The organism is Mycobacterium sp. ACS4054 (genome assembly GCF_001667275.1).
In the GTDB taxonomy this organism is placed as follows: Bacteria; Actinomycetota; Actinomycetes; order Mycobacteriales; family Mycobacteriaceae; genus Mycobacterium.
Map to the genome: position 1 here is coordinate 1 of NZ_LZHV01000070.1, position 56478 is coordinate 56478.

A 56478-nucleotide genomic window follows, 5' to 3' on the forward strand; every position below is an offset into this window, starting at 1 on the left:
CAACGACGCCACAGCGCACTCGCAGGACTACCCCCGATCAGCCGACTGCGACCAACCTGATGGCTGAGTACAGCTAGCGCTAAGCGGCTTCGGGCTTGCGCTCAGGGCGCGAGGGCTACTCGTCCTCGGAGCCGAGGGTTTCCAGCACGACCTCGGCCACCCGCTTCATCGTGGTCCGCCGATCCATCGCGGCGCGCTGAATCCACTTGAACGCCTCGGGCTCGGTCATGCCCTGTTTGGTCTGCAGCAGGCCCTTGGCGCGCTCGACGAGCTTGCGGGTCTCCAGCCGGTCGGACAGCGTGGCCACTTCGCGTTCCAGCTCGGTGATCTCGCTGAACCGGCTGACCGCCAATTCGATAGCCGGAATCAGGTCGCTGATCGTGAACGGCTTCACCAGGTAGGCCATCGCCCCGGCGTCGCGGGCGCGCTCGACCAAGTCGCGCTGGCTGAACGCGGTCAGCACGACGATCGGCGCGATGCGCTTGCTGGCGATCTCCGACGCGGCGTCGATCCCGTCGCGCCGTGGCATCTTCACGTCCATGATCACCAGGTCGGGTTGATGCTGCTCGGCCAGCTCGACGGCTTCCTGCCCGTCGCCGGCCTCCCCGACGATCTCGTAACCCTCCTCTCGCAGCATCTCGGCGAGGTCCATTCGGATGAGCGCTTCGTCTTCCGCGATCAGGACCCGGCGCGGCACGGCGGCGTCGGTGTCGGTCGTGGGGCCTGTCATGACGGACATTGTGTCGTGAACGCCTCGAACCAGCGACCTCGGGGGCGGTCAGACGGCCGCCCGCGCCTGATCCTCTAAGGTGGGAGGCTGCCTCTAAGGTAGGAGGCCGGCCAGCCCTCGTATCCCAACTGGCAGAGGAAACGGATTCAAAACCCGTCCAGTGTGAGTTCGAATCTCACCGAGGGCACCACCACGGCACTCGCCCCTAGTGCGCAATCGGCGCCTCCCCGCCCCCGCATCCGGCAAACCGGGTTGGGGCTAGCCGGCCGCTTTCCGGTACTCAAGTAGCGGCTCTCCAGCCACACCAAAGCGTGGGTGCGGTAAATGGCGCCAAATGCGTGCCAAAGGTATGGACTTCCGCGAATTTAAATACTTCGCGCATTTTGCGCCCGGCATGAATTTGGCGCCCGCGATGAATTCAATTTATTTCGCGATGGCGGCACGCGCGGGCCGGATTTATTGGCGACCGACTCCACCCCGCGGGCAGAAGATCCGAAACTCGACCGTCGCCGCGGCCCTTCCCAGGGGCCTGGGCGAGCCGCCTAGTCAGCGGCTGATGCACACCTGTTCTTCGGAGTGCACCACGTTGACCTGCATCGGATCGCTCTGCATGGAGTCGGTTGCCACCCGCAACAACGAGGCCGCGCCGCCACATCCCACCCCGCACGCGGGGGTCGCCATCGCAATTCCCGCCAGAACCAGCACGAGCCCGATCTTCTTGCTGAGAATCCCCATGATGGGCCCCTTTGGTTAGAGGAACACGCGACCCACTTCACAGCCCGACATATGTTTAATAACACTTCGGACAAATTTTTGAACACCCCAAACGCGAATTTTTTTCGGAATTTTTTTTGCACCCGATACGGCCGGGTGCCGACGCGGCCTCCGCCCCGGCCCCGCGGCGGCGATTCCTCGGTCCAGGGGCCGACAAACACCGAGGTCAGCGGTTACGCTGTCAGCGTGGCGGCTAAGAAGTGCGGCGCCCCACGGGTGGCAGATGGCTCATCGGGCCGCCCCGACTGCGTGGCAGCGGTGCGGGCGCAGACGCGCGACCGCAATCAGCACTACGCGGCCAGCGCCGCCCGCCGGGCCCGGATCCTGACCATCACCGCCTGGCTCGCCGTCATGGTGAGCGTGAGCTTCGTGCTGGTGCAGATCCTCAGCGGCACGTGGCTGTGGCAGGTGAGTTCCATCAACGTCCTCGGCGCCATGGTCTTCGCGATGGTCCCGTGGCTGCAGCGGTTCGGCGAACTGGTTGCGCCGCTGACCTTCCTGGGCGCGGCCTACGTGTCGGTGTTCGCCAGCTGTGTGGACGTCGGCACCGGGTCGGGGGCCCAGTTCTTCTTCCTGGTGGGCGCGTGCATCGTCGTGCTGCTGCTGGGGATCGAACACATCGTGTTGGCGTCCGCGCTCGCCGCGGTCGCCGCCGGCCTGATCATCGCCGTCGAGTTCCTGATCCCCCGCGACACCGGGCTGCAGCCGGCCTGGGTCCAGTCGGCCGGGTTCGTCGTCACGGCGGTGTCCAGCGTGGTGATGGTCGTCGTCACCGTGTGGTTCGCCCTGCGGGACACCGCGCGCGCCGAGGCCGTGATGGAGGCGCAGTACGAGCGCTCGGAGGCGCTGCTGGCCAACATGTTGCCGGCCAGCATCGCCGAGCGCCTCAAGGAGCCCGACCGCGGCGTCATCGCCGACAAGTACGACGAAGCCTCCGTCCTGTTCGCCGACATCGTCGGCTTCACCGAGCGCGCCAGCGGCACGGCACCGGCGGACCTGGTGCGCTTCCTCGACCGCCTCTACGGCGCCTTCGACGCGCTCGTCGACAAGCACGGGCTCGAGAAGATCAAAGTCAGCGGCGACTCCTACATGGTGGTCAGCGGCGTACCGCGCCCCCGGCCCGACCACGCCCAGGCGCTCGCGGACTTCGCGCTCGCCATGGCCAATGTCGTGGCCGGACTGCAGGATCCGCACGGCAACCCGGTTCCGCTGCGGGTGGGCATGGCGTGCGGACCGGTCGTCGCCGGTGTCGTGGGTTCGCGCCGCTTCTTCTACGACGTGTGGGGCGACGCGGTCAACGTCGCGTCCCGGATGGAATCCACCGACTCGGCGGGCCGAATTCAGGTGCCCGAGGCCATGTACGAGCGCCTGCGGGACGAGTTCGTGCTGCAGGAGCGCGGCCACATCGACGTCAAAGGCAAAGGCCTGATGCGCACCTGGTACCTGATCGGGCGTAAGGCGCCCCGCGAAACCACAGACGCGCCCACCGATCTGCTGGCCGCGGATTCGCGCACCGCCAACGTGTAACCGAAGTGCCCTATCCCGGGGGCGGCGTTTGTGTCACACTGCGGCCATGCAAACCACACCTGGACCTCCCCCCGCTCCAAGTCTGTTGCCGCACCTGTGGAAATCGGCCCTGTTGTCGGGAATTCTGTCGCTGGCCCTCGGGGTCCTGGTGCTGGCGTGGCCCGGAATATCCATCGTCGTGGCCGCGACCGCCTTCGGCGTCTACCTGCTGATCACCGGCGCCGCACAGGTGTTCTTCGCCTTCAGCCTGCATGTCTCGGCGGGCAGCCGGATCCTGCTGTTCATCAGCGGTGCCGCCTCACTCATCCTGGCGCTGTTGGCGTTTCGCCATTTCGGTCAGGGCTACGCAATCCTGTTGCTGGCCATCTGGATTGGCATCGGGTTCATCTTCCGCGGCGTCGGCACGACGATCTCGGCCATCCAGGACCCGCTCCTACCCGGCCGGGGCTGGACGATTTTCATCGGCGTGATCAGTCTGCTCGCCGGCATCGTGGTCCTCGCCTCGCCGCTGGAATCGATTGTGACGCTGGCCCTCGTGGTCGGCGTGTGGTTCGTGGTGATCGGCATTTTCGAGATCATCTCCTCCTTCGGCATCCGCAAGGCTTCGCAGACGCTGACCGGTTGAGGGGCGACCGGTAGCGCCGGCCCCGGCACTTCTACTACACTTCGTAGTAGCCGTGTGTACGGCTCCGCAGTTTCGGGAGATGGCAGATGAATGTCGTCGATATTTCGCGGTGGCAGTTCGGTATCACTACCGTCTACCACTTCATCTTCGTGCCGCTCACCATCGGTTTGGCACCGCTGCTGGCCGTCATGCAGACGGTGTGGGTGGCCAGCGGCAACACCGCGTGGTACCGCCTCACGAAGTTCTTCGGCAAGGTGTTCCTGATCAACTTCGCCATCGGCGTGGCGACGGGGATCGTCCAGGAATTCCAGTTCGGGATGAACTGGAGTGAGTATTCGCGGTTCGTCGGCGACATCTTCGGCGCGCCCCTCGCGATGGAAGGCCTGTTCGCCTTCTTCTTCGAGTCGACGTTCATCGGGTTGTGGATCTTCGGGTGGGGCCGGCTGCCGAAGCTGATCCACCTCGCCTGCATCTGGATCGTCGCGATCGGCGTCAACGTGTCCGCGTTCTTCATCATCGTGGCGAACTCGTTCATGCAGCACCCGGTCGGCGCGCACTACAACCCGGCGACGCACCGCGCCGAGCTGGACAGCATCACCGCGCTGCTGGGCAATAACACTGCGCGGTGGGCGTTTACGCACACCGTCACCGGCGCGCTGCTGACCGCCGGGACGTTCGTCGCGGCCATCAGCGCGTGGTTCCTGGTCCGGTCACGGCGCCCGGCGACGGCGACCCCTGCCGGTGAATCGGATGCGCGCACCATGTTCCGCCCGGCGGCGATCCTCGGCTGCTGGGTGGTGCTGCTCGCCGCGGTCGGCCTGTTCTTCACCGGCGACCGCCAGGGCAAGCTGATGTTCGTGCAGCAACCGATGAAGATGGCGTCGGCGGAGTCGTTGTGCAGCACCGCAACCGATCCGGACTTCTCCATCCTCACCGTCGGCACGCACAACAACTGCGACAGCATCACCCGCGTGATCGAGGTGCCCTACGTGCTGCCGTTCCTCGCCGAGGGCCGGACCAGCGACGTGACGCTGCAGGGCGTCCGGAACATCCAGCAGGACTTCGAGGGGCGGTTCGGCCCGAATGACTACCGGCCCAACCTGTTCGTCACCTACTGGTCGTTCCGCGCGATGATCGGTTTCCTGGCGGTCCCGGTGTTGTTCGCGCTGGCGGCGCTGTGGCTCACCCGCGGCGGCCGGGTGCCCAACCAGCGATGGCTGTCGTGGCTGGCGCTGGTGACCATTCCCACGCCGTTCCTGGCGAACATCTCCGGGTGGGTGTTCACCGAAATGGGCAGGCAGCCATGGATCGTCGCGCCGAATCCCACCGGGGACCAACAGGTTCGGTTCACCGTCCGGGAGGCCGTCTCACACCTGGCTCCCGGCATGGTCATCACCTCGCTGGTCACCTTCACCCTCGTCTACGCGGTGCTCGCGGTCCTGTGGTTCTGGCTGCTCAAGCGGTACATCACCGAGGGGCCGCGGGAACACGACGCCGAACCTGCGCCCGCGCCGGCGCCCGGCGACGACGAGGTGGCGCCGCTTTCGTTCGCCTACTAGGCCCGAGCACGGAAAGGAGCTGACCGATGGGACTGCAGCAGTTGTGGTTCGGCATCATCGGGTTGCTGTTCCTCGGTTTCTTCGTCCTGGAGGGCTTCGACTTCGGCGTGGGCATGCTGATGGAACCGCTCGCCCGGGTCGGCGTCGGCGAGACCGAACCCATCCGGCGCACGGCGCTCAACACCATCGGTCCGGTCTGGGACGGCAACGAGGTGTGGCTGATCGTCGGCGGCGCAGCGATGTTCGCCGCGTTCCCCGGCTGGTATGCCACGGTGTTCTCCACGCTGTATCTTCCGCTTCTGGCCATCCTGTTCGGCATGATCTTGCGCGCGGTGGCGATCGAGTGGCGCGGCAAGGTCGACGACACGAAGTGGCGGGGCTGGGCCGATTTCGGCATCGCCGCCGGTTCCTGGCTGCCCGCCATCCTCTGGGGCGTGGCGTTCGCCATCCTGGTCCGCGGCCTCCCCGTGGACGCGACCGGCCACGTCCACCTGTCGGTCACCGACGTGCTCAACGCCTACACCCTGTTGGGCGGCTTGGCGACGGCCGGGCTGTTTCTGTTCTACGGCGCGGTGTTCATCTCGCTGAAGACCTCCGGCTCCATCCGCGACGACGCCCACCGGCTGGCGGTGTGGCTGTCGGTCCCGGCGACCGCACTGGTTGCGGGATTCGGGATCTGGACGCAGCTGGCCTACGGCAAGCAGTGGACCTGGCTGGTGCTGGCGGTCGCGGTGGTGGCGCAGCTGACAGCGGTGCTGCTGGTGTGGCGGCGCGCCTCCGACGGCTGGGCGTTCGCGAGCACCGCGATAGTCGTTGTGGCCGTGGTGATCCTGTTGTTCGGCTCGCTCTACCCCAACCTGGTGCCCTCCACTCTGAACAAGCAATGGAGCCTGACGATCTACAACGCCTCGTCGACGCCGTACACCCTCAAGGTGATGACGTGGGTGACCGCGTTCATGGCCCCGCTGACGGTGGTCTACCAGGCATGGTCGTATTGGGTGTTCCGGCAACGGATTTCCGCGGACCGGATACCGCCGTCCATCGGGCTGGCGAGGCGCGCGTCCTGAGCGCACCCGGCTCGCGAGCGCGGGGCCCCGTGGACCCGCGGCTCTGGCGGGCATCGACGGCCTTGCGCCGCTACCTGAGCGCCACGGTCTGTTGCGGCGTGGTGATCTCCGGCTGCGCGATCGGCTCGGCGATCGTGCTGGCGCGCGTGGTCGCCGGCGCGGTGAGCGATCACGGGGCGCCCGGTCTGCGGGCCTGGCTCGGCCCGTTGTGGATTCTGCTGCTGCTGTGGACCATTCGCACGGTCGCGCACTGGCTGCAAGCGCGGTTGGGCCAGCGGGGCGCCAGCGCCGTCATCGCCGACCTGTCCGGTCAGGTGCTGACGGCGGTGACCGCCCGCCAGCCCGGTGAGCTCGCCGCCCAACGGGATGCCGCCGCGGTGGTGGTCACCCGGGGTCTCGACGGCCTGCGGCCGTACTTCACCGGGTACCTGCCCACGTTGCTGCTCGCCGGGACCCTGACCCCGGCGACGGTCGCCGTGATCGCGGTGTACGACCTCAAGTCGGCGGCCATCGTGGCGATCACCCTGCCGCTCATCCCGATCTTCATGGTGCTGATCGGCCTGGCGACCGCCGACCGGTCCGCGGCGGCCCTGGCCGCCATGACGACGCTGCAGGGGCGGCTGCTCGATCTCATCGCCGGGATCCCCACGCTGCGGGCCCTGGGCCGCGGCCGGGGCCCGGAGCGCCGGATCGCCGAACTCGCTGCGGCGCATCGCCGCTCGGCGATGGCGACGCTGCGGATCGCCTTCCTGTCGGCGCTGGTGCTGGAATTGCTGGCGACGCTGGGCGTCGCGCTGATCGCGGTGGGGATCGGGCTGCGGCTGGTGTTCGGCGGGATGACGCTGGCGACCGGTCTCACGGTGCTGTTGCTGGCGCCCGATGTCTATTGGCCGTTGCGCCGGATCGGCGTGGAATTCCATGCCGCGCAGGACGGCAGGACCGCCGCCGACCGGGCCTTCGCGCTCATCGGCGAGCCGGCCCGAACGACGACGCCACATCGGACGGTGACCGCCCGCGGCGCCGAGATCCGCCTCGAGGCGCTCGGCGTGGCCGGGCGCGACGGCGACGCGCCGTGCGGGCTCACCGCGCTCATCGAACCGGGCTCGGTGACGGTGCTGACCGGGAGCAATGGCGCCGGCAAAAGCACGGCCCTTCAGGCGATCATCGGCATCACCGTGCCGTCATCGGGCCGGGTCACGGTGGGCGGCATCGACGTGGCCGATCTCGAGCCCGGCGCGTGGTGGCGCCAGCTGTCCTGGCTGCCGCAACGCCCGGCGCTGATCCCGGGCACGGTCCGGGACAACCTGGCGCTCTTCGGCGACCTCAGTGATCTCGAAAGCGCCTGCGCCGCATCCGGTTTCGATGCCGTGCTGGCCGACCTGCCCGACGGGCTGGACACCGCGCTCGGTCGCGGCGGCGTCGGCCTGTCACTGGGTCAGCGGCAGCGGCTCGGCCTGGCCCGGGCGCTCGGGTCGTCCGCGGCGGTGCTGTTGCTCGACGAGCCCACCGCGCACCTGGACGCCCGCGCCGAGGAACGGGTGCTGCGGGCCATCGTGGACCGCGCCCGTTCCGGTGCCACCGTGGTGGTCGTCGGGCACCGCGCACCGGTGCTGGCCATCGGTGACCGGGTGGTGGAGGTGGTCGCCGGCAGGGGGGCGCGTTATGCCCCGGTCTGATCCGTTGTTGGCCGCCCTGCCGCTGCTGCGCCCGCGGCTCCCCCGCATCCTGGCGGCGGTCGCGCTGGGCGCGCTGTCGCTAGGCAGCGCGCTGGCGTTGGCGGGCGTGTCGGCCTGGCTCATCACGCGGGCCTGGCAGATGCCGCCCGTGCTGGACCTGTCGATCGCGGCCGTCGCGGTGCGCGCGTTCGCGATTTCGCGGGGCGTGCTGCACTACTGCGAGCGATTGGTGACCCACGACGCCGCGCTGCGCGCGGCCGGTAGCGCCCGGTCGGGGATCTATCACCGGCTGGCCCACGGACCGGCGGCCGCCGCCGTCCGGCTGCACAGCGGCGAACTGGTCACCCGGGTGGGCTCCGACGTCGAAGAGCTGGCCAACGTGCTGGTGCGTGCCGTGGTGCCGATCGGGGTCGCGGGGGTGCTGGCGCTGGCGGCGACCGCGGTTGTCGCGGTGATCTCGCCGCCCGCCGCGGCGGTGCTGGCGGCCTGCCTGCTCATCGCGGGCGTCGTCGCCCCACGGCTGGCCGCCAACGCGGCGGCCAGGCAGGAAAGCGTTGCCCGGCAGCATCATTCCGAGCGCGACACGTCGGCGATGATCGCTCTGGAACACGCGCCCGAGCTTCGCGTCGCCGGGCTGCTGCCCCGCGTGATCGCCGAATCGCAACGCGGCCAACGCGCCTGGGGTGCGGCCCTCGACGCGGCCGCGAGGCCGGCCGCCGTCGCCGAAGCCGTGCCGACGGCCGCGATCGGGGCCAGCGTGCTGGGCGCGGTGGTGGCCGGCATCGCTTTGGCACCATCGGTCGCGCCCACCACGCTGGCCGTCCTGATGTTGTTGCCGCTGTCCGCGTTCGAGGCGATGACCCCCCTGCCGGCCGCCGCGGTCCAGCTGACGCGCTCGCGCATCGCCGCGCGCCGGCTGCTCGACCTGACCGCGACCGACGCCCCGAAACCCGGAAAGCCCACCGCCGCCCCGCCCGGGCCCGCCGCCACGCTGTCCGCCGACATCCGGTCCGGCCACGCCGCGGCCCGGTCGTACCGCGTCACGCTGGACCTGCCGCCGAGTTCGCGGCTGGCCGTCACCGGCCCCAGCGGATCCGGCAAGACCACGCTGTTGATGACCCTCGCCGGCCTGCTGCCGCCGCTGCAGGGGCGGGTGACGCTCGACGGCACCGACCTGACCGAGTTCGACGAGGACGACTTGCGCCGCGCCGTCAGCTTTTTCGCCGAGGACGCGCACCTGTTCGCCACCACCGTCCGGGACAACCTGCTGGTCGCCCGCGGCGACTGCCGCGACGACGAGTTGACGGCCGCGCTGGACGCCGTCGGGCTGGGCGGCTGGCTCGCCGGTTTGCCCGACGGCCTGTCGACGGTGTTGACCGGTGGCGCACAAGGGCTTTCGGGCGGTCAGCGCCGACGTCTGCTCTTGGCGCGGGCCGTGCTCTCACCCGCCCGAATCGTGTTGCTCGACGAGCCGACCGAGCATCTGGACGCCGCCGACGCGGAACCGATCCTGCGCGAGCTGCTGGGGCAGGCGGGCGCCCTGTTGCCGGCCGATCGGGCCGTGGTGGTGGCGACTCATCACTTGCCCGACGACATCGGCTGTCGCCGACTGCACATCGATGCGCTCAGAGATGCCGCCGGCGCGGCATGAACTCCAGCGACAGCAGCACGATCAACAGCACGACGATCTGAGTCATCGAGACCAGCGCGTAGCGCCGGGCATCCAGCGCGTGGAACTTGCGCACGTACCGGTACAGCGACTCGAGCGCGATCAACGGGTCGAGGACATGGATCAACCGATAGAAGACCCGCTGCAGGCGGCTGCGGTTCTTTTCGTCGAAGATCTCCGGGAAGGCCGCGAACGCCAGCGAAAGCCGTTGTGCCCCAATCTCTTTCCCGGCCGTGATCATGTCGATGCTGAGCCGTTCGTCGATGCCGTTGGGCGCGCCGCGACGGCGCCACGGCACGTCGAGGGTGATGTCGCTGCCGCCGCCGGCCGTCGCGTACCGGTGAAATCCCTGCACCTTGCCCGAGGCGTCCCTGGCGATGATCAGCTGGATGCCCGGGAACCGGCCCTCCAGCACGCCGTCCAGGTTCATGTGGAAGCCGCGGTCGGCGTGGGCCGCCTTGCTCGACGACCGCACCACCTCGGTCAGCTCGGCGAGCCGCCTGTCGTCGAGTTCCTGTTCGGCGACGATCTCGGTGGTGACGCCGCAGTTGTGGGAACGCTTGACGGCCTGACGTAGGTTGCGGAACTTGCGACCCACCATGTCGAACCGGGTGACGTCGACGACCACGTCGCGCCCGATCGGCACGGCGCGCAGCGACTGTCCGATCACCGCGGCGTCGTTCCACAGGGCGAGCCGCCGCTCGCCGCAGCCGACCACCGCGATGCGCCAGCCGTGGGTGTGGCACATGGCTGCGAAGTCGGCGACCAGCTCGGGGAATCGGGTCTCATCGCCGATCGGGTCACCGCTGACCACCGCGATGCCCAGGCGCGTCCGGTAGGCCAGCGCCGCGTTGCCGTCCGCGGTAAAGTGGTAGCTCTTGCCGGTCTGCATCGTGAACGGGGCGAGCGGGTCGTCCCTGGTGGCCTGGATCAATTTCCAGACCCGCGGCAGGTCCTCGGGGCGCGGGTGCGACGACGTCGGCCACATCAGCACCATGCCCGAACTGGCGATCACCAGGTCGCCAAGCAGGTCGAAGGACAGCACGTGCAGGCCGAGGCCCGCCAGCACGAACAGGGCCGCCGCCACGGCGTGCAACGCCGTCACGGGCCGGCCCAGGAAGATGCCCCGGGCGATCCACGCCACCGCGACCAGCACCGTCAGCGACCAGGCCAACCGATCGGTGTAGTGCCAGGCCGGCTGGTGGTGGTGGCGGACCAGGATTTCGGCCAGCCAGCAGGTGGCGCTCAACAGCGCCAGGGCGCCGATCAGCCGGGCCGCCCGCGAATCGACGGAGACGACCACTCGTTCGCGCGCGCGGGCTTTCGCTGCGACGTCGATCACCGGCCCGCTCACACTCACCTCCCGATGCGCTGACGCTTCAGCTGGGCGGCTGGTTGCCGCCGCTGCACCGAATACCCGGCTGCTATGAACTTACGCCCGATCCCGGCCCTGCCGGGCCCGATTCACGCCGATGTCCTGCGGGTATTCCGCCCTGTCTATCGGCCCGACGGCGGAAAGTATTTCAGCACCCCTTCTTGCACCACCGTCGCCAGCAGCTGTCCGGAACGATCGAAGAAGTGACCGGTGCCCAGCCCGCGCGAGTCCGCGGCCACCGGCGACGACGTCGAGTACAGCACCCAGTCGTCGAAGTTGACCGGCCGGTGAAACCAGACGGAATGGTTGGCGGAGGCGGCGAAGATGCGGTCGAACCCCCAGGACAGCCCGTGGGTGGTGATCACGGAGTCCAGCACCGTGGTGTCCGAGGAATACACCATGGTCGCGGTGTGCAGGACCGGGTCGCCGGGCAGCGGGCCGCCGGCCTTCATCCACACGCGGTTGTGCGGGAGCCGGTCGCCCTTCTCGCGCATCACCCAGGCCGGGTCGTTGGTGTAGCGCCATTCGATCGGCTGCAGCGCGTTGACGAAGTGCGGGACGGTCTCCTCGTAACCGCGCAGCAGCTCGCCGATCGGCGGCTGCGTTTCGGGCTCCCCCACCTGCGGCGGGTCGACGCCGTGTTCGAGGCCGCGGCCGCCCGCCATGTAGGAGATCATCGCCGACGACAGCAGCATGCCGTCCTGCACGGCGTCGACGCGCCGATTGGCGAAGCGCCGCTCGTCGCGCAGGCGGGTGACGTGGAATTCGAGGTCCTTGCCGGTGTCGCCGCCGTTGATGAAGTGCACGGACAGCGCGCTGGGCGGCAGGTCGTCCCGAACCAGCGTGCGACCGCTCGCCACGAACGATTGGGCCATCAGCTGGCCACCGAATGTCCGCATCGGGTTCTTGCTGGGATGGGACCCGACGAACCGGTCGTCGGCGACCCGGTTGAGGTCGAGAATGGCCAGCAATTCCTCGAAATCAGAATTGGTGCTGATCGCGGCCTCTCCTATGGGTCGTCCGGCTAGACGTCGTCCTCCCCGATCCGGTGCACGTGGATGAGGTTGGTCGACCCTACTGTGCCAGGTGGCGCGCCGGCCACGATCACCACCAGGTCACCGCGCTTGTAGCGACCGAGTTCCAGCAGCGACTTGTCGACCTGGCGGATCATGCCGTCGGTGGAGGTCATCATCGGGACGATGAACGTCTCGGTGCCCCAGGTCATGGCGAGTTGGCTGCGCACCTCGGGCCAGGCGGTGAAGGCCAGCAGCGGCAACGGGGTGTGCAGGCGCGCCAGCCGCTTGACGGTGTCCCCGGATTGGGTGAAGGCGACCAGCGCCTTGGCGTCGAGGCGCTCGCCGATGTCGCGGGCGGCATACGAGATCACCCCGCGCTTGGTGCGCGGCACGTGCGTCAGCGGCGGGGCGGCGGTGGAGTTGTCCTCGACGGCGCAGATGATGCGCGACATGGTGCGGACGGCCGCCAGCGGGTACTTGCCCACCGACGTCTCCCCGGACAACATCACCGCGTCCGCGCCGTCGAGCACGGCGTTGGCGACGTCGGAGGCCTCGGCGCGCGTCGGCCGGGAATTCTCGATCATCGAGTCGAGCATCTGGGTCGCCACGATGACGGGTTTGGCGTTCTCCCGGGCCATTTGGATGGCCCGCTTCTGCACCAGCGGCACCTCTTCGAGCGGCAGCTCGACACCGAGGTCGCCGCGGGCCACCATGATGGCGTCGAAGGCCAGCACGATCGCTTCCAAATTGTCGACGGCTTCCGGCTTTTCCAGCTTCGCGATCACCGGCACCCGGCGGCCGATGCGATCCATCACCTCGTGCACCAACTCGACGTCGGACGGCGAGCGCACGAAGGACAGCGCGACCAGGTCGACACCGAGATCCAGCGCGAAGGTGAGGTCCTCGATATCCTTCTCCGACAAGGCCGGTGCGGACACGTTCATGCCGGGCAGCGAGATGCCCTTGTTGTTGCTGACCGGGCCGCCCTCGACGACGGTGCAGATGACGTCGTCGCCGTCGATGCGGTCGACGACCAGACCCACCTTGCCGTCGTCGACCAGCACCCGGTCACCGACCGTCGCGTCGGTGGCCAGCTTCTTGTAGGTGGTCGACACCCGGTCGTGGGTGCCCTCGCAATCCGCGACGGTGATGCAGACGGTTTCGCCGTCGGCCCAGTAGGTGGAACCGGTGGCGAATCGCCCCAGCCGGATCTTGGGGCCCTGCAGATCGGCGAGCACCCCGACCGCGCGGCCGGTGGTGTCGGACGCGGCCCGCACCCGCTCGTAGGCCGCCTTGTGGTCGGAGTAGTCGCCGTGACTGAAGTTCAACCGGGCGACGTCCATTCCCGCCTCGACCAGCGCCAGAATCAGCTCGTCCGAATTCGTCGCAGGGCCAAGGGTGCAGACGATCTTCCCGCGTCTACTCACGCCGAACCAGCATAGTCGGGTGGGCCCCCCGCGGTCCGGCGGAACGGGGTGTTGCCGGGTGAGCGATCGGCCACGCTAAACCGCGGGAAACAGCGGAAAGCCGGGCAGGTTACGCAGCACCGTCCACGCGATGACGGCGACCGCCATCGCCAGCCACGCCGGCGTTGACAGCGCCGGTTGGCGGCGGCGCCGGCGCACCAGCAGCCATCCGGCCAGCAGCGGGATGCCGACCAGCAGGAAGATGTTGTCGTTGACGGCGGCGACCAGGTCGCCGTGCAGCAGGTCGTGCGTCATGCGCAGGCCACCGCAGAACGGGCAATTCCAGCCGGTGAGCCATTTGAAGGGGCACTGCGGGTACACCGAATTCGTGTTGTGCGGGTCGACCAGGCCGACGTAGCCGAGCGCGCCGCCCAGCACCACGGCGGTACCCGCGGCGACGTATCGGCGCTGACGCCGCTTTTCCACCGGTTGTCCGGCGGAATCGGTTTGCGTCACGCTCTCAGCATGCCAGACGGCGCCGGCCGCCAGCGGTGCTACGGCCGGTTCCTGCGCAGCCGCCAGCGGCTGCGGGTTTCCTTGTACGGCTCGGCGGTCGCGGCCGGCTCGGCGGAGTCGTGTGCCGGCTTCGGCTCGGGCTCGTCGGGTTCGGCTTCTTCGGCTTCGGGTTCTTCGGCTTCGGCTTCAGGTTCTTCGGCTTCGCGCTCTTCGGCTTCGGCCTCGTCCGCCTCTTCCGCTTCTGCCTCGGGCTCTTCGGGTTCGGGCTCTTCCGCCTCTTCCGCTTCTGCCTCGGGCTCTTCGGGTTCGGGCTCTTCCGCCGCAGTCTCGTTAGCTTCGGGCTCTTCCGCTTCGGGCTCTTCGGCCTCGTCGGCGTCTTCGGCCTCGTCGGCGTCTTCGGCCTCGTCCGCCTTGCCGTCACCGTCCTCGGCGCCCGCCGCAACCGTCGCTGTCGACGCACCGCCCGCGGCAACGGTCGCGAGCTCACGCGCCGGTTCCTCCGCGGCCTCCTCGTTGCCACGCAGGCTCTCGGGGTCATCCCGCCCCTTGGGCGCCACCATGATGTACACCACGGCCCCGATGAACACGAAAGTCGATGTGAACGAATTGATCCGGATGCCCGCGATGTGCGTGGCGGTGTCATCGCGCAGCAACTCGACGCCGAAGCGCCCGATGCAATAGCTGGCCACGTACAGCGCGAACAGCCGCCCGTGGCCCAGCGTGAATCGCCGGTCCGCGTAGATCAGAATGGCGAAAACCAGGACGTTCCAGATCAATTCGTACAGGAACGTCGGCTGCACGACGAGCGCCACCTGCCCGGTCGAGACGCCGTCCAACGAGTGCGGGTCGACGTATCCCGAGGGGTCTCGGCGATAGAAGATCTCCAGCCCCCACGGCAGCGTGGTTTCGCGGCCGTAGAGCTCCTGGTTGAAGTAGTTGCCCAGCCGGCCGATGGCCTGCGCCAAAACGAGGCCGGGGGCCACCGCGTCGGTGAAGGCGGGCAGCGGAATGCCGCGGCGCCGGCAGGCGATCCACGCGCCCACGCAACCGAGCGCCACCGCGCCCCAAATGCCCAGCCCGCCGTCCCAAATGCGCACGGCCGCACCGATGCCGGCGCCGCCCGGGCCCCAGTACGTTCGCCAATCGGTGGCCAGGTGATACAGCCGGCCGCCCACCAACCCGAACGGCACGACCCACAACGCGATGTCGTAGATGACGCCGCGCTGGCCGCCGCGGGCCTCCCACCGGCGGTCGCCGATCAGCAGCGCCACCACGATGCCGATGATGATGAACAACGCGTAGGCGCGGATGGGCAGCGGCCCGAGGTGCCACACCCCCTGGGGCGGGCTGGGGAAGTACGTCGGCGGCATCGTCATCTCCTCGCCGCCCGCTGCCGGACACCGGCGGCCAGTTCCTCGGTCAGCGCGCGCACCGCGGGCAACCCGCCGTCTCCGAGCGCCGACACCAGCGCCGAACCGACGATGACACCGTCGGCGTAGCTGCCAATCTCGGCGGCCTGCTCCCGCGACCGCACCCCCAGCCCGACGCCGACCGGTATGTCCGACACCGCCTTGACCCGCTGCACCAATTCCGGCGCAGCATGCGACACGGCGTCGCGCGCTCCGGTTACCCCCATCGTGGAAGCAGCGTAGACGAATCCGCGCGACGCCTCGACCGTCATCGCCAGGCGCTGCGGCGTCGACGACGGCGCCACCAGAAAAATGCGATCCAACCGATGCTCCTCAGCTGCCGCCAGCCACCGTCCGGCTTCGTCGGGGATGAGGTCCGGGGTGATCAGGCCGTGTCCGCCGGCCGACGCGAGATCCCGCGCGAACGCGTCGACCCCATAACGCAACACGGGATTCCAGTAGGTCATCACCACGGCGCGCCCGCCGGCCGCGCTGATCGCCTCGACCGCGGCGAGCGTGTCCCGCACCCGCACCCCCCCTTGCAGCGCGGCCTCGGTGGCGCGGGCGATGGTCGGCCCGTCCATGCCCGGATCCGAATAGGGCACCCCGACTTCGATGAGGTCACAACCGGATTCCACCAGGGCGCGCATCCCGTCCACCGAGGTCGGCACGTCGGGGTAACCGGTGGGCAGGTAGCCGATCAGGGCCGCGCGATTGTCGTTGCGGCACGCCTCGAAGACCGGCCCGAGCCTGCTGGCTTGTTTCTGTTCCACGGTCACCGCTCGCCCGGCCCCATCAGGCCGAACCATTTCGCGGCCGTCTCGACGTCCTTGTCGCCCCGGCCGGACAGGTTCACCACGATGATCGCGCCCCGCCCCAACTCCAGGCCCAACTTCACCGCGCCGGCCACCGCGTGTGCCGATTCGATCGCGGGGATGATGCCCTCGGTGCGGCACAGCAGCGCGAACGCGTCCATCGCCTCCGCGTCGGTGATCGGCCGATATTCGGCGCGCCCGATCTCTTTGAGATACGCGTGCTCGGGCCCCACCCCGGGATAGTCCAGACCCGCTGAGATGGAATGGGATTCGATGGTCTGGCCGTCCTCGTCCTGCAGCAAATACGAGAACGAGCCCTGGAACGCGCCCGGTGAACCACCGGCGAAAGTCGCCGCGTGCCTTCCGGTTTCGACCCCGTCACCGGCCGCTTCGAAGCCGACCAGGCGCACGCCCGGATCATCGATGAACGGGTGGAAGATGCCGATGGCGTTGGATCCGCCGCCGACGCAGGCCACCACCGCGTCGGGCAGCCGGCCCGCCTGGGCCTGGATCTGCACGCGCGCCTCCAGGCCGATGATGCGCTGGAAATCGCGCACCATCGCCGGAAAGGGGTGCGGGCCCGCCGCCGTGCCGAAGCAGTAGTAGGTGTTATCGGCGTTGGTCACCCAGTCGCGAAACGCCTCGTTGATGGCGTCTTTGAGCGTTTTCGAGCCGCTCTGCACCGACACGACCTCGGCGCCCAGCAGCCGCATCCGCGCCACGTTGAGCGCCTGACGCGCGGTGTCGACGGCGCCCATGTAGATGACGCAGTCCAGCCCCAGCAGCGCGCACGCGGTGGCGGTGGCGACGCCGTGCTGCCCGGCGCCCGTCTCCGCGATGACCCGGTTCTTGCCCATCCGCTTGGCCAGCAACGCCTGACCGAGGACGTTGTTGATCTTGTGAGAACCGGTGTGGTTCAAGTCTTCTCGTTTGAGGAAGATGCGCGCCGAACCGGCGTGCTCGGAGAGCCGGGTGGCCTCGTACAGCGGCGACGGCCGACCGGCGTAGTTGGCCTGCAGGTCGTCCAGGGTGTCCAGGAAATCGGGGTTGATGCGTTCCTTCTCGTAGGCGGCGGTGACCTCTTCGATCACCGCCATCAACGCCTCCGCGACGTAACGGCCGCCGTACACACCGAAATGACCACCCGCGTCAGGTTCATGGGGGGTGGGTTCGGCGACGGCTGCACTCGGAAGGGGAAGGTCCGGGCGGGACAGATTGACCATCACCAAGGCTCTACGCGGATACGGCTCATGGGGTTCAACGTTTCGGCGCCGGTGCTGCTCAAGACTCGACGACTAGCGTGAGGGTTTCGGACAGGACGGGTGGGTGCCCGCGGTCACCAGGTCGGCGACGGCGGCGCGCGGGTCACCGCTTTTGACCAGACCCTCGCCGACCAGAACGGCGTCCGCGCCGGCGCCGGCGTAGGCCAACAGATCCCCGGTGCCGCGGACACCGGACTCGGCGATCCTGATCACGTTGCTGGGCAGGCCCGGAGCGATGCGCGCAAAGCAATCCCGGTCGACCTCCAAGGTGGCGAGATCGCGCGCGTTGACACCGATTACGTTGGCCCCGGCCTTCAGCGCCCGGTCGGCCTCTTCCTCGGTGTGCACCTCGACAAGGGCTGTCATGCCCAGTGATTCGGTGCGGTCCAGCATCGACACCAGGGCCGACTGGTCCAGCGCGGCGACGATCAGCAACAACATGTCGGCGCCGTGCGCGCGGGCCTCGTGGATCTGATACGGCTGGACCACAAAGTCCTTGCGCAACACCGGTATCGAGACCGCGGCGCGAACCGCGTCGAGGTCGTCGAGCGATCCGTGGAACCGCCGCTCCTCGGTCAGGACGCTGATGATGCGGGCCCCGCCATCCTCGTACGCGCGAGCCAATTTCGCCGGATCGGCAATGGTCGCCAGGGAACCCGCGGACGGGCTGGCCCGCTTGACTTCCGCGATAACACCGATGCCCGGCTCGCGCAGGGCGGCCATCACGTCGCGCGGCGGCGGCGCCGCGGCGGCGGCGGCCTTGATTTCGGACAGGCTGATGAGCGCTTCGCGCGCGGCGACGTCGGCCCGGACTCCCTCGAGGATGGAGTCAAGCACGGTAGCCGGACTCATGCCTGTTGCTTCCCTTCCGCGGTCACCCATCGTCAATCTGATAGCCGATTGCGACGACGTGAATGAAGGGTAGCGGCACTCGGCTTGCGGCCCGTCACCGACCCTCGGTGTCCGACTTGCGATCGGTCGGGTCCCCCGTCGGGTCGGCGCCCTCGTCAAGCGCGTCCCAGATCATCCGCTCCGACATTTCCGGCGTCTCCGGCTGCTCCAGCATCGCCCCGTCACCCTCGTCGCGTAGCACATTTGAGCGGCGCGTCGCCGGCGCCGCATACTTTTCCGCGCTCAACCGGGCCGACCCGGAGTCTCCGGCCGACCGCAACAGCAGCACCGCCGCGACCAGGGTGCACACCGCGGCCGCCACCGCGATGCCCGCGCCCCAGTACCGGCGTTCGCTGCCCACCAGCGACATCACCGCGACGTGCGCCAGGTCGGCCCCGCGCACCGCGACGTCGGGCAGCGCCCACAAACTGACCCCGAGATATCCAACCGCCAGGCTGGCCAGCGCCAGCAGCCCGGCCAGCACCCGCAGCTGCCAGCCGCGCACCGCGATCGCCGCCACGGCCGTCGCGAGCATCAGCACCGCCAGCGGCACCAGCGCCGTCGACCAGGTCGCACCGGACAGCGTCACCTCGCGCGGCGGTCCCAGCCCGTCGAACGACCGGATCACCACCCACGGCAGCCGCGAGGCCGCCCATAACGCCGCCGCGGACAGCACCAGCAACACCTGCGCCACCCGGACGGCCAACCGGGCCCGCCGATTCGGCCGCGCCTCAGTCATGGTGACCGGTGTCGGGCGCGGTCAGGGTCTCGGCGGCGGCGATCGCGTTGAGCACGGCGCGCGCCTTGTTGGACGCCTCGGTGTACTCGTACGGACCGTTGGAGTCGGCCACCACACCGCCGCCGGCCTGCACATAGGCGGTGCCGTCGCGCATCAGCGCGGTGCGGATGGCGATCGCGAAGTCGGCGTTGCCGGCGAAGTCGAGGTAGCCGACCACGCCGCCATAGAGGCCGCGGCGCGTCTTCTCCACCTCCTCGATCAGCTCCATGGCGCGCACCTTCGGCGCGCCCGACAGCGTGCCGGCCGGGAAGCAGGCCGTCACGGCGTCCAGGGCGGTCCGGCCCTCGGCGAGCATCCCCGTCACCGTCGACACCAGGTGCATCACGTGGCTGTAGCGCTCGATGTGGCTGTAGTCCTCGACGCGCACGGTGCCGGGCGCGCAGACCCGGCCAAGGTCGTTGCGGCCCAAGTCAACCAGCATCAGGTGCTCGGCCCGCTCCTTCTCGTCGGCCAGCAGCTCCTTCTCCAGCAGCTGGTCCTCCTCGTCGGTCTGCCCGCGCCACCGGGTTCCGGCGATCGGATGCGTCATCGCCCAGCCGTCGTTTACGGTCACCAGCGCCTCCGGGCTGGAGCCCACCACCGAAAAGTCGATTCCCCCAGCGCCGTTCGGGACATGCATCAGGTACATGTAGGGGCTGGGGTTGGTGACGCGCAGCATCCGGTACACGTCGATCGGGTCGACGTCGGTGTCCATCTCGAAGCGCTGGGACGGCACCACCTGGAAGGCCTCGCCGGCGGCGATCTGCTCGACGAGGTAGTCGACGATCTTGCCGTACTCCTCGACGCTGCGCTGCGCGCGATAGCGCGGCTCGGGCCGGTCGAACGTGCCGACCGTGGACGGTAGCGGCTGGCCGAGCGCCGCGGTCATCACGTCCAGGCGGGCGACCGCGTCGTCGTAGGCCTCGTCGACCCGCTCGTCGGTGCCGTTCCAGTTCACCGCGTTGGCGATCAGCGTGATGGTGCCCTCGTGGTGGTCGACGGCGGCCACGTCGGTGGCGAGCAGCAAAAGCATGTCCGGCAGCTGCAGGTCGTCGACGGCCAGCTCGGGCAGGCGCTCCAGGCGCCGCACCATGTCGTAGGCGAACAACCCGACCATGCCCCCCGACAGCGGCGGCAGCCCCGGCAGCGCCGCGGTGGCCAGCAGCTCGAGGGTGGCCCGCAGCGCGTGCAGCGGGTCGCCGCCGGTGGGCGCGTCCTGCGGCACCGCGCCGAGCCAGACCGCTTCGCCGTCACGGACGGTCAGCGCCGACGGCGCCCCGGCACCGATGAACGACCAACGCGACCAGGATCGGCCGTGCTCGGCGGATTCCAGCAGGAACGTGCCCGGGCGATTGGCGGCGAGCTTGCGGTAGGCCGACAGCGGCGTCTCGCTGTCGGCCAGCACCTTGCGGGTCACCGGAACCACCCGATGCTCGGCGGCGAGCTGGCGGAAGTCCTCTCGTGAGGTCGTCGCGGCGAGGTGGGCGTGCACCGAACCATCCTCGCAGATGGGCCGCTTAGGCCATGCGGCGTAGCCTGACGCCCATGAAAACTGGTGACACCGTCGCGGACTTCGAACTTCCCGATCAGACGGGAACGCCCCGCAAGCTCAGCGACCTGCTTGCCGGCGGGCCGGTGGTGCTGTTCTTCTATCCCGCCGCGATGACGCCCGGCTGCACCAAGGAGGCCTGCCACTTCCGGGACCTGGCCGCCGAATTCGCCGCCGTGGGCGCCAACCGGGTGGGCATCAGCGCCGATCCGGTGCAGAAGCAGGCCAAGTTCGCCGACATGCAGAAGTTCGACTATCCGCTGCTGTCGGACACCGAGGGCACCGTCGCCACGCAGTTCGGTGTCAAGCGCGGCCTGCTCGGCAAGCTGCTGCCGGTCAAGCGCACGACCTTCGTCATCGACACCGATCGCACCGTGCTCAACGTGATTTCCAGCGAGTTCAGCATGGACACCCACGCCGACAAGGCGCTCGAGACGCTGCGCGGCCGGTCGGCGCCTACGGGCTGATCGCCAGGAACACGTACGCGGCGAGCAGCACCAGATGCAGCTCGCCCTGCAGCCGGGTGGCGCGCCCGGGAACGACCGTCAGCATGCTGATCACGACGGTCAGCGCCAGCAGCACCAGCTGAATGGGGCCCAGGCCGAGCACCAGTGGCCCCTTGAGCCAGATGGACGCCAGCGCGATCACCGGGATGGTGAGCCCGATGCTGGCCATCGCCGAGCCGTACGCCAGGTTGAGGCTGGTCTGGATGCGGCCCTGGCGCGCGGCGCGCGCGGCCGCCAGGGTCTCCGGCAGCAGCACCAGCGCGGCGATCACCACGCCGACGAAGGACTGCGGAAACCCGACGGCGGTCACCGCGCGCTCGACGGCCGGCGATTCCTCCTCGGCCAGCCCCACCACCGCGACGAGCGCCACCAGCAGCAGCCCCAGGCTGCCCAGGGCGGCGCCGCGGCCCGGCGGTTCGGCGTGACTCTCGTCCTCGAACAGCCGCTTGCGCTGGCCCTTCTGGGCGATCGGCAGGAAAAAGTCGCGGTGGCGCACCGTCTGCGTGAAGACGAACACCAGGTACACCAGCAGCGACGCGACCGCCGCGAATGCCAGCTGGCCCGGCGAGAACTCCTTGCCCACTTGGCTGGTGGTGAACGCGGGCAGCACCAGGCTCAGCGTCGCCAGCGTGGTGACCGTGGCCAGCGCGGCGCCACTGCCCTCGGCGTTGAACAGCGTGACGCCGTAGCGGCGGGAGCCGAGCAGCAGCGACAACCCCGCGATGCCGTTGGTGGTGATCATCGCCGCCGCGAACACGGTGTCCCTGGCCAGCGTCGCGGCCTCGTTGCCCCCGGACGCCATCAGCGAGACGATCAGCGCCACCTCGATCACCGTCACCGCCGCCGCGAGCACCAGCGAGCCGAACGGCTCTCCGACCCGGGCCGCGACCACCTCCGCGTGATGCACGGCGGCCAGGACGGCGCCGATGAGCAATGCCGCCGCCAGCGCGACCAGCGTCGGGCCCAGCTTCTCGCCCCAGATCACGGCCAGCACGGCGACGGCAAGCAGCGGCACGACCGCGGTCCACGACACCCGACTCAACATCGACCGCCATTCTCATCGAAGGCACCCGATCGGTCGACTTCGGACTTCGCCCCGGCGCGCCGACCCGCGCGGGACGCCCTTGAGCCCAAAGTCCTCGGACGTCTGCGACAAAAGCCCCTAACGCTTGCCCGCCGGCGTTTCATACGGTCACAACATTCGCCTCGGCACTACTCGGGCTCGGCCGGAACGAAGTCAAAACACGCATATCCGGACGCTGAGCTATCAGCGTGGCCGTAGCACAGGGGGAAGCAGTGTTAGCTGCCCGAATGACCGCAGAAAGCGGCGCCAGCAACCCGATTCGAGACCATCTCCGCAGTGTGCAGTCGGAGGAACGCGACGCCTGGGTTTCCAAAGCACTATGTCGCACCGGCGACCCGGATGGGTTGTTCGTTCGCGGCGCCGCCCAGAGAAGAGCCGCGGCGATCTGCCGGCACTGCCCGGTGATCCTGGAATGCGGCGCCGAAGCGCTCGACAACCGGCTCGAGTGGGGTGTCTGGGGCGGGATGACCGAACGGCAGCGACGTGCCCTGCTCAGGCAGCACTCCGACGTGGTGTCGTGGACCGACTTCCTGGCCGCATCCCGGCGGCGGCGTCGCACCGCGATTTAGATGCCGGTGGTGGGGCCGGCTTCTCGCCCCAAATCACGGCCGGCACGGCAACGGCAAGCAGCGGCCCGATCGCGGTCCCGAATTACCGGCCCGTGCAACGGCGGTCTCAGTAGCATGCTCACATGCCGAAGACCGAGGGCCTCCAGGAAGGAGAGGTGTTCGCCGGTTACACGATCGTGCGGCGCCTGGGGGCCGGCGGCATGGGGCAGGTGTATCTCGCACAGCACCCGAGGCTGCCCCGCCGCGACGCGCTCAAGGTCCTGCCCGGCGAGCTGACCGAGAACGACGAATTCCGCCAGCGCTTCAACCGCGAGGCCGATCTGGCCGCGAACCTGTACAACGAGCACATCGTCGGAATCCACGACCGCGGGGAATACGAAGGGCAACTGTGGATTTCGATGGACTACGTCGAGGGGACCGACGCCGCACAGCTGCTGCGCGAGCAGTATCCGGCCGGCATGCCCGCGGCCCACGTCGTCGAGATCGTCTCCGCGGTGGCCGATGCGCTGGATTACGCGCACGCCCGCGGACTGCTGCATCGTGACGTCAAGCCCGCCAACATCCTGCTGGGCTCCCCGCAGGCCAACAGGCGCCGGATCCTGCTCGCCGATTTCGGAATCGCCCGCGAGCTGGACGAGATCAGCGGGCTCACGGCGACGAACATGTTGGTGGGCACCACCGCCTACTGCTCCCCCGAGCAACTGCAGGGCGCGGAGCTGGACGCCAGCACCGACCAATACGCGCTGGGTTGCACCGCGAACAACCTGCTGACCGGCACGGCGCCGTTCCACCACTCCAATCCCGCGGTGGTCATCAGCCAGCACCTGTCCGCGCCGCCGCCGCGCCTCAGCCAGTCGCGGCCCGACCTGGCCGCGCTCGACCCGGTCATCGCGAAGGTCCTCGCCAAGCACCCGAGCGAGCGGTACGCCAGCTGCGCGGATTTCGCCGCCGCGCTAGCCGGGCGCCTCGACGGCGCGGGACGCACCGAAGTCATCGCGGCGCCCACCGAAGTCGTCGCGTCAACGCCCGACGTCAGCGCCCCCCAGCACGAAACCCCTTCCGCACCAATGGAACCCGCGCCGTCGCCGCCGCGGGGCGGCCGGTCGGGTTCGACGACACTGGTGGCGGCACTGATCGCCATCGCGTTGGTCGGAATCGCCGCCGTCGTCGGCATCCTGCTGGTTCGCGGCCACGCCAACCAGCCGACCACGAATGCCCCTCCGACGTCGACGGCCCCGCCGGCTCCGGCCCCCGCGCTCAAGCTGTCGGGGCAGCTCACCGATCGGGCGGGCGTGCTCGGCCCGCTCGAATCCGACGCGGTGAACCGGGCGCTGACCAAGCTCTACGACGGGCGGGGCACCCGGCTCTGGGTGGTCTACGTCAACGACTTCGGCGGCCGCAAACCCTTCCGGTGGGCCGAGGACGCCATGCGCGCCAACGGTTTCACCGACAGCGATGCCATCCTGGCCGTCGCCACCGGGGAGTCGACGTTCTCGTTTCGCGTGCCGGACGCGGTGGTCAACAGGACGGCCATCGACGTCGAACTGATCCGCCGTCGCATCGAGCCCGCCGTGGCGCGGCACGAGTGGGCCCGCGCCGCGATCGCCGCGGCCAACGGGCTGGACTCGGCGCCGGGCTAGGCCTCGGGTCGCAGCAGCACATCGGCGTCGAAGCAGCTGTGGTCGCCGGTGTGGCAGGCGCCGCCGACCTGGTCGACCGTCAGCAGCACGGCATCGCCGTCGCAGTCCAGTCGCACCGAGTGCACGTATTGGGTGTGCCCCGACGTCGCCCCCTTGACCCACTGCTGGCCGCGAGACCGCGAAAAGTACGTCGCCTCACGGGTTTCCAGCGTGCGTTCCAGCGCGGCGTCGTCCATCCAGGCGACCATCAGCACGTTGCCGGTGCCGCGCTCCTGCACCACGGCGGTGAACAGGCCGTCGGCGTTGCGCTTCAGCCGGGCGGCGATCTGCGGGTCGAGCGTCATCGCACGGTGATCCCTTCCGCCGCCATGGCCGCCTTGACCTGCCCGATGGTCAACTCGCGGAAGTGAAAGACGCTGGCCGCCAACACCGCATCGGCGCCGGCGGCGACGGCGGGTGCGAAGTGTTCGATGGCCCCGGCGCCGCCGCTCGCGATCACCGGCACCGTGACCGCCGAACGCACCGCTTTGAGCATCGGCAGATCGAACCCGGCCTTGGTGCCGTCGGCGTCCATCGAGTTCAACAGAATCTCACCCACCCCGAGATCGGCGCCGCGCGAGGCCCATTCGACGGCGTCGATCCCCGTCCCACGGCGCCCGCCGTGGGTGGTGACCTCCCAGCCCGACGGTGTCGGGGGCGAGTCGGGCGGCACCGTGCGGGCGTCCACGGACAGCACGATGCATTGCGACCCGAACTGCCTTGCCATTTCCTCGAGCAGGTCGGGCCGGGCGATGGCGGCGGTGTTGATCGAGACCTTGTCGGCCCCGGCGCGCAGCAACACGTCGACGTCGGCCACCGTGCGTACCCCGCCGCCGACGGTCAGCGGGATGAACACCTGCTCGGCCGTGCGCCGCACGACGTCCAGCATGGTCGATCGCTCTGACGACGACGCGGTCACGTCGAGAAACGTGAGCTCGTCGGCGCCCTCGGCGTCATAGGCCGCGGCGAGCTCGACGGGATCGCCCGCGTCGCGCAGGTTTTCGAAGTTGACGCCCTTCACCACCCGGCCGGCGTCGACATCCAGGCACGGGATCACCCGCACCGCAAGACCATTGCCGGCGGACACGTCAGTAGTCCTCCGGCCGGCCGGTGCCGCGCAGCAATTCGAGTATCTCGGCGTGCGCGGCGGGCCCCGCGGCCAGCGCCGAGTCGGACGCGGGCGTCCACGGTTCGCCGTGGATGTCGGTGACTACGCCCCCGGCCGCCCGGACCAGCGCGACCCCGGCGGCGTGATCCCACACGTGCCCGCCGAAACTGATCGAGGCGCCGAGGATGCCGTCGGCCACGTAGGCCAGGTCCAGGCCGGTCGAACCGTGCATGCGCAACCGCGACGAGACCCGGCTGAGGTTCTCCAGCACCGCGATCCGGTACCGCCCGGGGAACCGGCCCCGCGCGTCGGCGCTGAACGAGCCGGCGCCGACGAGCGCGTCGGACAGGTCGACGGGGGCCAGGGGCGGTTGCGCCGCACCGTTTTTCATCAGGGGGCCGCCCACCACCGCCGTGTAGCGCTGATCCACGAACGGCAGCCAGGTCAGCCCGGCCACCGGATCGCCGTTGTGCAGCAGGCCCAGCAAGATCCCGGCCATCGGCGACCCGGCCGCGTAGTTGAATGTGCCGTCCACCGGATCGAGCACCCACACCCATTCCGAGTCGACGTCGGCCCCGCCGTATTCCTCGCCGTGCACACCGATCCCGGTGGTCTCCTCCAGCGCGCCGACCACCTGCCGCTCGATCGCCAGATCCACGTCGGTGGCGAAGTCGTTGCCCTTCTTCTGCACCGCCGAATCGGCGCGGTGGCCGGCGACGAACGGCTCGGTGGCGTCGTCGAGGATCGCCGAGGCCTTGGCCACCAACGCGTCCAGGTCCATCGCGGCCCTACCCGGCCACCGCGGCCAGCGCCTGCGGCAGCGTGAACCGCCCGGCGTAGAGGGCCTTTCCGACGATGGCGCCTTCCACCCCGTGTTCGGTCAGGGTGGCGATGGCGCGCAGGTCGTCCAGGCTGGACACCCCGCCGGAGGCGATCACCGGCGCTTCGGTCCGGTCGGCGACGGCGGCCAGCAGGTCGAGGTTGGGGCCGCCGAGCGTGCCGTCCTTGGTGACGTCGGTGACGACGAACCGCGAACACCCCTCGCCGTCAAGGCGTTCCAGCACTTCCCACAGGTCGCCACCGTCGGTCTCCCAGCCGCGCCCGCGCAGCCGGTGCTGCCCGTCGATGATCTGCACGTCCAGCCCGACGGCGACCTTGTCGCCGTGTTCGGCGATCGCCCGCGCGCACCACTGCGGGTTCTCCAGCGCCGCGGTGCCCAGGTTGACCCGCGTGCAGCCGGTGGCCAGCGCCGCGCCCAGGGAGTCGTCGTCGCGGATGCCGCCGGACAGCTCCACGTTCACGTCGAGCTTGCCGACCACCTCGGCCAGCAGCTCGCGGTTCGAGCCGCGCCCGAACGCCGCGTCCAGGTCCACCAGGTGGATCCACTCGGCGCCGTCGCGCTGCCAGCCCAGGGCGGCGTCCAGCGCCGAGCCGTACTCGGTTTCGCTGCCGGCCTTGCCTTGGACCAGCCGGACGGCGCGGCCGTCGACCACGTCGACCGCGGGTAGCAGAATCAGCGGCATTACGACAGTCCCTCAATCCAGTTGCGCAGCACGGCCGCACCGGCGTCGCCGCTCTTCTCCGGGTGAAATTGGGTGGCCGACAACGGCCCTAGCTCGACCGCGGCCAGGAACGGCACCTGGTGGGTGGCCCAGGTGAGCACGGCCTCGGGCGATCCCTCCCAGCGCTGCGCCGCGTAGGAGTGCACGAAGTAGAACCGGGTGTCGGCGTCCAGCCCCTTGAACAGGGTGGTCCCCGCGCCGGCGTCGACCACGTTCCAGCCCATGTGCGGAATCACCGGGGCGTCCAGCCGGGTGACCGCGCCCGGCCACTGGCCGCAACCCGTTGTCCGCACACCGAATTCGACGCCGGTGGCGAACAGGATCTGCATGCCGACGCAGACCCCGAGCACCGGGTGCCCGGCGGCCACCCGGTCGGCGATGATGCGGTCTCCCCCGACCTTGCGCAGGCCGGTCATGCACGCCTCGAAGGCACCGACGCCGGGCACCACGAGGCCGTCAGCGGCCGCCGCGGCGTCGGCGTCGGCGGTCACCTCGACCGATGCGCCCGCCCGCTGCAGCGCACGCTGGGCCGACCGTAGGTTGCCCGAGCCGTAATCCAGTACGACGACGGATGGTGTTGTCACAGAACACCTTTGGTGGACGGCACGTCCGACACCCGCGGATCCGGCTCGACGGCCTGGCGCAACGCGCGAGCGACGGCCTTGTACTGCGCCTCGGTGATGTGGTGCGGGTCGCGCCCGTACAGAACGCGCACGTGCAGCGCGATACGGGCGTTCATCGCCAGCGACTCGAACACGTGCCGGTTGATGACGGTGTGGTAGGGCACCGAGCTGCCGGCGATGGTGGTGTGCCGCAGGTGATCCGGCTCGCCGGTGTGCACGCAGTAGGGCCGGCCGGACACGTCGACGATGGCGTGGGCCAGCGTCTCGTCCATCGGGATGAAGGCGTCGCCGAACCGCCGGATGCCCTTCTTGTCGCCGAGGGCCTGCCCCAGCGCCTGGCCGAGCGCGATCGCGGTGTCCTCGATGGTGTGGTGCCCCTCGATCTCGACGTCACCCTGGGTGCGCACGCTGAGGTCGAAGCTGGCGTGGGTGCCCAACGCCGTCAGCATGTGGTCGTAGAACGGCACGCCGGTGTCGACGTGGACCTGGCCGGTGCCGTCGAGATCCAGCTCGATGACGATGTCGGATTCCTTGGTGCGGCGCTCGATACGCGCGCGCCGCGTCGCAATGGTGGTCACGGGGCTCCTACGGGGGTGGCTGGGGCGAGTTCGGTGGCGGCGATCGGGGCGCTGGCCCGCAGGAACGCGTCGTTCTCCTCGGCGAGTCCGGTCGTGGCGCGCAGATAGCCGGGGATCCCGACGTCGCGGATCAGGATGCCGGCGTCCAGGTAGCGCCGCCAGGCTGCGGGAGCGTCGGCGAACTGCCCGAACAGCACGAAGTTCGCATCGCTGGGGATCACCCGAAAACCCATGCGGGTCAGGGCGGTCGAGACGCGTTCGCGTTCGGCGATCAGCGCCGCGACGCTGCTCAGGGTGTCGTCGGCGTGCCGCAGCGCGGCCCGCGCCGCCGCCTGGGTGACCGACGACAGGTGGTACGGCAGCCGCACCAGCAGCATCGCGTCGATCACCGCGGGCGTGGCGATCAGGTACCCGAGCCGCCCGCCGGCGAAGGCGAACGCCTTGCTCATGGTGCGGGTGACGATGAGCTTGGTCGGATATTCCCGCACCAGCCCCACGGCGCTGGGCTGCGAGGAGAACTCACCGTAGGCCTCGTCGACGATCAGGATGCCGGGCACCGCGTCGAGCAGCCGGCGCAGATCGGGCAGCGAAACGCTTTGCCCGGACGGGTTGTTGGGGCTGGCGATGAAGACCACGTCGGGCCGGCGCTCGGTGACGGCGGCGACGGCGGCGTTCACGTCGAGGCTGAAGTCGTCGGCGCGCACCCCCTCCAGCCATTCCGTGCGGGTGGCGTCGGAGATGATCGGGTGCATCGAGTAGGACGGGACGAACCCGATCGCGCTGCGCCCGGGGCCGCCGAACGCCTGCAGCAGCTGTTGCAGGATCTCGTTGGATCCGTTTGCCGCCCAAACGTTTTCCATCCCGAGCCGCACCCCGGTCTGCGCGGTGAGATAAGCGGCCAGGTCGCGACGCAGGTCCACGGCGTCGCGATCCGGGTAGCGGTGCAGGTCCGCGGCCGCCTCGGCCACCGACCGCACCACGTCGTCCACCAGCGCCCGGCTGGGCGGGTGCGGGTTCTCGTTGGTGTTCAGCCGCACCGGGACCGCCAATTGCGGTGCGCCGTAGGGTGTTTTGCCGCGCAGGTCGTCGCGCAGCGGCAGGTCCTCTAGGGTGGGGTTCTCCGGCGCGGTCATCGCTCGAACCTCCGCCGGATCGCCTCGCCGTGCGCCGGCAGGTCTTCGGCCTCGGCCAGCGTGACCACGTGGCCCGAGACGTCCTTGAGCGCGGCCTCGGTGTAGTCGACGACGTGGATGCCGCGCAGGAAGGTCTGCACGGACAGGCCGCTGGAGTGGCGGGCGGAGCCCGCGGTCGGCAGCACGTGGTTGGATCCGGCGCAGTAGTCGCCGAGGCTCACCGGCGAGTAGGGCCCGACGAAAATCGCTCCGGCCGAACGGATTCGGGCGGCCACCTGCGGCGCGTCGGCGGTCTGGATCTCCAGGTGCTCGGCGGCGTAGGCGTTGACCACCCGCACCCCCGCGTCCAGGTCGTCGACCAGGATGATCGCCGACTGGCGGCCACCGAGCGCGGCGGCCACCCGGTCGCGGTGCACGGTGGTGCGCAGCTGTTCTGCCACCTCGGCGGCGGTGGCGTCGGCCAGGTCGGCACTCGGGGTGACCAGCACGCTGCCCGCCATCTCGTCGTGCTCGGCCTGGCTGATCAGGTCGGCGGCCACGTGCGCCGGATCGGCGGTGTGGTCGGCGAGGATGGCGATCTCGGTGGGGCCGGCCTCGGCGTCGATGCCCACCCGCGAGCGGCAGAGCCGCTTGGCGGCGGTGACGTAGATGTTGCCGGGGCCGGTGATCATGTCGACCGGCGCCAGCTCGGCGCTATCGGTGTCGGTGCCGCCGTAGGCCAGCAGCGCCACCGCCTGCGCGCCGCCGACGGCCCACACCTCGTCGACCCCGAGCAGCCGGGCGGCCGCCAGGATGGTCGGGTGCGGCAGGCCGTCATAGCGGGCCTGCGGCGGGCTGGCCACCACCAGCGAGCCGACGCCGGCGGTCTGCGCCGGCACCACGTTCATCACCACGCTGGACGGGTAGACGGCGTTGCCGCCGGGCACGTACAGGCCGACCCGCTCGACCGGGACCCACCGCTCGGTCACCGTCGCGCCGGGGCCGAGGGTGGTGGTGACGTCGGCGCGCCGCTGGTCGGCGTGCACGGCGCGGGCGCGCTCGATCATCACCCGCAGGGCGTCGACGACGTCGGGGTCCAACCCGGCCAGCGCGGCCTCGAGCGCCGCCTCGGGCACCCGGACGGACGCGGGCCGTACCCCGTCGAACGACTCCCCGAACTCCAGCGCCGCCTCGGCGCCGCGTTCGGCCACGGCCTGCACGATCGGCCGCACCTTGGGCAGCACGCTTTCCACGTCCGCACCGCCGCGCGGCAGCGCGGTCCGCAGGCGGGCAGCCGTCAGCTCGACGCCCCGCAGGTCGATGCGGGCCATCACGGGCGCGGAACCGGTACTCATCGCCTCCATTGTCCCAGAGCAACTCAAGTCGATATCCGACCGGTACAGTGCCGATCAAAGGCCCACACAACGCAGGGAGCCGTCATGTCCGCGAAGGATCACCCCAACAACGCCCCGGGCGTCCCCATGGTGTTCCCGCCCTGGTTCGAGCGTTTCCAGATCAAGTATTTCAACCCGGCGGTCAAGCCGATCGCCCGCTTTCTGCCCGGGACCGCGACCATCAAGCACCGTGGCCGCACCTCCGGCACGCCGTACGAGACGATCATCACCCCCTACCGCAAGGGCAACGTCCTGGCGATCGCGCTGGGCCACGGCAAGACCAACTGGGTCAAGAACGTGCTGGCGGCCGGCGAGGCCGACGTCCAATTCGGCCGCAACCGCGTGGTGCACATCACCAACCCGCGCATCCTGCCGGCCGGCACCGAGGGTCCCGACGCCGAGCGCCTGCCGCGGATGGCCCGCATGCAGCTGCGCCGGATCGGCGTGTTCGTCGGCGACATCGCCTGACTTCGCCTGCACGGCTTCCCGCGTGCGCTGACGGCTTCCCGCGTGCGCTGACGGCGGGATTTCCGCGATTTTCCCGCCCTGGGCGCACACTCAACGCCGTAAACGCACACTCAAGCCACTACGCCCGGGTGAAGACCGTCTTGCCGGTCATCGCCGGCCAGGCCGAGGGGGCGTCTTCCCAGGCGACGACGCGGTCGACGGCCGGCGCCACGTTCAGGCCGCCCGCCAGCAGGTCGAGCACCCGCGGGATGACCGTGCGCGCGCTGACGCGTCCGGTGACGAACCGCACGCCGCGCGAGTACATCGGCAGCAACGGCATCTCGACCCGGTATTCGAAGTAGATGCCGGTATCGGTGCACACGCCGTCCGGCCAGGTCGCCCGCAGCGTCGCCGCCAGCAGGGCCGGATCGCTGGTGGTGTGCACGGTGACCGGGTAAGCGCCCCACGACTTGTCGGGTTTGGCGGCGTCGTGGACCACCGCGCCGAGCTTCTCGGCGGCGGCCAGCCGCAGCGGGTCGGTGTCGACGTAGTCGACGTGGGCGCCCAGCGCCGCGGCGATCGCCGCCGAATACAGGCCGATCGACAGCCGTCCGAGCACGAGGACGCGGCGATCGACCGGGTCGAGCGCGTCCAGCTCGGCACCGAACGGCCCGACGGTGCGCCAGCCGTCGGGGATGTTGTCCGACAGGGACGCGACCGACACGGGGTCGACGCCGTCGGGCAGCGGGATCAGCATCGCGTCGGCGTACGGGACCAGCACCAGATCGGACATGAAGCCGCCACCATCCAGGCCGGCGATCGGCGCCATCCCGTAGGCCGCCATGAACGGCACGGCGCTGCACGAACCGGTGACACCGCGGCGGCATTCGCGGCATTCCCCGCAGTTGATCTGGAACGGCACCACGACGCGGTCGCCGACCCGGGCGCCCCTGACGGCGTCGCCGACGGCGACGACCTCGGCCAATCCCTCGTGGCCCACCGCGTACCCCGGCGGCAGCGGTAGCCGCCCGTTGCACACCGCGACGTCGAGGTCGCAACACGCCACGGCCAGCGGGCGGACCAACGCCTGCTCGGGCGCACTCAGCTGGGGTTCGGGCACCTCCCGCCACGCGTACCGCCCGGTGTCTTCGTATGTCAGCTGCCTCATCTCTGCATTCTTGAGTGATCATTCAAGTAAAGTCAATAGCATGCCGAGACCGGATCGCAGCCGCACCGCGTTGATCGAGAAGGCCGCCACCCTGTTCCGCCGGCAGGGCTACGCTGCGACCGGCCTGAATCAGATCCTCGAGGAGGCCGGGGTCAAGCCCGGTTCGCTGTATCACCACTTCCCGCGGGGCAAGCAGCAGTTGGCCGCGGCGGTCGTCGAGACCGAAGGGACGGGCATCGAGCAATTGCTGCGCCGGTTTCTGGCGACGGGCCGGCCGCCGGCCGACATCGTCGATCGCTGGATCGACCTGCTGGCGGCGGGGTTGGCCGGTGACCGGCGCGACGGCTGCCCGATCGAGCCGATCGCCACCGAGTCGGTGAACGCGAGCCCGCTGGTGCGCGAGGCGTCGGCGCGCGCCTTCGGCGGCTGGTGCGCGGCGGTCGAGGAGCGGCTGCGCTCCGACGGCTGGGCCGAGCACGAGGCCAAACGGGTTGCGCTGGCGGTGATCTCGCTGATCGAGGGGGCGCTGATCCTGTCCCGGACCTCCGGTGACGCGGGCGCGCTGGACGCGGCCAAGCCGGCGGCGCGCACGCTGCTGTCCGGCTAGTGTGCGCGCCACCGGCCTTGCGAGTGCGCTGACGGCTTCGCGAGTGCTCTGAGGGCGGGGATTTCGCGATTTTTCCGCCCCGGACGCACGCTCAAGGCCCCAGGCGCACACTCGACGCGCAGCGCGGCGGTAAGCCCTACATGTCCAGGCCGACGTCCAGCGCGCGCACCGAATGCGTGAGCGCGCCGACGGCCAGGTAGTCCACCCCGGTGGCGGCGTACGTGGCGGCGTTGTCGAGGCTGAGCCCGCCGGAGGACTCCAGCAGGACGGCGGGGGCCCGGGCGTCGCGGCGCTGCACGGCCATCTGCGTCTGCCACACCGGGAAGTTGTCCAGCAGGACCAGTTCCGGCTTTTCGGCCAGCACCTCGTCCAGCTGCTCGAGGGAGTCCACCTCGACCTCGCACGGCAGCTCCGGGGCCGCGTCCCGCACCGCCCGCAGCGCGTCGACCACCGAGCCGGCGGCCACCACGTGGTTGTCCTTGATCAGCGCCGCATCCCCCAGCCCCAGCCGGTGGTTGACGCCCCCGCCGACCCGGACCGCGTACTTCTGCAGGGCGCGCAGCCCGGGCAGGGTCTTGCGGGTGTCGCGGACCTTGGCCTTGGTGCCGTCCACGGCCGCCACCCAGGCCGCCGTCGTGGTGGCGATGCCGGACAAGTGGCAGACCAGGTTCAGCATGGTCCGCTCGGCGGTCAACAGGCCGCGGGTGTCCGCGCGCACGGTCAGCACCGGCTCGCCCGGCTGCAGCCGGGCGCCGTCGTCGACGCGATGCAGCACGTCGTAGCCCCCGGCGAGGACGGCGTCGAGGACCAGCAGCGCGACCTCGACGCCGGCGATCACGCCCGGCTCCCGGGGCACCATCGACGCGGTGGCCGCCGCGCCGGCGGGCACCGTCGCCAGCGTGGTGACGTCGGGCCCGTAACGCAGGTCCTCTTCCAGCGCGCGCCGGATGGTGTCCTGGGCGGCGCTGCGTTCCTCGGGCTGCATCATCAGCCCACCGCCGCCAGCGCCTCCACCAGCACCTGGTCGTCGGCCAGTCGCAGCACGCTGCTGCGGGCCTGCTCCGGCGCCGGGCCCGGGTACTCGGCGCGGTGGTGGCAGCCGCGGCTCTCGCTGCGGGCCAGGGCCGCTGCGGTCACCGCGCGCGCAGCCACCGTCAGCGCGACGTCCTCGAAGTCGCGGCGGCCCGCGATGGCGCGGGCGGGCGCCCCGGACAGCGTGTCGGACAGCCGGTTCAGCCCCGCGGCGTCGCGCACCACCGAGGCGTCGCGGCTCATCGCGGCCTGCAAATCGGCGCGCCGCGGGGCGGTGTGCACGCTCGGCTCGGGCGCGGTCGCCCGGACGCGCCCCGCCGCCACCGCGTGCGCGGCCGCGGCCTTGCCGGCCCGCCCCCCGACCACCAGGCCTTCCAGCAGGCTGTTGGACGCCAGCCGGTTCGCGCCGTGCATGCCGGTGCGCGCCACCTCGCCGGCGGCGAACAGCCCCGGCAGCTCGGTCTGCCCGTGCACGTCGGTGACGACGCCGCCGCAGCTGTAATGCGCCCCGGGCACGACCGGGATGGGTTGGCGGACCGGGTCGATGCCGGCGGCCCGGCACGCGGCGGTCACGGTCGGGAAGCGGGCCGCGAAGCCCTCGATGCCGCGCGCGTCCAGGAAGACGCACGGGTCGCCGGTGGCCTTCAGCCGCGCGTCGATGGCGGCCGCGACGACGTCCCGCGGCGCCAGGTCGCCCATCGGGTGAACACCCGCGGTGACCGAATTGCCTTGCCGGTCAACCAGTATCGCGCCCTCGCCGCGGATGGCCTCGGTCACCAGCGGGCGGCGCCCGCCGGCCCCGCCGCCGTAGAGCATCGTCGGGTGGAACTGGATGAACTCGAGGTCGCTGACCGCGACACCGGCCCACAGCGCCAGGGCGATGCCGTCGCCGGTGGAGCCTTCGGGGTTGGTGGTCGCGGCGTAGAGATGGCCGAGCCCGCCGGAGGCCAGGATCACCGCGGGCGCGCTGATGATGCCGTACCCGTCGGGGTTGCCGACCGCGACGCCGGTCACGGCGATGCCGTCGTGCAACACGCACAGGGCGACGTGGCTGGTGCGGATGTCGAGCAGCCGGGCGGCGTGGTCGAGCGCGCGCTGCACCTCGGCGCCGGTGGCGTCCCCGCCCGCGTGCACGATCCGCCGGCGCGAGTGGCCGCCCTCCCGCGTCACGTCCCAGCGGCCGGGCACCGCCTCGTCGAATCGCGCTCCGGCACCGACCAATTCGGACACCGCGAGGTAGCCGTCGGCGACGATCGAGGTCACCGCGTCGGGATCGCAGAGGCCGGCGCCCGCGGTCACGGTGTCGGCGACGTGGGCCTCAACGGAGTCGTCGTTGTCGGGCAGGACCACCGCGATGCCGCCCTGCGCGTAGTGGGTGGCGGTCACCCCGCGCACCTGGTCGGCCTTGCTCAGCACGACGACGCTGCGGCCGGCGCGGTGGGCGGCCAGCGCCGCGGCCAGACCCGCCACGCCGGTACCGATGACGACGACGTCGGCGCTGTGCGTCCAGGCCGGCCGGACGATCATTCGCCGCCGCCCGGTTGACCGATTGCGATCATGCGCTGCACGCTGCGCCGGCCCGCGGCGGCAATGTCGGGGTCGACGTCGACCTCGTCGGCGCCCTCGACCAGGCAGCGCAGCAGCGCCGCGGGCGTGATCATCTTCATGTACTTGCACGACGCGCGGTCGTTCACCGCGCGGAAGTCGACTTGCGGTGCGGCCCGGCGCAATTGGTGCAGCATGCCGACCTCGGTGGCGACCAGCACCTTGCGGGCCCGGGTGTGGTGCGCGGCGTCCAGCATGCCGCCGGTGGACAGGATCTTGACCCGGTCGGCTGGGAAGGCGCCCTCGCCGGCGAGGTACAAAGCCGAAGTGGCGCAACCACATTCGGGGTGCACGTACAGGTCGGCGTCTGGGTTGGCCCGGGCCTGCTCGGACAGCTCGTCGCCGTTGATCCCGGCGTGGACGTGGCATTCGCCGGCCCACACGTGCATGTTCGTCCGGCCGGTCATCCGGCGCACGTGCGCTCCGAGGAACTGGTCCGGGCAGAACAAGACCTCACGGTCGGGGTCGATCGAGTTCACCACGTCCACGGCGTTGGACGATGTGCAGCAGATGTCGGTGAGCGCCTTCACCGCGGCGGTGGTGTTGACGTAGGAGACGACGACGGCGCCGGGGTGCTCGTCCTTCCAGGCGCGCAGTTCGTCGGCGGTGATCGAGTCGGCCAGCGAGCAGCCCGCCCGCTGGTCGGGGATGAGCACCGTCTTCTCGGGGCTCAGGATCTTGGCGGTCTCGGCCATGAAGTGCACGCCGCAGAACACGATCGTGTCCTCGGGCGCCTCGGCGGCGATCCGGGACAGCGCGAGCGAGTCGCCGACGTGGTCGGCGACGTCCTGGATGGCGGGCAGCTGGTAGTTGTGCGCGAGCACGGTGGCGCCGCGCAGCTTGGCCAGGCGGCGGATCTCGGCGGCCCATTGCTCGTCGCCGTCCACGCCGGCGTAGCCCGTGGGCGAATTGGTGACGTCGGCCATCATGTCTTCGGCGAGCGTGTCCATGCGATTGATAACCGTCACGGCGGCTCCTTTCAGCCCGACAGGTTTTCGACTTATAATCGAAAACATGGGCCATACTAGCACTGAACACGAGGTACTTGCGGTCGTGTTTCAGGTTCGCCAGGTAACGGCAGCGCCGCGAAGACAGAAACCGCAGCTGAACGTGCTGTTATGGCAACGCGCCAAAGATCCGCAGAAGGGCGCCTGGTCGCTGCCCGGCGGGCGGCTGCGCAACGACGAGGACATGACCACCTCGGTGCTGCGCCAGCTGGCCGAAAAGGTGGACCTCAAAGAGCTGGCCCACCTCGAGCAGCTGGCGGTGTTCTCCGATCCGCAGCGGGTGCCGGGCAACCGGGTGATCGCCTCGACCTTCCTGGGCCTGGTGCCCTCCCCCGCCACCCCGGAACTGCCGCCGGACACCCGCTGGCACCCGGTGAATTCGCTGCCCCCGATGGCGTTCGACCACGGCCCGATGGTGGAGCACGCCCGCACCAGGCTGGTCGCCAAGATGTCGTACACCAATATCGGATTCGCCTTGGCGCCAAAGGAATTCGCCCTTTCAACGCTGCGTGACATCTACGGCGCCGCGCTGGGTTACCAGGTCGACGCGACCAACCTGCAACGGGTGCTGGCCCGCCGCGGGGTAATCACGGCGACCGGCACCATCGCGCAGTCCGGGCGCAGCGGCGGGCGGCCGGCGGCCCTCTACCACTTCACCGACTCGAGGCTGCGGGTCACCGACGAATTCGCCGCGCTGCGGCCGCCGGGCCAGATTTGACGACCGGGGGCCGCCGCCGCCACCAGTAGACTGGACCGGAGGTCTTCCGGGGGACGCGAGTGAAGGCGACACGAGTGGCGCGTCTTACGTGCGGGCACTAAGACGAAGTCGCTCACACACGGCGATTACGTTTTGGCTACCTGCCGTTGGTGCGCGAGAATGCCGGATGGCCTAGAAGGGAGCCTCAATGGCTGAGCTCGGCAATCTGGCAGGCACGCATGGCGCGGAGTGGATCGCCCGGCCGCCGCACGAGGAACTGCAGCGCAAAGTCCGCCCGCTGCTGCCCTCCGACGACCCGTTCTACCAGCCGCCACTCGGCTTCCAGCACGCCGAGCCCGGGACGGTGCTCCGCTCCCGCGACGTCGAGCTCGCCTTCCTGGGGCTGATCCCGCAGCCGATCAAGGCCGTCCAGCTGCTCTACCGGACGATGGACATGCACGGCGAGCCCGAGGCGGCGGCGACCACGGTGATCGTCCCCGCCGAACTCGCCCCGGAACGGCCCTGCCCGCTGCTGTCCTACCAGTGCGCGATCGACGCGGTCTCGTCGCGTTGCTTCCCGTCCTACGCGCTGCGCCGCCGGGCGAAGGCCCTCGGATCGATCGGCCAGTTCGAGCTGTTTCTGATCGCCGCCGCGGTGGCCGAGGGCTGGGCCGTCTCGGTGCCCGACCACGAGGGGCTGCGCGGGCTGTGGGGCGCGCCGTACGAACCCGGCTACCGGGTCCTCGACGGCATCCGGGCCGCTCTGGGCTCGGAACGCCTCGGGCTGTCGCCGGCGGCGCCGATCGGGCTGTGGGGCTACTCCGGCGGCGGCCTGGCCAGCGCCTGGGCGGCCGAGATGTGCGCCGACTACGCGCCCGAACTGGACGTCGTCGGGGCGGTGCTGGGATCGCCCGTCGGCGACCTGGGCAACACCTTCCGCAGGCTCAACGGCAGTTTCCTGTCGGGTCTGCCGGCGCTGGTGGTGGCCGCGCTCGCCCACATCTACCCCGAGCTGGACCGGGTGATCAAGGAGCACAGCAACGAGGAGGGCCGCGCCCTGCTCGAGTCGCTGGAGAAGATGACCACCGTGGAGGCGGTCGTCCGGATGGCCGGCAAGAACATGGGCGACTACCTCGACGAGCCGCTCGAGACCATCCTGTCGACGCCCGAGGTCACGCACGTCTTCGAGAGCATCAAGCTGGGCGCCGCCGTGCCGACGCCGCCGGTGTTGATCGTGCAGGCCGTCCACGACTACCTGATCGACGTCAACGACATCGACGTGCTCGCCGACGCCTACTCGGCCGGCGGCGCCCGGGTCACCTACCACCGGGACGCGTTCAACGAGCACATGCTGCTGCACCCGCTGTCGGCGCCGATGACGCTGCGCTGGCTCACCGACCGGTTCGACGGCAGGCCGCTGACCGAGCACCTGATCCGCACCACCTGGCCCACGATGTTCCATCCGATGACCTACGTCGGGATGGCGCGGCTGGCCAAGATCGCGGCCAAGGTCGTCTTCGGCCGCAGCATTCACCGCCGCCCGCTATGACACGGCCGCTTCGGCGGCGCCCCCTCCAGCCACCGGCAGCGCGGCGGACGAGCCCGCCGGCAGGACCCCCAGGTCGTCGCGGGCGTCCGCGGCCGCGAACACCGCATACACCAGCGCCGCGATAGCGGCCGGCCACAGCAGCGTAAGCGCCACCTGCAGCGGGTGGTCCGCGAAGAACACCGGGGGCGCCTGCACGACGTAGGCCACCGACGGCCCCTTGGCCAGCGGCACCGCGTCGAAGTTCAACGCGCCGAAGCGGATCCGGACCAGCGCCGCCCCGACCGCCGTCGCGGTCGCGGCCGCGGTCACCATGCCGGCCGTGAGCGCGACGACCATCCCCGGGCCGCGGTGCGCGCGCCACTGCCACGCCAGCACCGGCGCCACCACCCCCAACACGGTCAGCAAACCCAGCATCAGGCTCGGCGCGTCGAAGAAGTGCTGCGACTCGGTGCCGAGATAGTCGTGGACCCGTTCGCCGGCCCGCGTCATGGCGACCACGGCGCGGATCGGCGGGGCGATCCACGCCCAAAGCCCACCGAGCACCGCGCCGGCCCCGACCGACCCCAGGCCGGCGGCGGCGGCGGCGCGCCGGCGCGACCGACCGGCCGTGGCCCCGGTCACCGCCGGTCCTCGAGGTCGACGGAGTCAACCTGACCGTGCCGCGAGCACCGCGCCCGCCAGCCATCGGGGCGCACCTGGACCACCATCCGGCGCCCGCATTCCGCACAGAACCGCGGCGGCTCCAGACCCAGCTGCGCCGCCGTCGGCATCGCGGTGCCCCCCAATTCGCCGGTGTAGACGTTGTAGACGCCGGCGCTGACCGGAGCCCCCAGATCCCCAACCACGGTTTCCACGCTTCTTACAGGGTGGCGTTGAGCGCCTTGATGGGCATCTGCAGGTCGTCGAGCAGTTCCAGATCGGCCTCGGCCGGCCGGCCGAGTGTGGTCAGGTAGTTCCCGACGATTACGGCGTTGATGCCGCCCAGGATGCCCTTCTTGGCGCCCAGGTCGCCCAGCGTGATCTCGCGGCCCCCGGCGAACCGCAGCATCGCGCGCGGCAGGGCCAGCCGGAACGCGGCCACCGACTTCAGCGCCTCGGCCACCGGCAGCACCTCCAGGTCGCCGAACGGCGTGCCTGGGCGCGGGTTGAGGAAGTTCAACGGCACCTCGTCGGGGCCCAGCTCGGCCAGCTCGGCGGCGAACTCCGCGCGCTGCTCGAGCGTCTCGCCCATGCCCAGGATGCCGCCGCAGCACACCTCCATCCCGGCGTCGCGCACCATCGACAGGGTCTGCCAGCGCTCTTCCCAGGTGTGGGTGGTGACGACGTTGGTGAAGAACGAGCGGGCGGTCTCCAGGTTGTGGTTGTAGCGGTGCACGCCCATCTCGGCGAGCTGCTCGACCTGCTCGGCGGTCAGCATCCCCAGCGAGCAGGCGATGTTGATCTCGACCTCGTTGCGGATCGCCTCGATGCCGGCCGCGACCTGGGCCATCAGCCGCTCGTCGGGCCCGCGCACGGCGGCCACGATGCAGAACTCGGTGGCGCCCGACTTGGCGGTCTGCTTGGCGGCCTCGACCAGGCTGGGGATGTCCAGCCGGGCGCTGCGCACCGGGGAGGCGAACAGCCCCGACTGCGAGCAGAAATGGCAGTCCTCGGGACAGCCGCCGGTTTTCAGGCTGATGATGCCCTCGACCTCGACCTCGGGTCCGCACCAGCGCATCCGCACCTCGTGGGCCAGCTCGAGCAGGTCGTCGAGCCGGTCGTCGGGCAGCTGCAGCACCCGCAGCACCTGGTCCCGAGTCAGTCCCTCGCCGCGCTCGAGCACCTGTTCACGGGCCACGGCCAGGATGTCCGCGTCGTTGGCGCCGGTCACCGGTCGAGTTGCCGCTTGAGTCACCAGTACTCCCCTGCATCGTCGGGCGCCGCGCGCGCGACCCCCTGCCCCACGGTCGTGGTGGCCTGGATAAAAGTGTTCAAAGTAGGGTAACGGCCGCAGTACATGCCGTCCGCCGGGGTATCTCACCACCATGACCGATCCGCACGTCACCTATGTGGCCCACCACATGATCCTGCTGGCGATCCCGGCGTTCCTACCGGCGATCATCGTCGTCGGCGTGATCCTGTACGTCGCGCTGAAAGACCGCCGCTCCCCCGGCGAGTCGGACGATGCCGGGAGCCGGACCGACGAAAATCGGTGATTGATCGGCCCCTGATTTGGGCATTCCGCTTCGTGCGAGCTGCATCACAGCTCGCCAGGCGGTCGGGCGCTGTTGGGAGGGTTTGACGATGAAATCGGCGGAGCTCACTTTCGTTGCCGAGGCACCGGCGCGCGGCGCCGGCCTGAACCAGGTGATCGGGCTGTCAGTCGCGGCGGTCGTGATCGCGGCGGCCATGCTGTGGGTCGGCTACGCCCACCGCACGCACCGCATCGCGTGGCTGACCCGGCTGGCCGACAAGCTCGGCGAGAAGTTCCACCGGCCCAATTGGGTGGCGCTGCCGGTCCTGATCTTCACCACGTTCATCATCTGCGCCCTGTTCGGGTTCATCTGGGACGTCAGCTGGCACATCGGCAACGGACGCGACCCCGGCCCGCTGGCCAACCCCGCGCACTACTTCATCATCATCGGGCTGTTCGGCATCTTCGTCGGCGGCATGGTCTCGGTCGTGCTGCCGTTCGACAAGCCGGGTCCCGCGGCGGTGCGCATCACCCGCAACTGGTACGCGCCGGTCGGCGGCCTGCTGATGGCCGGCTGCGGCATGTACGCGATGATCGGGTTCCCGCTCGACGACATCTGGCACCGGATCTTCGGCCAAGACGTGACCCTTTGGGGCCCAACGCATTTGATGATGATCGGCGGGGCGTGTTTCTCGCTCTTCTCGGTGCTGATGCTGGAGCGCGAGGGCGAGGCGCACGACGCCGAGGAGGTCACCCACGGCGCGTTCATCACCTTCCTGCGTTACCTGTCCTTCGGCGGGTTGTTCATCGGCCTGTCCGTCTATCAGATCGAATTCGACTTCGGGGTCCCGCAGTTCCGGCTGGTGTTTCAGCCGATGCTGATCGCCGCGGCGTCCGCGCTGGCGGCCGTCGCCGCCCGCCTCACGATGGGGCGCGGCGCGGCGATCATCGCGGCGGTGTTCGCCATCGCGCTGCGGGGCGCGGTGGCGGTGGTGGTCGGTCCGATCCTGGGGGCCCCGATCAACTGGTTCCCGCTGTACCTGGGTCCCGCCCTCGTCGTCGAGCTGGTGGCGCTGACCCCGTTGATCAAGCGCCCGCTGGTGTTCGGCGCCGTCTCCGGCCTCGCCGTGGCCACGGTGGGACTGTGGCTGGAATCGCTGTGGATCGGCGCGGTGTACCACTACCCGTGGCCGACCAGCATGTGGGGCGAGGCGCTGGCGATGGCGGTGCCGGTGGCCGTCCTGATTGGGATGTGCGGGGCGATGTTCGGCATGGTCCTCACCGGCGAGCGCCTGCCGGGTCGCCGGCTGGGCATCTCCGTCGTCGCGCTGACGGTGCTGGTGATCGGCGTGACGGTGGCCAACGGCCTGCACATCACCGTGCCGAGCAAGAACACCGCCACGGTGACGCTGACAGATCTGCCGAGCCCCGCGGGCCAACGCATGGTGTCGGCCGACGTGATGCTCCCCCCGACGACCATGATCAGCGACCAACCGGACTGGCTGACGATCCTGTCCTGGCAGGGGCGGATGCAGAACGACCGCGGCCTGATGATCGACAAGCTCGCCAAGGTCGGCCCAGGGCACTACAAGTCCACGCAGCCGGTCCCGGTGTGGGGTGATTGGAAGACGCTGTTGCGGGTGCAGGACGGCCGCACCATGACGGCCGTGCCGATCTACGAGCCGGCCGACGACGCCATCCCGGCGCCCGAGGTCCCCGCGCTCGCGTCCAGCACGCGGCCGTTCGTCCTGGAGGTCACCATCCTGCAGCGCGAACGCGACCAGAGTGCGCCGGCCTGGCTGTTCACCGCCGGCGGGATCGTGGTGCTGTTCCTGACGCTGATGGTGATCACCGCCCTGACCTGGGGCGCCGGCCGGATCAACAACTACGACAACCTCCCGAAGCGGCCCGAGGAACAAAGGCACGCCGTGCCCGGCACCCCCAGGGCGGCGTGATCGATGGGAATGCGTAGCGCCCTGGCCGCGGCGTGGGTGGCGATCCTGGCGTGGGCGCTGATCGCCTGCGGCGGTTCGCATCAGCAGGCCCCGGCCGCGGGCCCGACGGTCGACGTCACCATCGCCAAGGGGCAGGTGACGCCCACCAACGCCACGCTGCAGGCCAAGGTGCACCAGCAGATCACCCTGCGCGTGACCAGTGACGCCGCCGACGAGCTGCACGTGCACTCGACGCCCGACCACAAGTTCCCGGTGGCCGCGGCGCCCAACCAAACCTTCCAGTTCGCCGTCGACGTACCCGGCAACGTCGAGGTGGAGCTGCACCACCTGGACCGCACGATCGCGACCATCCAAGTCCAACCGTGACCGCCCGCGGCGCGACCGCGGTACTCGCACACGGGCTCGGCGGATCCGGCGACCTTCCGGTGCCGTACATGTACGCGATGGTCGGCGCGGCGTGGGCGCTGACGTTCACCTTCGCGCTGGTCGCCTTCGCGTGGCGGCGGCCGCGGTTCGATCCGGGCAAGCCGGGCCGCCCGCTGCCTTCGGCGGTCACCGCCGTCGTCGACGCCCGGGCGACGCGGTGGACGGCGGCCGTGCTGGGTCTGGTGTTCGCGGCATGGGCGGTGGCGGCCGGGGTGTGGGGTCCGCGGTCGGAGACCAACGCCCTGCTCGGCGTGTTCTACGTGCTGCTGTGGGTCGGGCTGGTGGCGCTGTCGCTGCTGTTCGGGCCCGTCTGGCGGGTCCTCTCGCCGATGCGGACGGTGTACCTGCTGCTGCGCCGCGGCACGCCGGAGCGCCTGCGCTCCCCGCGGCTGTCCTATCCCGAAAGCTGGGGCTACCGCCCGGCCGCGCTGGGCCTGTTCGCGTTCGTCTGGATGGAACTGGCCAGCCCGAACCCGGCTGCACTGCCGTGGGTGCGGGCGTGGCTGGCCGGATACGCCGTGGTCATGCTGGTGGGCGCCTGGTTGTGCGGCCAGCGCTGGCTGGCCCGGGCCGACCCGTTCGGGGTGTACAGCATGGCGGTGTCGCGCCTGTCGCCGTTTCGCCGCAACCCCGACACCGGGCGCATCGTCGTCGGGAACCCCCTCGACCATCTGCCGTCGCTGCCCGTGCGCCCCGGCGTGGTCATGGTGCTCGCGGTGCTGCTCGGGTCCACGGCGTTCGACAGTTTCTCGTCGTCGCCGACGTGGCGCGGCTTCGCCGACCGGGCCTCCCGCGGCATCGGCCTGGCGCCGGCCGCGTCGTCGTCGCTGCTGCGGACCCTCGGGCTGATCGTCTTCATTTCGGTTGTGGCCGTGACCTTTTCGCTTGCCGCGCGCGCGACGGGCGGCGTCGACTCCGAGCGGCGCCGCGCGCTGCCGGGCCAGCTGGCGCATTCCCTGATCCCGATCGTGGTGGGCTACATCTTCGCCCACTACCTGACCTACCTCGTCGAACGCGGGCAACAGGCCGTGATCGCGCTGGCCGACCCGTTCGGCCGCGGCTGGGGCGGGCTGGCGCACCAGCAGGTGGCCTACGTGCTGTCCACCCATCCGCCGGTGCTGGCCGGGATCAAGGTGGCCTGCGTGGTGACCGGCCACATCCTCGCGGTGATCGCCGCCCACGACAAGGCCCTGCGGCTGCTGCCGAGCGGCCACCAGCTCACCGGGCAGCTGACGATGATGCTGGTCATGGTCGGCTACACCTTCACCGGGCTGTACCTGCTGTTCGGCGGCTAGCCGATCAGGTGGTCGGCCTTCTTCTCGCCGTTCCAATGCCGCAGGGCGGCGAAGCTGCCCTCGATGAGCGGGGGGCGCCCCGCGATGCGCAGCGCGCGGCTCAGCGCCGGTCCGCCGACGCGGCGGGCCAGCGTGACGTGCGGCGTCCACTGGCCGGGCAGGCTGGTGGGCGCCGGCGCGGGGGCCAGGTGCTCGCCGGCCAGCCGGTGCACCTCGGCGTGGAACTCGAGCAACTCGGCGCTCGGCACGACGAGCCGGGCCAGGATCGCGTTGGAACGCCCGAGCAGCAACGACGCGCCGACCCCGCAGCCCAGCGGCAACCGCCCGGTCAGCGGGCCCAGCGCGGCGTCGGCCTCGTCGGCGATGCGGTCGGCCACCGCGAGCGTGACGTGTGGCCGCCCGGCCGGCGCCTGGCTGGGAATGCCGGCGTCGGCCAGGGCGTCCCACAGCCCGCGGATGGTCGCCTCGGTCTCGCCGTCGAAGAGCAGCTCGATGGAATGCACCATCAGCGGACCAGCGCGGTGACCCAGTCGCGGTCGAACGCCGCGGCGCTCATCTCCGCGAACTGTGCGGCGCCCATCGAGCCGGCGCCCGCCGGCAACGCGGCCCGCACCGCACCCAGCCGGGCCAGGGCGGAGCGGTTCGACGTTTCCACCGGCCCGGGGTTGCCCGGCCAGCTCCCGATGACCAGGCCCGCGCACGAAACATTGTGCGCGGCAAGCGCTTCCAGAGTGAGCGCGGTGTGGTTGAGGGTGCCCAGTTCCGCGCTGACCGCGACCAGCGCCGCGGCCCCCAGCTGGACGGCAAGGTCGCGCAGGGTGACACCCGCGGCGGCGAGCTCGACCAGCAGCCCGCCGGCGCCCTCGACCAGCGTCAGCCGCCCCGGGCGGTCCAGGCCGGCGACCAGCCGCAGCAACTCGTCGCCGGTCGGCAGGGCCGCGCCCGCCCGCTCGGCCGCGGCGGCCGGCGCCAGGGGTTGCGGGTAGCGGGCCAGCCCGGCCAGCTGGGTGACGCCGGACAGCCGGGCGACCTCGGCCAGGTCGTCGTCACCGGAGGCGGTGCCGGTCTGGACCGGCTTGCACACCGCCACATCGACGCCGGCCCGGTGGGCGTGACAGGCCAGGGCGGCGGTGACGACGGTCTTGCCGACCCCGGTGCCCGTCCCCGTGACGACCAGGACGGTCAAGGGCGCGCCACAGCGAGCACGTCGGCGAGCACCCGCCGGGCGATGTCGAGTTCGGCGGCGTCCAGCGACGCGCGCGCGGTCAACCGCAACCGCGACGTCCCGGCGGGCACGGTCGGGGGCCGGAAGCAGCCCACCTTCACACCGGCGTCCAGGCATGCGATCGCGGCGGCCAGCGCCACCTCGGGGTCCCCCAGGATCACCGACACCACCGCCGACTGCGGGGCCACGGGGACGCCGCAGGCGTCGGCCAGGACGCGGGCGTGCCGCAGCACGGCCTCGGGTCGCCAGGGTTCGGCCCGCAGCACGTTCAGCGCGGACCGCGCGGCGCCCACCGCCGCGGGCGCCAGGCCGGTGTCGAAGATGAACGTCCGGGCCGCGTCGATCAGGTGGGCCCGCACCGCCGCCGGACCGAGCACCACGCCGCCCTGGCTGCCCAGCGCCTTGGACAGCGTCGTGGTCATCACCACATCGGGGGCGCCCGCCAGCCCGAGCTCGTGCAGCAGCCCGCGCCCGGCGCCGCGCACGCCCAGCCCGTGCGCCTCGTCGACGAGCAGCAGCGCGCGGTGGCGGCGGCACACCTCATGCAGCTCGCGCAGCGGCGCCAGGGCGCCGTCGGCGCTGAAGACCGACTCGGTGATGACGACGGCGCGCTCCTCGTCGCGTCCGGCGAGGGCCGCCTCCACGGCGTCGACGTCGCGGTGTCCGGTGACGGCCACGCGGGCCCGCGACAGCCGGCAGGCGTCGACCAGGGATGCGTGCGAAAGCGCGTCGGACACCAGCAGCGAACCCCGGCCCGACAGGCCGACGACCGCGCCGAGGTTGGCCGCGTAGCCCGACGAGAACAGCAATCCCGAAGCGGCGCCGACGTATTCGGCGAGCTCGGCCTCGAATTGCTGGTGCAGTTCGGTGTCGCCGGTGACCAGGCGCGAGCCGGTGGCCCCGGCGCCCCACATGCGCAGCGCCGCGATGCCGCCCTCGATCACGTCGGGGTGTTGGGACAGGCCGAGGTAGTCGTTGGACGCCAGATCGAGCTCCGTCGCGACGGCGGGGCGCGGTCGCAGCGAGCGACGCAGCCCGGCCTCGCGGCGCTGCTTCTCCACCGCCTCCAGCCAGGCCAGCGGGGAAGTCTCGATCGGCGCTTTCATCGCCCTAAAGACTACGAGAGCCGGTGAGCCGGGCCACCTCGACCATCGCCGAGGTGATCTGGGCGATCTCGGCGGCCGAGCAGATGTAGGGCGGCATCGCGTAGACGAGGTTGCGGAACGGGCGCAGCCAGACGCCGCGATCCAGCGCGGCCGGGGTGGCGACGGCCAGGTCGACGGGGTGGTCGCACTCGATGACGCCGATCGCCCCACGCACCCGCACGTCGGTCACGCCGGGCAGCGCCCGGGCGGGTTCGAGCCCGGCGTCCAGCCCGGCGGCGATCTCGCCGACCCGCGCGCGCCAGTCCTGGCCCAGCAGCAGCTCGACGCTGGCCACGGACACGGCGCAGGCCAGCGGGTTGGCCATGAAGGTGGGCCCGTGCATCAGCGCGCCGGCCTCGCCGGCGCTGATGGTGTGCGCGATGTCGGCGGTGCACAGCGTGGCCGCGAGCGTGACGTACCCGCCGGTCAGCGCCTTGCCTACGCACATGATGTCCGGGCTCACCCCGGCGTGTTCGGCCGCGAACAGCTCGCCGGTGCGGCCGAAGCCGGTGGCGATCTCGTCGAAGATGAGCAGCACGTCGTGCCGGTGGCAGAACTCGCGCAGGTCGCGCAGGTAGCGGGGGTCGTGGAAGCGCATCCCGCCCGCGCCCTGCACGACGGGCTCGACGACGACGGCGGCCAGCTCGTCGGCGTGCGCCGCCAGTTGGTGTTCGAACGCCGCGCTGTAGGCGGGGTCGTAGTCGCGCGGCACCTGCGGGGCGAACACCTGGCGGGCCAGGATGTCGGTCCACAGCGAGTGCATGCCGCCGTCGGGGTCGCAGACGCTCATCGGGGTGAAGGTGTCGCCGTGGTAGCCGCCCCGCCAGGTCATCAGCCGGTGCTTGGCGGGGCGGTCGCGGCTGCGCCAGTACTGCAGCGCCATCTTGACGGCGACCTCGACCGACACCGACCCCGAGTCGCTGAAGAACACGGTGTCCAGGCCCGGCGGGGTGATCTGCACCAGCAGCTGCGCCAGCCGCGCGGCCGGTTCGTGGGTGAGCCCACCGAACATGACGTGGTTCATCGTGGCCAGCTGGGCGATCAGCGCCGCGTCCAGGGCCGGGTGGCCGTGTCCGTGGATGGCGGTCCACCAGGAGCTCATCGCGTCGAGCGCCTCGATCGGCTCGCCGTCCCGGATCAGGGTCAGCCGGGCGCCCCGGGCGGCGACCGCCACCACCGGCGCGACGGCCTCACGACCGATGGTGCTGTAGGGGTGCCAGACGTGCGCAGCGTCGATCGCGCTGATCTGCTCGGGCGTCAACCCGGCCCTCGCCGCAGGCATAGTGATCGAGGGTAAAGCAGCCGGGTCGCATAAATTCCGGCCATCGGGGAGCATGGGAGCCGATGGCTACGCCGCATCCGCCGGGCAATCCCGCCGCGGACACCGATTCCCCGCTGGTCGACTACGACGACGAAGCCCCGCGGGTCATTCGGGTGCGGCTGGCCGCGTGGGACGTCGTCTGCACCGTCGCCCTGTTGGCCCTGCTCATCGTCCTGGCCACCGCGACGACCTGGCCCACCCGGCTGTTCGGCTTCCTCGACCACGTGTGCGCCGACGAGACCTGCGGGCCGGTGCCGTTCGGGGTCGACTACTACATCCGCCCGGTGGTGTGGGGCGGCATCGGCGCGGCGATCGCCGCCGCCGTCGTCGGCCCGATCGTTTCCATCCTGAAGGGCTGGTTCATGTCCTTCTGGCCGGTGCTGGCCCTGACGTTGCTGATGGTCAGCTCCGTCGCCGGCTCGATCCTGACGACCTTCAGCGAACGCTATTGGATGTAGGCGCACCGCCGCCGCGGCCCGGGCCTCGCCGCTTTCACTGAGACCCAAATCACAACGGCGCACACGGAATTGGGTCACCCAGTCACCGTCCGGTCACGTTACGACAAAAAATCCCCCGGCGGCCTGGCGGCTACTAACTTCTGTTGTCAGAGTGGCTTTAGTGACTGATGTGAAACAGGGGCATTGACCCGCTGCCACATCCGCAAGCGTCATGCAGCGGCGTCGGCCCCAACGTGGGGGTCCCGCCCGGGTCATGAACAGGCGGCGGAGGCGTGAAGTCACCGCGCCGAGGCCCGTGAGCCCCTGAGAGGCCAGAACAATGAAACGCATCTACGCCTTCGCGATCGGTTTGGCGATGCTCGCGGCGCCGGTGGCGGCTCCGCTGATCGCGTCCGCCGACCCGGGCACCCGGCCGATGGACTACCAGCAGGCCACCGACGTGGTGATCGCGCGCGGGCTCTCGCAGCGCGGCGTGCCGTTCTCCTGGGCCGGCGGCGGCATCAACGGGCCCACCCGTGGCACCGGGACAGGCATCAACACCGTCGGGTTCGACGCCTCCGGCCTGATGCAGTACGCCTACGCCGGCGCCGGCATCAAGCTGCCGCGTTCGTCCGGGGCGATCTACCGCGTCGGCCAGAAGATCCTGCCCCAGCAGGCACGCAAGGGCGACCTGATCTTCTACGGCCCCGAGGGCACGCAGAGCGTGGCGATGTACCTGGGCAACAACCAGATGCTCGAGGTCGGCGACGTCGTCCAGGTGTCGCCGGTGCGCGCCAACGGCATGACGCCGTACATGGTCCGCGTCCTCGGCGCCGACTCGGCGCCGGCCCAGGCGCTGCCGCAGCAGGTCCCGGCGCAGCTGCCGGCACAGCAAGCCCCGCTGCAACAGCCCCCGCTCCAGCAACTGCCCACCGCGCAGGCGCCCACGGCGCAGGCCCCGCTGCAGCAAGCGCCCGTGCAGCAGCCGGCGACGCCGCAGGCACCGGTGCAGCAGGCGCCGTTGCACCAGCAGTCCGCGCTGGCCCCGCTGCAACAAGCGCCGGTGCAGCAGGCCCCCGCGCCGCAGGCGCCGCTGTGGCAGCCGCCGATCCAGCAAGCGCCGGTGCAGCGGGCCCCGGTGCAGCTGCTGCCGCCCCAGCAATCTCCGTTCCTGCCCCCGGCCCCCGGCACCGCCCGGTAAATTCCCGGCACCGCCCGGGACTCCCGAACGCCGCCACCTGCTCCTACCCGGGAGCGGGTGGCGGTTTTCGGTAAATTAGCTGGCAACCATGCCGACCGTGTCACCGCCTTCCACACCGGTCGCGACCGCGGAACCGGTCGCGAAGGGAGCGCGTGGCGCGGGGTTCTATCGCTACGACCTCGACGGCCTGCGCGGCATCGCGATCGCCCTGGTCGCGGTGTTCCACATCTGGTTCGGCCGGGTCTCCGGCGGGGTCGACGTGTTCCTGGCGCTGTCGGGATTCTTCTTCGGCGGCAAGATCATTCGCGCGGCGCTGAACCCGGCGGTCACCCTGTCGCCGGTGGCGGAGCTGACCCGGCTCGTCCGCCGTCTGGTCCCCGCCCTGGTCGTGGTGCTGGCGGGCTGCGCCGTCCTGACGATCCTGGTGCAGCCGGAGACCCGCTGGGAGACGTTCGCGGACCAGAGCCTCGCCAGCCTCGGCTACTACCAGAACTGGGAGCTGGCCAACACCGCGTCGGACTACCTGCGCGCGGGTGAAGCCGTCAGCCCGCTGCAGCACATCTGGTCGATGTCGGTGCAGGGCCAGTTCTACGTCGGCTTCCTGCTGGTGATCGCGGGGTCCGCGTACCTGTTCCGGCGCCCGTTGGGCAAGCACCTGCGCACCCTGGTCCTGGTGCTGCTGACCGCGCTGACGGTGGCCTCGTTCGTCTACGCGATCGTGGCGCATCAGAACGACCAGGCCGCCGCCTACTACAACAGCTTCGCGCGCGGCTGGGAGCTGCTGCTCGGCGCGCTGGTCGGTGCGCTGGTGCCGGCCATCCGGTGGCCGATGTGGATACGGACGGTGGTGGCCACCGCCGCGCTGGCCGCGATCGTGTCCTGCGGGGCCCTGATCGACGGCGTGCAGGAGTTTCCCGGCCCGTGGGCGCTGGTCCCCGTCGGGGCCACCATGCTGATGATCCTCGCCGGGGCCAACCTGCGGGGCGCCCCCGCCGGCGGCCGGCTGCCGCTGCCGAACCGGCTGCTGGCGGCCCCGCCGCTGGTGGCGCTGGGCGCAATGGCGTACTCGCTGTACCTGTGGCACTGGCCGCTGCTGATCTTCTGGCTGTCGTTCACCGGACACCGGCACGCCGGCTTCGTCGAGGGCGCGGCGGTGCTGCTGGTCTCGGGCCTGCTGGCGCACCTGACCACCCGGCTCGTCGAGGATCCCCTGCGGTACCGCACCGCCGGGCGGTCACCGGCGCCCGCGCCCGCGTGGCTGGCGCGCCTGCCCCGGCCCACGGTGGCGCTGGGCACCGCCATCGTGCTGCTCGGGGTGACGCTGACCGCCACGTCGTTCACCTGGCGTCAGCACGTCACGGTGCTGCGGGCCGCGGGCAAGGAACTCAGCGTGCTCAATCCGCAGGACTACCCCGGGGCGCGCGCCCTGACCGAACGGCTGCGGGTGCCCGCGTTGCCGATGCGGCCCAGCGTGCTGGAGGTCAAGGAGGACCTGCCGACCTCCACCCGCGACGGTTGCATCAGCGACTTCGTCAACCCGGCGGTGGTGGTGTGCACCTACGGCGACGTCGCCGCCGAACGCACCATCGCGCTGGCGGGCGGCTCACACGCCGAACACTGGCTGCCCGCGCTGGAGCTGCTGGGCAGGATGCACCACTTCAAGGTGGTTACGTACCTCAAGATGGGCTGCCCGCTGTCCACCGAGGAAGTCCCGTTGATCATGGGCAACAACGCCGCCTACCCGCAGTGCCGGCAGTGGGTGGAACAGACCATGGCCAAGGTCATCGCCGACCGCCCCGATTACGTGTTCACCACGACCACCCGGCCGTGGAACATCAAGCCCGGCGACGTGATGCCGGCCACCTACATCGGAATCTGGCAACGCTTCTCCGACAACAACATTCCGATCCTCGGCATGCGCGACACCCCATGGCTGGTGAAGAACGGCCAGCCGTTCGACCCGGCGGACTGCCTGGCCAAGAAGCAGGGCAATCCCCAGTCGTGCGCGGTCAAGCGGTCCGACGTGTTGTCCGACCGCAATCAGACCCTCGACTTCGTCACCCAGTTCCCGCTGCTGAAGGTGCTCGACATGTCGGACGCGATCTGCCGCGCCGACGTGTGCCGCCCCGTCGAAGGAAACGTGCTGATCTACCACGGGGCCCATCACCTCACCCCCACGTACGTGCGGACCATGGTGGGCGAATTGGGCCGCCAGATCGCGGCCAATACCGGTTGGTGGTGACGCGCCCCGCGCCGCCGAGCGCGGATAAGGTCAGATGGTGCCGACCAACGATCACGCTTCAGAAACAGGCGTAGCTGGTAACCAACAGCCGAGACTGGCCACCGTCTGGCCGGGCAACCCCTACCCGCTGGGCGCCTCCTATGACGGCGCGGGGACCAACTTCTCGTTGTTCTCCGAGATAGCCGAGAAGGTCGAGTTGTGTCTGATCGACGACGCGGGCGCGGAGTCGCGGATTCCCCTCGACGAGGTCGACGGCTTTGTCTGGCATGCCTATCTGCCGAACATCACCCCGGGCCAGCGCTACGGCTTCCGCGTGTACGGGCCGTTCGACCCGGCCGCCGGCCACCGGTGCGACCCGAGCAAGCTGCTGCTCGACCCGTACGGCAAGGCCTTTCACGGCGACTTCACGTTCGGCCAGGCGTTGTTCTCCTACGACCTCAAGGCCGTCGGCCCCGACGGCGACAACGCCGACCCCGGGACGCCGCCGATGGTCGACTCGCTGGGCCACACCATGACCAGCGTGGTGAGCAACCCCTTCTTCGACTGGGGCTCGGACCGGTCGCCGCTCACCCCGTACCACGAGACGGTGATCTACGAGGCCCACGTGAAGGGCATGACGCAGACCCATCCGGGCATTCCCGAGGAACTCCGCGGCACCTACGCCGGGCTGGCACACCCCGTGGTGATCGATCACCTGAAGTCCCTCAACGTCACCGCGCTGGAGCTGATGCCGGTGCACCAATTCATGCACGACTCGCGGCTGCTGGACCTGGGACTGCGAAACTATTGGGGCTACAACACCTTCGGATACTTCGCCCCGCACAACCAGTACGCGGCCAACCGCACCTCCAGCGTCGCGGAGTTCAAATCCATGGTGCGCAGCCTGCACGAGGCCAACATCGAGGTCATCCTCGACGTGGTGTACAACCACACCGCCGAGGGCAACCATCTGGGGCCCACCATCAACTTCCGTGGCATCGACAACGCTGCGTACTACCGGCTCGTCGACACCGATCTGCGGCTCTACAAGGACTACACCGGCACCGGCAACAGCCTCAACCCGCGTCACCCGCACGTGCTGCAGCTGATCATGGACTCGCTGCGCTACTGGGTGACCGAGATGCACGTCGACGGCTTCCGGTTCGACCTGGCCGCCACGCTCGCCCGCGAGCTGCACGACGTCGACCGGCTGAGCGCCTTTTTCGACCTGGTGCAGCAAGATCCGATCGTCAGCCAGGTCAAATTGATCGCCGAGCCGTGGGACGTGGGCGAGGGCGGCTATCAAGTCGGCAATTTCCCGGGTTTGTGGACGGAGTGGAACGGGAAGTATCGCGATACTGTGCGTGACTACTGGCGGGGCGAGCCCGCAACCCTGGGCGAGTTCGCTTCCCGGCTGACCGGGTCGTCGGACCTGTACGAGGCGACCGGCCGGCGTCCCAGCGCCAGCATCAACTTCGTCACCGCCCACGACGGGTTCACGCTGAATGACCTGGTTTCCTACAACGAAAAGCACAACCTGGCCAACGGCGAGGACAACCGCGACGGCGAAAGCCACAACCGCTCGTGGAACTGCGGCGTCGAGGGACCGACCGACGACCCGGAGATCATGGCGCTGCGCCGGCGCCAGATGCGCAACTTCTGGGCGACCCTGATGCTCAGTCAGGGCACGCCGATGATCGCGCACGGCGACGAACTGGGCCGCACCCAGAACGGCAACAACAACGTGTACTGCCAGGACTCCGAATTGTCTTGGATGGATTGGTCATTGGTCGACAAGAATGCCGACCTGCTGGCCTTCGCGCGCAAGGTCACCGCGCTGCGCAAAAACCATCCGGTGTTCCGCCGGCGCCGGTTCTTCGAGGGCGAGCCGATCCGAACCGGCGAAGAGGTCCGCGACATTGCCTGGCTGAACCCGAGCAGCCGGGAGATGACGCACGAGGACTGGGGCGAAAGCATTCACAAGTGTGTGGCGGTGTTCCTCAACGGCGAGGCCATCACCGCACCCAACGCACGCGGTGAACGGGTGGTCGACGACTCATTCCTGTTGTGCTTCAACGCCGGTGGGGAGCCGGTGGAGTTCGTGATGCCGAACGACGACTATGCGCAGGAGTGGACCGTGGAACTGGACACCAATCACCCGGCGGGTGACGCCGACCAGCAGGTGAACGCCGAAGAGAAGGTCTCGCTGCCCGGGCGCTCCCTTCTGGTCTTACGTAAGACCATGTGACGCATGCCTTTTCCGATACTCTCGACCTACCGGTTGCAGCTGCGCGGTGAGGCCAGCGGATTCGCGTTCACCTTCGCCGACGCCGAAAACCTGCTGGACTACCTGGACGAACTCGGGGTCTCCCACGTTTACCTGTCCCCGATCATGACCGCGGCCACCGGCTCCAACCACGGCTACGACGTCACCGACCCCACCACGGTCTCCCCCGAACTCGGCGGCCGCGACGGGCTGGCGCGGCTCTCGGCGGCCGCGCGCGAACGGGGCATCGGGCTGATCGTCGACATCGTGCCCAATCACGTCGGAGTCGACCAGCCCCAACAGAACGCCTGGTGGTGGGACGTCCTGCGGCATGGCCGATCGTCGCAGTACGCAACGTATTTCGACATCGACTGGGAGCTCGACGAGGACGGCCGCATCGTGTTGCCGATCCTGGGTTCCGACGACGACGCCGCCGATCTGAAGGTCGACGGCGACCTACTGCGACTGGGCGACCTCGCGCTGCCCATCGCCCCCGGCACCGGCGACGGCACCGGCCGACAGGTCCACGACCGCCAGCACTACCGGCTGGTGGGCTGGCGCAACGGCGTGTGCGGCTACCGGCGCTTCTTCTCGATCACCTCCCTGGCCGGGCTGCGCCAGGAGGACCGCGCCGTGTTCGACGCCACCCACGCCGAGGTCGCCCGATGGGTGGCCGACGGGCTCGTCGACGGCGTGCGCATCGACCACCCGGACGGCTTGTCGGATCCCTGCGGCTACCTGGCGTGGTTGCGGGAATCGGTTGGCCCGCAGACCTGGATCGTCATCGAGAAGATCCTCGCGGTCGACGAGGCGCTCGAACCCACGCTGCCCATCGGCGGCACCACCGGCTACGACGTGCTGCGCGAGATCGGCGGCGTCTTCGTCGACCCGAACGGCGCACCGGCGCTGACCGCGCTCGTGGAGTCGGCGGGAGTGGACTACGCCGCGACCCCTAAGATGTTGGCGGAACTGAAGATCCGCGCGGCGACCGACACGCTGGCAAGCGAGCTGCGCCGGCTGCGCCGCAGCATCGTCGCGGCCGCCGGAACCGATCACCCGCAACTGCCGGAAGCGGTGGCCGCGCTGCTCACCCACATCGGCGTGTACCGCAGCGACTACCCCGGCCTGGCGGCGATCATGCCCACCGCACTGGCCGAAACGCAGGCGCAGTCACCGGAATTGGGGCCCGCCCTGCAGGTGCTCGCCGCCGCGTTGGCCCGCGGCGGCGAACCGGCCACCCGGCTGCAGCAGCTCTGCGGCGCCGTCACCGCCAAGTCGGTGGAGGACTGCTACTTCTACCGCGACGCGCGGCTGGTGTCGCTCAACGAGGTGGGCGGCGAACCGCACCGCTTCGGTGTCGGCGCGGCCGAGTTCCACCACAGCTCCGCGGCCCGCGCCCGGCTGTGGCCGCACACGATGACCACGCTGACCACCCACGACACCAAACGCGGCGAGGACGTCCGGGCCCGGATCGGGGTGCTCTCCCAGGTCCCGTCGCTGTGGACGGAGTTCCTCGCCCGCTGGGAGATCGCCGCACCGTCCCCCGACCCCGCGACCGGACAGTTCCTGTGGCAGAACATCTTCGGTGTGTGGCCGGTCAGCGGCGAAATCACCGCCGAGCTGCGCGAGCGGCTGCACGCCTACGCCGAGAAGGCCATCCGGGAAGCGGCCTGGCACACCTCGTGGAACGAGCCGAACACCGAGTTCGAGGACGCGGTGCACCGGTGGCTGGACGGCGTCTTCGACGGCCCGGTGGCCGGCCAGCTGACCGAATTGGTCGGCCAGCTCAATCCGCACGCCGCCAGTGACGCCCTGGGCCAGAAGCTGCTCGCGCTGACCGTC

53 protein-coding genes, 1 tRNA gene and 1 pseudogene (1 of these 55 only partly in view) are annotated in these 56478 nt (G+C 70.3%); 23 read left to right on the forward strand and 32 right to left on the reverse strand.

The window, feature by feature from the left end:
• Positions 1-115: 115 nt before the first annotated feature.
• Complete coding sequence (locus A5730_RS21920) at positions 116-730, reverse strand: ANTAR domain-containing response regulator (RefSeq protein ID WP_156669602.1); 615 nt, start codon at positions 728-730, stop codon at positions 116-118.
• A 113-nt stretch (positions 731-843) separates the two neighbouring features.
• Here A5730_RS21920 and A5730_RS21925 point away from each other — a divergent pair.
• Positions 844-920 (forward strand) — tRNA-Leu (locus A5730_RS21925).
• 356 nt (positions 921-1276) lie between these two features.
• Here A5730_RS21925 and A5730_RS21930 read toward each other — a convergent pair.
• Positions 1277-1465: a hypothetical protein gene (locus A5730_RS21930; protein ID WP_067905263.1), complete on the reverse strand. Its 189-nt coding sequence runs from the start codon at positions 1463-1465 to the stop codon at positions 1277-1279.
• Positions 1466-1690: 225 nt separating this feature from the next.
• Here A5730_RS21930 and A5730_RS21935 point away from each other — a divergent pair, with 225 nt between their 5' ends.
• The 6 genes and pseudogenes from A5730_RS21935 to cydC all read left to right on the forward strand — a co-directional run bounded on the left by A5730_RS21935 (position 1691) and on the right by cydC (position 9650).
• The gene (locus tag A5730_RS21935; RefSeq protein ID WP_067905410.1) at positions 1691-3031 is read left to right on the forward strand and encodes an adenylate/guanylate cyclase domain-containing protein; all 1341 of its coding nucleotides are present in this window, start codon (positions 1691-1693) and stop codon (positions 3029-3031) included.
• A gap of 28 nt (positions 3032-3059) precedes the next feature.
• Entirely contained in the window at positions 3060-3656 is a 597-nt protein-coding gene (locus A5730_RS21940; RefSeq protein ID WP_156669603.1) for an HdeD family acid-resistance protein, read from the forward strand.
• An 86-nt stretch (positions 3657-3742) separates the two neighbouring features.
• The gene (locus A5730_RS21945; protein WP_067905267.1) at positions 3743-5215 is read left to right on the forward strand and encodes a cytochrome ubiquinol oxidase subunit I; all 1473 of its coding nucleotides are present in this window, start codon (positions 3743-3745) and stop codon (positions 5213-5215) included.
• A gap of 26 nt (positions 5216-5241) precedes the next feature.
• The gene (cydB, locus tag A5730_RS21950; protein WP_067905270.1) at positions 5242-6282 is read left to right on the forward strand and encodes a cytochrome d ubiquinol oxidase subunit II; all 1041 of its coding nucleotides are present in this window, start codon (positions 5242-5244) and stop codon (positions 6280-6282) included.
• Between the two features lie 62 nt (positions 6283-6344).
• Positions 6345-7958 (forward strand): thiol reductant ABC exporter subunit CydD, encoded by a 1614-nt coding sequence (cydD, locus tag A5730_RS21955; protein ID WP_067905273.1) that lies wholly within the window; start codon positions 6345-6347, stop codon positions 7956-7958.
• Positions 7945-9650 (forward strand): annotated as a pseudogene (gene cydC, locus A5730_RS21960) (thiol reductant ABC exporter subunit CydC). Before cydD ends, cydC begins: the two are co-directional and overlap by 14 nt.
• On the opposite strand, the gene A5730_RS21965 reads toward cydC, so the two are convergent.
• From A5730_RS21965 to A5730_RS22010, 10 genes are all read right to left on the reverse strand, one after another.
• Positions 9584-10981 carry a bifunctional lysylphosphatidylglycerol flippase/synthetase MprF gene (locus tag A5730_RS21965; RefSeq protein WP_067905278.1) on the reverse strand — a complete coding sequence of 466 codons (1398 nt, stop codon included), beginning with the start codon at positions 10979-10981 and terminating at the stop codon, positions 9584-9586. The pseudogene cydC and the gene A5730_RS21965 overlap by 67 nt on opposite strands.
• A 143-nt stretch (positions 10982-11124) precedes the next feature.
• A complete protein-coding gene (locus A5730_RS21970) occupies positions 11125-12000 on the reverse strand; it encodes an acyl-CoA thioesterase II (protein ID WP_156745891.1) in 876 nt (291 codons plus the stop codon).
• A 26-nt stretch (positions 12001-12026) separates the two neighbouring features.
• The gene (gene pyk, locus A5730_RS21975) at positions 12027-13445 is read right to left on the reverse strand and encodes a pyruvate kinase (RefSeq protein WP_067905284.1); all 1419 of its coding nucleotides are present in this window, start codon (positions 13443-13445) and stop codon (positions 12027-12029) included.
• 75 nt (positions 13446-13520) lie between these two features.
• Complete coding sequence (locus A5730_RS21980) at positions 13521-13940, reverse strand: DUF2752 domain-containing protein (protein WP_067905286.1); 420 nt, start codon at positions 13938-13940, stop codon at positions 13521-13523.
• A 38-nt stretch (positions 13941-13978) separates the two neighbouring features.
• Complete coding sequence (locus tag A5730_RS21985; RefSeq protein WP_067905287.1) at positions 13979-15316, reverse strand: prolipoprotein diacylglyceryl transferase; 1338 nt, start codon at positions 15314-15316, stop codon at positions 13979-13981.
• Positions 15313-16158 carry a tryptophan synthase subunit alpha gene (gene trpA, locus A5730_RS21990; RefSeq protein ID WP_156745892.1) on the reverse strand — a complete coding sequence of 282 codons (846 nt, stop codon included), beginning with the start codon at positions 16156-16158 and terminating at the stop codon, positions 15313-15315. The genes A5730_RS21985 and trpA overlap by 4 nt, the downstream gene beginning before the upstream one ends.
• The gene (trpB, locus tag A5730_RS21995; protein ID WP_067905290.1) at positions 16125-17387 is read right to left on the reverse strand and encodes a tryptophan synthase subunit beta; all 1263 of its coding nucleotides are present in this window, start codon (positions 17385-17387) and stop codon (positions 16125-16127) included. The genes trpA and trpB overlap by 34 nt, the downstream gene beginning before the upstream one ends.
• Positions 17388-17459: 72 nt before the next feature.
• Entirely contained in the window at positions 17460-18278 is an 819-nt protein-coding gene (gene trpC / locus A5730_RS22000; RefSeq protein ID WP_055404126.1) for an indole-3-glycerol phosphate synthase TrpC, read from the reverse strand.
• A gap of 94 nt (positions 18279-18372) precedes the next feature.
• Entirely contained in the window at positions 18373-19056 is a 684-nt protein-coding gene (locus tag A5730_RS22005) for a TIGR02234 family membrane protein (protein WP_067905292.1), read from the reverse strand.
• A complete protein-coding gene (locus A5730_RS22010) occupies positions 19049-20587 on the reverse strand; it encodes an anthranilate synthase component I (protein WP_067905294.1) in 1539 nt (512 codons plus the stop codon). The genes A5730_RS22005 and A5730_RS22010 overlap by 8 nt, the downstream gene beginning before the upstream one ends.
• Before the next feature lie 53 nt (positions 20588-20640).
• Here A5730_RS22010 and A5730_RS22015 point away from each other — a divergent pair, with 53 nt between their 5' ends.
• Complete coding sequence (locus A5730_RS22015; protein ID WP_067905296.1) at positions 20641-21111, forward strand: peroxiredoxin; 471 nt, start codon at positions 20641-20643, stop codon at positions 21109-21111.
• On the opposite strand, the gene A5730_RS22020 is transcribed toward A5730_RS22015, so the two are convergent.
• Complete coding sequence (locus tag A5730_RS22020) at positions 21101-22195, reverse strand: calcium:proton antiporter (RefSeq protein ID WP_067905298.1); 1095 nt, start codon at positions 22193-22195, stop codon at positions 21101-21103. The genes A5730_RS22015 and A5730_RS22020 overlap by 11 nt on opposite strands.
• A gap of 266 nt (positions 22196-22461) precedes the next feature.
• Between A5730_RS22020 and A5730_RS22025 the strand changes: the two genes are divergently transcribed.
• Both A5730_RS22025 and A5730_RS22030 read left to right on the forward strand, forming a co-directional pair.
• Complete coding sequence (locus tag A5730_RS22025; RefSeq protein ID WP_067905301.1) at positions 22462-22803, forward strand: WhiB family transcriptional regulator; 342 nt, start codon at positions 22462-22464, stop codon at positions 22801-22803.
• A gap of 122 nt (positions 22804-22925) precedes the next feature.
• Positions 22926-24443, forward strand: a complete 1518-nt coding sequence (locus tag A5730_RS22030) for a serine/threonine-protein kinase (protein ID WP_067905303.1) — start codon at positions 22926-22928, stop codon at positions 24441-24443.
• Here the strand turns inward: A5730_RS22030 and hisI are convergent.
• From hisI to hisD, 8 genes are read right to left on the reverse strand one after another with little or no spacing between them, the layout of a single operon-like run.
• The gene (gene hisI / locus A5730_RS22035) at positions 24440-24787 is read right to left on the reverse strand and encodes a phosphoribosyl-AMP cyclohydrolase (protein ID WP_067905305.1); all 348 of its coding nucleotides are present in this window, start codon (positions 24785-24787) and stop codon (positions 24440-24442) included. The two genes, A5730_RS22030 and hisI, sit on opposite strands and share 4 nt — an antisense overlap.
• Entirely contained in the window at positions 24784-25569 is a 786-nt protein-coding gene (gene hisF, locus A5730_RS22040; RefSeq protein ID WP_067905307.1) for an imidazole glycerol phosphate synthase subunit HisF, read from the reverse strand. Before hisF ends, hisI begins: the two co-directional genes overlap by 4 nt.
• Before the next feature lies 1 nt (position 25570).
• On the reverse strand, positions 25571-26371 hold the full coding sequence (locus tag A5730_RS22045; protein WP_067905309.1) for an inositol monophosphatase family protein: 801 nt from the start codon (positions 26369-26371) through the stop codon (positions 25571-25573).
• 7 nt (positions 26372-26378) lie between these two features.
• The gene (gene priA / locus A5730_RS22050; RefSeq protein ID WP_067905312.1) at positions 26379-27113 is read right to left on the reverse strand and encodes a bifunctional 1-(5-phosphoribosyl)-5-((5-phosphoribosylamino)methylideneamino)imidazole-4-carboxamide isomerase/phosphoribosylanthranilate isomerase PriA; all 735 of its coding nucleotides are present in this window, start codon (positions 27111-27113) and stop codon (positions 26379-26381) included.
• Positions 27113-27736, reverse strand: coding sequence for an imidazole glycerol phosphate synthase subunit HisH (gene hisH / locus A5730_RS22055; protein ID WP_067905314.1), 624 nt, complete (start codon positions 27734-27736; stop codon positions 27113-27115). The genes priA and hisH overlap by 1 nt, the downstream gene beginning before the upstream one ends.
• The gene (hisB, locus tag A5730_RS22060) at positions 27733-28353 is read right to left on the reverse strand and encodes an imidazoleglycerol-phosphate dehydratase HisB (RefSeq protein WP_067905317.1); all 621 of its coding nucleotides are present in this window, start codon (positions 28351-28353) and stop codon (positions 27733-27735) included. The genes hisH and hisB overlap by 4 nt, the downstream gene beginning before the upstream one ends.
• Complete coding sequence (locus tag A5730_RS22065; protein WP_067905319.1) at positions 28350-29486, reverse strand: histidinol-phosphate transaminase; 1137 nt, start codon at positions 29484-29486, stop codon at positions 28350-28352. Before A5730_RS22065 ends, hisB begins: the two co-directional genes overlap by 4 nt.
• Entirely contained in the window at positions 29483-30799 is a 1317-nt protein-coding gene (gene hisD, locus A5730_RS22070; protein WP_156745895.1) for a histidinol dehydrogenase, read from the reverse strand. The genes A5730_RS22065 and hisD overlap by 4 nt, the downstream gene beginning before the upstream one ends.
• 105 nt (positions 30800-30904) lie before the next feature.
• Here hisD and A5730_RS22075 point away from each other — a divergent pair, with 105 nt between their 5' ends.
• Entirely contained in the window at positions 30905-31327 is a 423-nt protein-coding gene (locus A5730_RS22075) for a nitroreductase family deazaflavin-dependent oxidoreductase (protein WP_055404207.1), read from the forward strand.
• 118 nt (positions 31328-31445) lie between these two features.
• Here A5730_RS22075 and A5730_RS22080 read toward each other — a convergent pair whose 3' ends face one another.
• Positions 31446-32474: a zinc-binding dehydrogenase gene (locus A5730_RS22080; RefSeq protein ID WP_067905323.1), complete on the reverse strand. Its 1029-nt coding sequence runs from the start codon at positions 32472-32474 to the stop codon at positions 31446-31448.
• Between the two features lie 40 nt (positions 32475-32514).
• Here A5730_RS22080 and A5730_RS22085 point away from each other — a divergent pair, with 40 nt between their 5' ends.
• Positions 32515-33081 carry a TetR/AcrR family transcriptional regulator gene (locus tag A5730_RS22085; protein ID WP_067905325.1) on the forward strand — a complete coding sequence of 189 codons (567 nt, stop codon included), beginning with the start codon at positions 32515-32517 and terminating at the stop codon, positions 33079-33081.
• A 136-nt stretch (positions 33082-33217) separates the two neighbouring features.
• Here the strand turns inward: A5730_RS22085 and nadC are convergent, their stop codons facing one another.
• From nadC to nadA, 3 genes are read right to left on the reverse strand one after another with little or no spacing between them, the layout of a single operon-like run.
• Complete coding sequence (nadC, locus tag A5730_RS22090) at positions 33218-34069, reverse strand: carboxylating nicotinate-nucleotide diphosphorylase (protein ID WP_067905326.1); 852 nt, start codon at positions 34067-34069, stop codon at positions 33218-33220.
• A complete protein-coding gene (locus tag A5730_RS22095) occupies positions 34069-35640 on the reverse strand; it encodes an L-aspartate oxidase (protein ID WP_067905328.1) in 1572 nt (523 codons plus the stop codon). Before A5730_RS22095 ends, nadC begins: the two co-directional genes overlap by 1 nt.
• Entirely contained in the window at positions 35637-36686 is a 1050-nt protein-coding gene (gene nadA / locus A5730_RS22100; protein WP_067905330.1) for a quinolinate synthase NadA, read from the reverse strand. The genes A5730_RS22095 and nadA overlap by 4 nt, the downstream gene beginning before the upstream one ends.
• Before the next feature lie 46 nt (positions 36687-36732).
• Here nadA and A5730_RS22105 point away from each other — a divergent pair, with 46 nt between their 5' ends.
• Entirely contained in the window at positions 36733-37443 is a 711-nt protein-coding gene (locus A5730_RS22105) for an NUDIX domain-containing protein (RefSeq protein ID WP_067905332.1), read from the forward strand.
• 187 nt (positions 37444-37630) lie between these two features.
• The gene (locus A5730_RS22110) at positions 37631-38971 is read left to right on the forward strand and encodes a lipase family protein (protein ID WP_067905334.1); all 1341 of its coding nucleotides are present in this window, start codon (positions 37631-37633) and stop codon (positions 38969-38971) included.
• On the opposite strand, the gene A5730_RS22115 is transcribed toward A5730_RS22110, so the two are convergent.
• Genes A5730_RS22115 through bioB form a run of 3 tightly spaced genes read right to left on the reverse strand, consistent with a single transcriptional unit; the run spans position 38966 to position 40865 of the window.
• On the reverse strand, positions 38966-39592 hold the full coding sequence (locus tag A5730_RS22115) for a DUF2567 domain-containing protein (protein WP_067905336.1): 627 nt from the start codon (positions 39590-39592) through the stop codon (positions 38966-38968). The genes A5730_RS22110 and A5730_RS22115 overlap by 6 nt on opposite strands.
• On the reverse strand, positions 39589-39816 hold the full coding sequence (locus A5730_RS22120) for a hypothetical protein (protein WP_067905412.1): 228 nt from the start codon (positions 39814-39816) through the stop codon (positions 39589-39591). Before A5730_RS22120 ends, A5730_RS22115 begins: the two co-directional genes overlap by 4 nt.
• 14 nt (positions 39817-39830) lie before the next feature.
• Positions 39831-40865 carry a biotin synthase BioB gene (bioB, locus tag A5730_RS22125; protein ID WP_067905338.1) on the reverse strand — a complete coding sequence of 345 codons (1035 nt, stop codon included), beginning with the start codon at positions 40863-40865 and terminating at the stop codon, positions 39831-39833.
• Between the two features lie 130 nt (positions 40866-40995).
• Here bioB and A5730_RS25025 point away from each other — a divergent pair, with 130 nt between their 5' ends.
• The 4 genes from A5730_RS25025 (at position 40996) to A5730_RS22140 (ending at position 44820) form a co-directional block, all read left to right on the forward strand.
• Complete coding sequence (locus tag A5730_RS25025; protein ID WP_197506317.1) at positions 40996-41166, forward strand: hypothetical protein; 171 nt, start codon at positions 40996-40998, stop codon at positions 41164-41166.
• A gap of 88 nt (positions 41167-41254) precedes the next feature.
• A complete protein-coding gene (locus tag A5730_RS22130) occupies positions 41255-43099 on the forward strand; it encodes a hypothetical protein (RefSeq protein ID WP_067905340.1) in 1845 nt (614 codons plus the stop codon).
• A gap of 3 nt (positions 43100-43102) precedes the next feature.
• The gene (locus A5730_RS22135) at positions 43103-43465 is read left to right on the forward strand and encodes a hypothetical protein (RefSeq protein ID WP_067905342.1); all 363 of its coding nucleotides are present in this window, start codon (positions 43103-43105) and stop codon (positions 43463-43465) included.
• A gap of 68 nt (positions 43466-43533) precedes the next feature.
• Positions 43534-44820 carry a hypothetical protein gene (locus A5730_RS22140; protein WP_369829910.1) on the forward strand — a complete coding sequence of 429 codons (1287 nt, stop codon included), beginning with the start codon at positions 43534-43536 and terminating at the stop codon, positions 44818-44820.
• On the opposite strand, the gene A5730_RS22145 is transcribed toward A5730_RS22140, so the two are convergent.
• Genes A5730_RS22145 through A5730_RS22160 form a run of 4 tightly spaced genes read right to left on the reverse strand, consistent with a single transcriptional unit; the run spans position 44817 to position 48472 of the window.
• Positions 44817-45326, reverse strand: coding sequence for a 2'-5' RNA ligase family protein (locus A5730_RS22145; protein ID WP_067905347.1), 510 nt, complete (start codon positions 45324-45326; stop codon positions 44817-44819). The two genes, A5730_RS22140 and A5730_RS22145, sit on opposite strands and share 4 nt — an antisense overlap.
• Complete coding sequence (bioD, locus tag A5730_RS22150; protein ID WP_067905349.1) at positions 45326-46006, reverse strand: dethiobiotin synthase; 681 nt, start codon at positions 46004-46006, stop codon at positions 45326-45328. Before bioD ends, A5730_RS22145 begins: the two co-directional genes overlap by 1 nt.
• On the reverse strand, positions 46003-47151 hold the full coding sequence (locus tag A5730_RS22155; protein WP_067905351.1) for an 8-amino-7-oxononanoate synthase: 1149 nt from the start codon (positions 47149-47151) through the stop codon (positions 46003-46005). Before A5730_RS22155 ends, bioD begins: the two co-directional genes overlap by 4 nt.
• Positions 47152-47155: 4 nt before the next feature.
• Positions 47156-48472 (reverse strand): adenosylmethionine--8-amino-7-oxononanoate transaminase, encoded by a 1317-nt coding sequence (locus A5730_RS22160; protein WP_067905353.1) that lies wholly within the window; start codon positions 48470-48472, stop codon positions 47156-47158.
• Between the two features lie 62 nt (positions 48473-48534).
• Between A5730_RS22160 and A5730_RS22165 the strand changes: the two genes are divergently transcribed.
• The 5 genes from A5730_RS22165 to treY all read left to right on the forward strand — a co-directional run.
• Positions 48535-48969, forward strand: coding sequence for a hypothetical protein (locus A5730_RS22165; protein WP_067905355.1), 435 nt, complete (start codon positions 48535-48537; stop codon positions 48967-48969).
• A gap of 319 nt (positions 48970-49288) precedes the next feature.
• Positions 49289-50149: an NlpC/P60 family peptidoglycan-binding protein RipD gene (gene ripD / locus A5730_RS22170; RefSeq protein WP_067905357.1), complete on the forward strand. Its 861-nt coding sequence runs from the start codon at positions 49289-49291 to the stop codon at positions 50147-50149.
• An 88-nt stretch (positions 50150-50237) separates the two neighbouring features.
• The gene (locus A5730_RS22175; protein WP_067905358.1) at positions 50238-52391 is read left to right on the forward strand and encodes an acyltransferase family protein; all 2154 of its coding nucleotides are present in this window, start codon (positions 50238-50240) and stop codon (positions 52389-52391) included.
• Positions 52392-52425: 34 nt separating this feature from the next.
• A complete protein-coding gene (gene glgX, locus A5730_RS22180) occupies positions 52426-54618 on the forward strand; it encodes a glycogen debranching protein GlgX (protein WP_067905360.1) in 2193 nt (730 codons plus the stop codon).
• Between the two features lie 3 nt (positions 54619-54621).
• Positions 54622-56478 carry the 5' portion of a malto-oligosyltrehalose synthase gene (gene treY, locus A5730_RS22185; protein WP_067905362.1) on the forward strand. It continues 444 nt past the right edge of the window, so 1857 of the gene's 2301 nt are visible here — the first part of the coding sequence; the start codon lies at positions 54622-54624; its stop codon lies beyond the right edge, outside the window.

Bases quoted from the DNA above. Each gene is read 5' to 3' on its own strand.
- A5730_RS22005 (WP_067905292.1), bottom strand. From the start codon at position 19,056: ATGACTGAGGCGCGGCCGAATCGGCGGGCCCGGTTGGCCGTCCGGGTG.
- A5730_RS22130 (WP_067905340.1), top strand. From the start codon at position 41,255: ATGAAATCGGCGGAGCTCACTTTCGTTGCCGAGGCACCGGCGCGCGGC.
- A5730_RS21985 (WP_067905287.1), bottom strand. From the start codon at position 15,316: ATGACGATGCCGCCGACGTACTTCCCCAGCCCGCCCCAGGGGGTGTGG.
- A5730_RS22105 (WP_067905332.1), top strand. From the start codon at position 36,733: ATGGGCCATACTAGCACTGAACACGAGGTACTTGCGGTCGTGTTTCAG.
- A5730_RS22175 (WP_067905358.1), top strand. From the start codon at position 50,238: ATGCCGACCGTGTCACCGCCTTCCACACCGGTCGCGACCGCGGAACCG.
- A5730_RS22110 (WP_067905334.1), top strand. From the start codon at position 37,631: ATGGCTGAGCTCGGCAATCTGGCAGGCACGCATGGCGCGGAGTGGATC.
- A5730_RS22075 (WP_055404207.1), top strand. From the start codon at position 30,905: ATGTCCGCGAAGGATCACCCCAACAACGCCCCGGGCGTCCCCATGGTG.
- glgX (WP_067905360.1), top strand. From the start codon at position 52,426: ATGGTGCCGACCAACGATCACGCTTCAGAAACAGGCGTAGCTGGTAAC.
- cydB (WP_067905270.1), top strand. From the start codon at position 5,242: ATGGGACTGCAGCAGTTGTGGTTCGGCATCATCGGGTTGCTGTTCCTC.
- A5730_RS21920 (WP_156669602.1), bottom strand. From the start codon at position 730: ATGACAGGCCCCACGACCGACACCGACGCCGCCGTGCCGCGCCGGGTC.
- A5730_RS22065 (WP_067905319.1), bottom strand. From the start codon at position 29,486: ATGACCGCGCCGGAGAACCCCACCCTAGAGGACCTGCCGCTGCGCGAC.
- nadC (WP_067905326.1), bottom strand. From the start codon at position 34,069: ATGATGCAGCCCGAGGAACGCAGCGCCGCCCAGGACACCATCCGGCGC.
- trpB (WP_067905290.1), bottom strand. From the start codon at position 17,387: ATGGTCAATCTGTCCCGCCCGGACCTTCCCCTTCCGAGTGCAGCCGTC.
- A5730_RS22095 (WP_067905328.1), bottom strand. From the start codon at position 35,640: ATGATCGTCCGGCCGGCCTGGACGCACAGCGCCGACGTCGTCGTCATC.
- A5730_RS22140 (WP_369829910.1), top strand. From the start codon at position 43,534: ATGTACGCGATGGTCGGCGCGGCGTGGGCGCTGACGTTCACCTTCGCG.
- A5730_RS21945 (WP_067905267.1), top strand. From the start codon at position 3,743: ATGAATGTCGTCGATATTTCGCGGTGGCAGTTCGGTATCACTACCGTC.
- A5730_RS21930 (WP_067905263.1), bottom strand. From the start codon at position 1,465: ATGGGGATTCTCAGCAAGAAGATCGGGCTCGTGCTGGTTCTGGCGGGA.
- A5730_RS25025 (WP_197506317.1), top strand. From the start codon at position 40,996: ATGACCGATCCGCACGTCACCTATGTGGCCCACCACATGATCCTGCTG.
- A5730_RS22025 (WP_067905301.1), top strand. From the start codon at position 22,462: ATGACCGCAGAAAGCGGCGCCAGCAACCCGATTCGAGACCATCTCCGC.
- A5730_RS22045 (WP_067905309.1), bottom strand. From the start codon at position 26,371: ATGGACCTGGACGCGTTGGTGGCCAAGGCCTCGGCGATCCTCGACGAC.
- A5730_RS22135 (WP_067905342.1), top strand. From the start codon at position 43,103: ATGGGAATGCGTAGCGCCCTGGCCGCGGCGTGGGTGGCGATCCTGGCG.
- A5730_RS22160 (WP_067905353.1), bottom strand. From the start codon at position 48,472: ATGCCTGCGGCGAGGGCCGGGTTGACGCCCGAGCAGATCAGCGCGATC.
- A5730_RS22030 (WP_067905303.1), top strand. From the start codon at position 22,926: ATGCCGAAGACCGAGGGCCTCCAGGAAGGAGAGGTGTTCGCCGGTTAC.
- priA (WP_067905312.1), bottom strand. From the start codon at position 27,113: ATGCCGCTGATTCTGCTACCCGCGGTCGACGTGGTCGACGGCCGCGCC.
- trpA (WP_156745892.1), bottom strand. From the start codon at position 16,158: ATGGTTCGGCCTGATGGGGCCGGGCGAGCGGTGACCGTGGAACAGAAA.
- A5730_RS22145 (WP_067905347.1), bottom strand. From the start codon at position 45,326: ATGGTGCATTCCATCGAGCTGCTCTTCGACGGCGAGACCGAGGCGACC.
- A5730_RS22155 (WP_067905351.1), bottom strand. From the start codon at position 47,151: ATGAAAGCGCCGATCGAGACTTCCCCGCTGGCCTGGCTGGAGGCGGTG.
- trpC (WP_055404126.1), bottom strand. From the start codon at position 18,278: ATGAGTCCGGCTACCGTGCTTGACTCCATCCTCGAGGGAGTCCGGGCC.
- ripD (WP_067905357.1), top strand. From the start codon at position 49,289: ATGAAACGCATCTACGCCTTCGCGATCGGTTTGGCGATGCTCGCGGCG.
- A5730_RS22085 (WP_067905325.1), top strand. From the start codon at position 32,515: ATGCCGAGACCGGATCGCAGCCGCACCGCGTTGATCGAGAAGGCCGCC.
- A5730_RS22020 (WP_067905298.1), bottom strand. From the start codon at position 22,195: ATGTTGAGTCGGGTGTCGTGGACCGCGGTCGTGCCGCTGCTTGCCGTC.
- A5730_RS22080 (WP_067905323.1), bottom strand. From the start codon at position 32,474: ATGAGGCAGCTGACATACGAAGACACCGGGCGGTACGCGTGGCGGGAG.
- hisI (WP_067905305.1), bottom strand. From the start codon at position 24,787: ATGACGCTCGACCCGCAGATCGCCGCCCGGCTGAAGCGCAACGCCGAC.
- A5730_RS22165 (WP_067905355.1), top strand. From the start codon at position 48,535: ATGGCTACGCCGCATCCGCCGGGCAATCCCGCCGCGGACACCGATTCC.
- A5730_RS22015 (WP_067905296.1), top strand. From the start codon at position 20,641: ATGAAAACTGGTGACACCGTCGCGGACTTCGAACTTCCCGATCAGACG.